This window comes from Pseudomonas asturiensis (assembly GCF_900143095.1).
In the GTDB taxonomy this organism is placed as follows: domain Bacteria; phylum Pseudomonadota; class Gammaproteobacteria; order Pseudomonadales; family Pseudomonadaceae; genus Aquipseudomonas; species Aquipseudomonas asturiensis.
Genome location: NZ_FRDA01000018.1, coordinates 1 through 57,671 on the forward strand (window position 1 = coordinate 1; position 57,671 = coordinate 57,671).

Sequence of the window (57,671 nt, forward strand, 5' to 3'; positions counted from 1 at the left end):
GTCCAGCCAATGAAGGGCGAACTGAAAACCGCATCGCCGGCAAGCCGCCTCCCACAGGGCCTGCGTCTATCCAGTGAAATTTCTGCGCCTATCGATGCGACGCGGTCTGAATCAGTGGCTCACAGCCGTCTGCGCATCCATCTTCTGGCGCAGGCTCAACGGACGCATGTCGGTCCAGACTTCTTCGATATAGGCCAGGCATTCTTTCTTGAAGCCGCTCTTGCCCACGGTGCGCCAGCCGTTGGGGACGGTTTTGTAATCGGGCCAGATCGAATACTGCTCTTCGTGGTTGACCACTACTTGAAAGACGATGTCTTCCCGATCGAATACTGAAGTCATTGTTGCTCTCCATGAGGGTTCAGCGCCGCCGTGCCAATTCATGGCGGCTATAGGGATTGAACGTCTCGCGACGTCGAAAAATTAAAGCTGAGCGACCGCAGCGTTCAGTGCGCGGCCAAAGATGCTGGCCACTTCATCGATCTGCTCGGCGGTGATCACCAGTGGCGGCAGAAAACGCACCACGCTGCCATGCCGCCCGCCCAGCTCCAGAATCAGCCCGCGCTTGAGGCATTCGCGCTGGATCAGCGGTGCCAGCCGCGCAAACACGGGTGGATGGCCCTGCGCGTCACGTGCGCCAGCGGGGTCAACCAGCTCGACGCCGAGCATCAGGCCGCGCCCGCGGATGTCGCCCAGTTGCGGGAAATCACGCTGCAATTCGCGCAGGTGCGAAACCAGTCGCGCGCCCATCGCCGTGGCGTGCTCGCAGATATTGTGCTCCTTGAGGTAGCGCATCACCGCCGACCCGGTGGCCATGGCCATCTGGTTGCCACGGAAAGTCCCTGCGTGCGCGCCCGGCAGCCAGGTGTCGAGCCACTGGCGATAGACGACGACCGCCAGCGGCAGGCTGCCGCCAATGGCCTTGGACATGACCACGACGTCCGGGATGATCCCGGCGTGCTCGAACGCAAACATCTTGCCGGTACGGGCAAAACCGCTCTGGATTTCGTCGAAGATCAACGCCACGCCCGCTTTCTCGGTGATACGGCGTACGCCGCGCAGCCAGTCCAGGTCGGCCGGAATCACGCCTCCCTCGCCCTGCACCACTTCGACGATAACCGCGGCAGGCAGTTGCACACCGGCTTCAGGGTCGTTGAGCAGGTTTTCCAGATAGTGCAGATTGGCGTTCACACCCTGCACGCCGCCCAATCCGAATGGGCAGCGATAGTCGTAGGGATACGGCAGAAACTGCACGCCCGTGCTGAGCAACGCCCCTAGAGGCTTTTTCGGTCCCAGACTGCCCATCAGGCTCAATGCACCCTGGCTCATGCCGTGGTAACCGCCCTGAAACGACAGCACGGTGCTGCGCCCGGTGGCAGTGCGCACCAGCTTCAATGCCGCTTCCACGGCGTCAGTGCCGGTGGGGCCGCAGAACTGAATCCTGGCTTCGCGGGCCAGCTCTTCCGGCAGCAGACCGAACAGGTCCTGCACGAACTGGTCCTTGACCGGCGTGGTGAGGTCCAGCGTGTGCAGCGGCAGCTCGTCGCTGATGACCTGCTGAATCGCCTCGATCACCACCGGGTGGTTGTGCCCCAGCGCCAGGGTGCCTGCACCCGCCAGGCAATCGATGAAACGCCGCCCCTCGACGTCTTCGACGTGAATACCCTTGGCGCGCTTGAGCACCAGCGGAATACGCCGCGGGTAACTGCGGGCATTGGATTCCTGGCGACTCTGCCGCGCCAGCAAGGGCGACTCGTCGAACTGGTAGAGCGTCTCGACCGGCGCCGGGGCAACCCGTGTCGGCTGATCGTCGATAAACCTGGTAGCGACTGACATCTGTACAACCCTCAATACGCTGTTTGATGAGCGAAACCGTTGAATGGCCCGAGTCGGCCGAGTACCAGGACCCGGCAGACTCAGGCATGTATTCCTTCCATTGAAAACGCGCCAGCGGCCCGCGGATTTACACCCGGTAACGAGTTTTTCTTCCGCAAGGCCGACGCCCCGACGACAGGCTCATCAGAGCCCTTCCAGCTCCGCCATCAGATCGGCCAGCCGGTCGAACTTCTGCTCATCGACCTTCGGTCCGCCCAGACTTTCCAGGTGCTGCGCCAGCGCCTGTACGGTGTTGAACTCGAACATCGCCCGCAACGGCACCGTGCGCTGCAACTGCTTCTGCGCACGTGTCACCACCTGGGTGGCGAGCAATGAGTGCCCGCCCAGCTCGAAGAAGTTGTCGGTGATGCCGACCCGCTCGACCTTCAGCACATCGGCCCAGATCGCTGCCAGTTGCTGCTCCATTTCACTGCGCGGCGCGACGTAATCCTGCTGCGCCAGGCTCACGTCCGGCGCAGGCAGCGCCTTACGGTCCAGCTTGCCGTTCGGGGTCAGCGGCATCTGCTCCAGCAGCACCAGATGCGAGGGCACCATGTAGTCCGGCAGGCTGGCCTTCAACCGGGCTTTCAGGTCATCGCGCAAGGCGTCCGGGTCTTGCACCACGCCATTGGGCACCAGATAGGCGGCAAGCACTTTGCCCAACGGGCCGTCGATGTCCAGCACCACCGACTCGCGAATCCCGGCATGTTCCTGCAAGCGGGTTTCGATCTCTCCCAGTTCGATGCGGTAGCCACGAATCTTGACCTGATGATCGACCCGGCCGACGTACTCCAGCACCCCATCGCTGCGCCGGCGTGCCAGATCGCCGGTGCGATACAGACGCTCGCCCGGCGTACCGAACGGGTTGGGCACGAACACCGGCACGGTACGCCGCGGATCGTCGACATAACCGCGACCGACACCGGTGCCCGCCACGCACAGCTCACCCACCGCACCCAGCGGCACCAGGTTGAGTGCTTCATCCAGCACGTACAAACGGTTGTTGTCGGTGGGCAAGCCGATGGGCAGATACGTGCTTTGTGTGGACGCGGCATCGACCCGGAAGAACGCCACGTCATCCGAGCACTCGGCCGGGCCGTAGGCATTGACCAGCCCGATATCGGGATAGCGTTGCAGCCATTGGCTGGCCAGTTCAGGCGGCATCGCTTCGCCGGTCGGCAGCATCCAGCGCAGGCCATCGAGCGTTGTCTGTTCTTCGGCCAGCAGGCCGGTGATCAGCGACGGCACGCTTTCCAGGACGCTGATGCCCTGTGCCTGCACATGCCTGAGCAGCGCCTGGGGATCGCGAGCGATGTCGTTGGGCACGATATCGACCCGTGCGCCGAACAGCAGCGCCGCGAGGAACTGCCACACCGAAATGTCGAAACTTTGCGAGGCGGTCTGCGCAATCACATCGGTGGCGTCGAGGTTCAGGTAAGGCACCTTGCTCAACTGGTTGTTGAGCATGCCGCGCTGCTCGACCATCACGCCTTTCGGCAGCCCGGTGGAGCCCGAGGTGAAGATCACGTAGGCCAGGTTGTCCGGCGCACTGTAGCGACCGGGGTTGTGCTGCGTCGTCTCATCCCTCTGAACAGCCTCCCAGACCAGCAGGCGCGGGCGACCGGCTTCGGGCAATGCGTCCAGCAACGCCCTGCCCTGATCCACACACTGTTCAGTGCAGACCAGAACCGGCGCAAGGCTCTGGCCGATGATGCCGCTCAGGCGTGAAGTGGGCAGCGCCGGGTCCAGTGGCAGATAACCGGCACCGGCCTTGAAACTGCCGATGATCATGCCGGGCAGCTCAGGCCCGCGTTCGGCCAGCAGCGCGATCGGTTGATCGAAGCCGACCCCGGCCTTGATCAAGGTGTGCCCCAGTCGGTTGGCTGCATCGTTGAGTTCGGCATAGCTGGCGCGATGGTGCAGGCAGCTCACGGCAATGCGCTCAGGATGCTCATCAACCTGCGCCTCGAACAACTCGACATAGCTGCGCTCCAGCGGATAGGCCCGCTCACTCTGGTTGCAGCCCTCGAGCAGGAACGCTTGCTCCTGTTCGCTGAGCAGCGCCAGCTCGGCCATGTCGCCGTGGAAGCCTTCGACCAGCGCCAGCAGCAGGCGCTTGAACTCGCCGAGCATGTTCTGCACGGTCGATTCCTCGAAATAGCGTCGGTCGTAGGACAGGTGCAGGCCCAAGTCGTCGCCGGGGTAGCAGACTGCGGTCAGCGGGTAGTTGGTGTGGGTACGGCCGGAGTCGGAGGTGGCATTCAGGCTTTGTGCGCGGTCCAGCACCGAGACTTCCACCGGCGCGTTCTCGAACACGAACAGGCTGTCGAACAGCGGTTGGCCCTTGGGCAGTTCGCTGTTTTCCTGAATAGTCACCAGTGGCAGGTATTCGTACTCGCGCAACTGCATGTTGCTATCGAGCAACTGGCTCAGCCACTGACGCACGCTGCAACGCTGGTCGTCACCCGGCATGCCGATGCGCAGTGCGATGGTGTTGATGAACAGCCCGACGGTGCGCTGCATCTGCGGCAACTCCACCGGACGGCCCGCCACGGTGACGCCGAACACCACATCGCGATCACCGCTCAGACGCCTCAGGGTCAAGGCCCACGCGGCCTGAGCAAACGTGTTGACGGTCAGTTGGTGCTGCTGCGCCAGTTCGCGCAGCCGCGCGCCATCTGCCACGTCGAGACGGGTATAGCAGTCGCCGACCACCATGCCGCCACTGTCTCCGGCGTGCTCGCGCAGGAACGGACGGTCGCTCGGAATCGGCGTCGGCCGCTCGAAGCCCGCCAGGTTCTGCCGCCACCAGTCACGCGCCTGCGTCAGACCTCGACGCTGCAGCCAACCGATGTAGTCGCGATAGCGTGGCGCGGGGGCCAGTTGCACTTCACGACCCTCGCCCAGCGCGGTGTAGAGGTCGAAGAAATCGTTCATCAGCAACGAGCGGCACCAGGCATCGATGAGGATGTGGTGGTTGCTCATCATGAACCAGTAACGCGCCTCGTCCACGCGAATCAGGCGCAGGTGGAACGGCGGCTGACGCAGCAGATCGAACCCGGTCTCGCGCTCGGACTTGAGCAGCGCCTGCAAGCGTGGCTCCTGCTGGTCGCTGGCCACGTCGCGCCAGTCCAGATAATCAATGGGCGTGCTGCCCGGCTTGTGAATCACCTGCAGCATGGTTTCGCCGATGTCCCAGCAGAACGAGGCACGCAGCGCTTCATGACGGGCGATCACCGCCTGCCAGGCCTGGGCGAAACGTTGCGGGTCCAGCGCGCTGTTGATGCGGTAACGGTCTTGCATGTAATACAGGCCCGTGCCCGGCTCCAGCAGGGTGTGCAGCAGCATGCCCTCTTGCATCGGGGTCAGCGGGTAGACGTCTTCGATGTGGGCGGCAGGAACCGGCAGCGCGTCGAGTTGCGCCTGTTGCAGTTCAGCCAGCGGGAAGTCTGACGGCGTGAGGCCGCCACTGCCTTCCGCCAGGCAATGGGTGATCAAGGCCTGCAACTGGTTCAGATAGTCCCGGGCCAAGGCTTCAATGGCCTCGGGCTGAAAGCGCTCGGCACTGAACGTCCAGCGCAGCACCAGCTCACCGCCATACACCTGACTGTCGATGCTCAGCTCATTAGGCAACGGCGCATGAGGATCGTGGGCCGCGCCAGCTGACGTTTCCAGCGGCCGGAACAATGCATCGCCATCGAAGCTCTGATCGAACTGGCCCAGGTAGTTGAAGGTAATCGGGGCCACGGGCAAGGCCTGCATGGCACTGCGGCTGCTGTCATCGGCGAGGTAGCGCAGCACACCATAACCCAGCCCCTTGTGCGGGACCTGACGCAGTTGTTCCTTGATCGCCTTGATCGACTTGCCTGGTTCTGCGTGATCGAGGACCGGTGTCAGGCGTAACGGATAGGCACTGGTGAACCAGCCCACCGTGCGGGTCAAGTCAATGTCGTCGAACAGGGTTTCGCGGCCGTGGCCTTCGAGTTGAATCAGGGTCGAGGCCTGACCGCTCCAGCGACACACTACTAGCGCCAATGCGGTCAGCAGCAAGTCGTTAACCTGGGTCCGGTAGGCGCTCGGCGCCTGTTGCAGCAGGTGCCGGGTACTACGGGTGTCCAATCGTACGCTGAGGGTTCGGGCGTGACGATTCTGCTGACCGCCCTGCTGGGCATGGCCCGGCAACGCTGCGGTCGGACCGCTGAGCTGGCGCTGCCACCATTGAAGCTCTTCACGCAACGACTCGCTGCCGGCGTAGGCCTGCAGGCGACTCGCCCAGTCCCGAAAGGCACTGGTCTTGGCCGGCAGGCGGACCTGCACGGCTTCATTGAGCTGCCGATACGCCGTCTGCACGTCATCGAGCAACACGCGCCACGACACGCCATCCACCACCAGGTGGTGGATGACCACCAACAGGCGTTGCTGACCTTGCGGCCCATCCACCAGCACGGCACGCAACAGCGGACCGTTCTGCAGATCGAGACTGCGCTGAGCCTGCTCGAACAACTCGACGCACTCGCCCAGGTCCGCCACCTGCGCCTGAACCACCAACGCCTCTTGCGTGTGCGAGGCACGATGCACGGCTGTCCAGCGACCGTCTTGCTCCGCAAATCCCAACCTGAGTGCGTCATGCTGTTCCAGCACGGCGCGCAGCGCGAGTTCCAGCGTTGGTGCATCCAGCCGGGTAACAGGCTCCAGCACCAACGCCTGATTCCAGTGCTGACGCGCCGGAATCGGTGTGTCAAAGAACCAGTGCTGAATCGGCGTGAAGCCCGATTCGCCGGTCACCAGACCCTGTTCGGCCTGGATCAATTCCTGAGTCGTTGCCACCGCTGCGAGGGTATATACGGTCTGATGCTGAAACAGATCACGTGGTGTGAAATAAATACCGGCCTGACGTGCCCGACTGACCACCTGGATGGACAGAATCGAATCGCCGCCCAGCTCGAAGAAGTTGTCGTTGAGCCCCACCTGCGTCACGTTCAGCACCGCGCACCAGATGGCTGCCAGTTGCTGCTCAAGGTCGCTGACCGGCGCCACGTACTGTTGGCGGTTGAGTTCCGGGTCCGGCGCGGGCAAGGCGCGGCGGTCGAGCTTTCCGTTGGCCGTCAGCGGCATGCTGTCCAGCAGAATCAGGTGCGCAGGCACCATGTAGTCCGGCAATTGCGCCTTGAGGTGCGACTTGAGCGATTCGCGCAGATGCGTCTGCTGCTCGTCACCCTGCGCGGCCACTTCGCTGACCACGTAGCCAGCCAATTGCTTGCCGGAGGGCGTGTCCAGCGCCAGCACCACGGCCTCGCGCACACCGTCGTGTTCCAGCAGTCGGGTCTCGATTTCGCCCAGTTCGATGCGAAAGCCACGGATTTTCACCTGATGGTCGATGCGCCCCAGGTACTCGACCAGACCATCGGCGCGCTGGCGCACCAGATCGCCGGTGCGATACAGACGCCCGCCCTGCCCGGCAAACGGATCGGCCACAAAGCGCTCGGCCGTCATGCCCGGACGCTGGTGATAACCCTGCGCCAGACCCGGACCACCGATGTACAACTCGCCACTCGCGCCCTGCGGCACCAGGGCCAGATCGGCATCGAGAATGTAAGCGACCCGCGCTCCGACCACGCGACCGATCGGCACACTGACGTCACCTTCCGGCAACTGCTGCGGGGCCAGACTGGCCAGCGGCATGACCACGGTTTCGGTCGGCCCGTAGGCGTTGAAGAACAGTTCAGGCTGGAACACCGCACGTATGCGATGCAGATGCTCGCCGGTCAGCGCTTCGCCGCCCGTGATGCACATGCGCACCGGCAGGGTCTGGCCCTGGGTCGCCAGCCATTGCGCCAACTGGCTGCCATAGCTGGGCGTGAAACCGAGAATGTTCACCTGCTGATCGCGGATCAGGGCGCAGATGTCTTCCGCGTCCCACTGCCCCTGAGCACGCAACACCACACGTGCGCCGCTGAGCAAAGGCACCAGCAGGCGCTCGGTGGCCGCATCGAAGTTGATCGAATAGAAATGCAGCTCGCAGTCGTCAGGCTGCATGTCGAAGCGGCGGATCACCGCTTGGCAATGCATGGCGATTTCGCCATGAGACACCACCACGCCTTTAGGCTTGCCCGTGGAGCCCGATGTGTAAATCAGGTATGCCTGATGCTGCGGCAGGCTGATGAACGGCAGCTCGCCTTGCGGATAAGCCGTCAGCAGCGGCAGGTCGTCTTCCAGACACCAGCGTGCCACGCCTTCCGGCAACTCGCCGAGGGCGGCAAACAGCGCACGGTCGCTCAACAGCAGCCCGACACCACTGTCGTCGATCATGTACTGCAGGCGTTCCAGCGGATACTCCGGGTCCAGCGGCACGTAAGCGCCACCGGCCTTGAGGATCGCCAACAGGCCGACCACCATTTCCAGCGAGCGCTCCAGCGCCAGGCCCACACGGACCTGCGGCCCGACACCGCGCTCGCGCAGCATCCAGGCCAGTTGATTGGCGCGGCTGTTCAGCTCGGCGTAGCTCAGGGTTTCGCTGGCAAAGGTCAGGGCTGGCGCGTTCGGGCGCAGGCGCGCCTGCTCGGCGAACAGCTCATGAATGCACTGATCCAGACGCTGCTCGCCCGCTTCGACGCTGAGGTTGTCAAGCAATTGCTGACGCTCGGACGCCTGCAACAGCGGCAGTTCGCTGAGGCGTTGCTGTGGATCGGCCAGCAGGGCTTGCAGCAGATTCAGCCAGTGCCCGGCCATTCGGGCGATGCGTGGCTCGTCGAACAGGTCAGTGCTGTAGGTCAGGCAGCAGCCCAGACGATGATCCAGCTCGGTCACTTCCAGGTTGAGGTCGAACTTGGTTGCTCGCGCATCGTTGACCAGATACTCGACCGTCATTCCGGCCAGCTCACGGCTCTGCTGGAATTCCCAGCGCTGCACGTTGCACATCACCTGGAACAGCGGGTTGTAGGCCGCGCTGCGTGGCGGTTGCAGGGCTTCGACCAGATGGTCGAACGGCAAGTCCTGATGCGACTGGCCTTCGATGACGGTATGCCTGACTTGTTCGAACAACTGCGCCACACTCATCTGTCCGTCGAGTTGTACGCGCAGCACCTGGGTATTAAGGAAGGCACCGATCAGACCTTCGCTTTCCGGGCGAATCCGGTTGGCCACCGGTGCGCCGATCCGAAGGTCTGTCTGGCCGCTGTAGCGGTAGAGCAGCACCGCCAGCGTGGCGGTCATGGTCATGAACAGGGTCAGGCCGTTCTGCGCATTGAACGCGCGCACTTTTGCCGCCAGACCGGGCTGCAGATCAAACCGGTACAACTCGCCCTGATGGCTCTGCACCGGTGGACGTGGACGGTCGCCGGGCAGCTCCAGCAACGGATGCTCGTTGCCCAGTTGCGCCGTCCAGTAATCCAGTTGGCGCTGGCGCTCGCCCGCTTCCATCCACTGACGCTGCCAGACACAGTAATCCAGGTACTGGACCGCCAGCGGCTCCAGCGGCGACGGTTTGCCCGCAAGGAACGCCTCGTACAGCAGCCCCAGTTCGCGCGCGAAAATGTCCATCGCCCAGCCTTCAGTGACGATGTGGTGCAGGGTCAGGACGAAGTAGTGCTCCAGTTCTCCGGCCCGGACCAGACAGGCCCGCAGCAGCGGTCCGCTTTCCAGGTCGAAAGGCTGATGCGCTTCGCTGTCGGCCAATGCCTGGAGCCGCTGCTGACGAACCTCGGCAGGCAGCACAGACATGTCCTCCCAACGCATCTGCAGGCCGGTCTGTTGCGAAACTTTCTGGCACGCCACGCCATCGACGCTCGGAAACGTGGTGCGCAGGGTTTCATGGCGCAGGATCAGCGCTTGCAACGCGGCGTCGAAACGCTCGATATCCAGCACGCCGTTCAAGCGCGCCATGCCGCCGACGTTATAGGCCGGGCTGTCCGGCTCCATCTGCCAGAGGAACCACATGCGTTGCTGCGAATAGGACAATGGCACCGGCTGACTGCGGTCGACAGGGGCGATCGGTTGCAAGCTGCCACGCACGCCGGAGGCCTGAATGCGTTCGACCTGCTCGGCGAAAGCGCCCAGCTCACTGGATTCGAACAGCGTGCGCAGCGGCAGGTCGATGTCGCAGGCCTGACGCACGCGCGAGATGATCTGGGTGGCCAGCAAGGAGTGACCGCCCAGCGCGAAGAAGTCGTCACGCAGACCCACACGGGGCACGCTCAGCACCTCGCGCCAGATAGTCGCGATCTGCTTTTGCAGCGCCGACTGCGCTCGACGTGCTCACGGGTCTGCCACTGCGGCTCCGGCAAGGCGCGACGATCCAGCTTGCCGCTCGGGCTCAGAGGCATGCTGTCCAGACGCACCAGCTGCGCAGGGACCATGTAATCCGGCAGCTCCAGCGCCAGAGCAGATTTGATGCGTTCGGCCTGCTCGACTTCGCTTTCGTGTTGCAGCGCGGCGGTGTAATAGCCGATCAGTTGCGGGCCAGCGAGCGTTTCGCGTACCAGCACGGCGGCGTGACCAATACCGGGTTGAGCCAGCAGACGCGCTTCGATTTCCTGAGGCTCGACCCTGAAGCCGCGCAGCTTCACCTGCTGATCGAGACGCCCCAGGTATTCCAGCGCACCATCGGCGGCCCAGCGCACCCGGTCGCCCGTGCGATACAGCCGCTCGCCCGCCTCGCTCAAAGGATCGGCCACAAAACGTTCAGCCGTCAGCGCCGGTCGACCCAGATAGCCACGCGCCAGCCCGATGCCGCCAATGCACAGCTCCCCGGCAACGCCTTGCGGTGCCGGATTGAGTTCACTGTCCAGCACCCGACACAACACGTTACCCAGCGGACGGCCAATCGGTGAGCGTTCACCGTCAGCCCGCTGACACTGCCAGTGGGTCACGTTGATAGCGGTTTCAGTCGGGCCATAGCGGTTGTGCAATTGCACGTTCGGCAGTTGCTCCAGCACCCGGTCGCGCAGCTCGCCAGACAGCGCTTCGCCACCGGAGAACAGCCGACGCAAGCTGCTGCACTGCCGGGTGAGCGGCTCGTCGATGAACAGTTGCAACAGCGGCGGTACGAAATGCAGCGTGGTGACGCCGTAGTCCTTGACCAGCTGCGCAATGCGATGCGGGTCACGGTGTTCGCCGGGACCGGCCAACAGCAGACGGCATCCGGTGATCAGCGGCCAGAAACACTCCCACACCGACACGTCGAAGCTGATCGGGGCTTTCTGCATCAGCACATCGCTGTCATCCAGCGCGTAGGTCGCCTGCATCCATTGCAGGCGCTCGGCCAGCGCCGCGTGGGTGTTGCCGACGCCCTTGGGTTGCCCGGTGGAACCGGAGGTATAGATCACGTAGGCCAGGTTATCGCCGTGCACATGCAGGCCCGGCGCGCTGACCGGCCAGCTTTCCAGATTCAGGGTGTCCATCGCCACGGTGCAAACGCCCTCGGCGCTCGGCAGATCCCCCAGCAGATGGCTCTGAGTCAACAGCAGATCGACGCCGCTGTCAGCAAGCATGTAGGCCAGGCGCTCGGTCGGGTAATCCGGGTCCAGCGGCACGTAGGCGCCACCGGCCTTGATAATCGCCAACAACCCAATCATCAGTTGCGGCGAGCGCTCGGCGGCAATGGCGACCTTGATGTCCGGGCCGACACCCTTGTCGCGCAGGTAATGCGCCAGACGGTTGGCCTGGGCATGCAGGCCGGCGAAATCGAGGCTGCCGCCCTCCCACATCAGCGCGATACGCTCCGGGGTCTGGCGGGCCTGTTGGTTGAGCCGCTCAGGCAACCAGCGGGTCGCCGGTGCACAGGGCGCAGCGCTCCATTGAGCCTGTTGCGCCTGCTCGTCCTCGTCGAGCAATTGCAGATCGCCCAGCGCGATTTGCGGCTGCTGGCTGACCTGAGCCAGCACGCGCATATAGTGCCGGGCCATGCGCAGGATGGTGTCGCGCTCGAACAGCTCGTCAGCGTAGTCGAATGACAAGGTCAGGCGACCGTTCTTGTCTTCCTCGCTGTGCAGTTGCAGGTCGAACTTGGCCTCGCGGCTGTGCCAAGGTAACTCTTCGGCCAACAATCCGGGCAAGCGGCGCAAGGCACTCAGGTCGCGCTGCTGATGATTGAACATGACCTGAAACAGACCGTGCCCGCGGGACTGCGGGAAAGCTTCGACCAACTGATCGAACGGCAGGTCCTGATGGGCCTGGGCATCCAGCGCCGTCTGACGGGTCTGGGCCAGCAGCGCGGAAAATGGCTGGCGTGCATCGAGCTGCGCACGCAGCACCAGCGTGTTGATGAAGAAACCGATCATGCCTTGGGTTTCATGACGCGGACGGTTGGCGCCTGGCACGCCGATGCGAATGTCGGTGTGCCCGCTGTAGCGATGCAGCAGGGTCTGGAAACTGGCCAGCAAAAGCATGAACGGCGTCGCTTGCCAGGCTTGCGCGGTGTTGCGCACGGCGGCACTCAATTCGGCACTCAGGCGCAGGCTGTAGCGGTCAGCACTGTACTGCTGGCGCGACGAGCGCGGATGATCCGTGGTCAGCGCGAGCACTGGCTGTTCGTCGCCCAGTTGCTGCTTCCAGTAATCGAGCTGGCGCGCGGCCTCGCCACGCGCCAGCCAGTCGCGCTGCCACTGGCCATAATCGGCATAACGCAGCGCCAGCGGTGCCAGTTCAACCGACTGCCCTTGAACCGCCGCCGCGTATAGACGCGAGAACTCGTCGATCAGCACATTCAGCGACCAGCCGTCGGCGATGATGTGGTGTAACGTCACCAGCAGTTGATGTTCTTCGTCATCCAGTTGCACCAGCATCACGCGCAGCAGCGGGCCGCTTTGCAGGTCGAACGGCAGGCGCGCCTGCTCTTCGCGAATCGCCCGAGCCCGGGTCTGCCGCTCGTCGCCAGACAGGTCACTGATGTCCACCACCGGTAACTGAAACTCGCCGGCCGGATCTATGCGTTGCAGCGCCGCCCCGTCCTGCTCATAGAAGCGGGTACGCAGCGACTCATGGCGCTCGACGAGACGCTGAAAGCTGTCGCGCACCGCCGTGCGGTCCAGCTCGCCACGCACGTGCAGACCACCGGGGATGGTGTAGGCGCTGCTGTGCGGGTCCAGTTGCCAGACAAACCACAAACGGTTCTGCGCCAGTGACTGCGGTAAATGTTCGTGGCCCGGCAGACGCGTGATGGCCTTCTCGGTGGGCGTATCGCCTTGCCGGGCAGCGATCTGCAGCACTTCGATCTGCGCGACGAAGGCACCCAGCGTCGGTGCCTCGAACAGCAGGCGCAGGCTCAGGTCGAGGCCCAGCACCTCACGCAGCTTCGCCACCACCTGAGTCGCGGCAATCGAGTTGCCGCCCAGCAGGAAGAAGTGGTCATCTGCGCTGATGTGCTCGCGCTGCAACTGCTCGCACCAGACGCTCGACACTTTCGCCAGCAGTTCCGAGCCAGTGGCTTGAACCCGCGCCGGTTGATTCGAGCTGCTGTCAGGAAACACGGCGTAGCTGTCGAGGCTGCCATCGACCAGACGCGTACGGCAGGCGGAGCGTTGCAGTTTGCCGCTGGAGGTCTTGGGCAGCGCGCCCGGATTGAGCAGTACCACGACGCGCGGCGCTTCCTGGAATGCCTCGGCCACGGCCTGGCGAATCACCTTGATCAACGCTTCGGGTGACAGGATTTTCTGTACGCTGCGACTTACCTCTGCCGCAATGCCGATGCCTTCGATGCCCGCCTGGGCGACGGCAAACGCAGCAACACGCCCTTTGCGCACCACATCGACGTCACGTTCGACGACTTTCTCGATGTCCTGCGGATACAGGTTCTGCCCACGCACGATCAGCATGTCTTTCAAGCGGCCGGTGATGTACAGCTCGCCGTGGCGCTGAAAACCCAGGTCGCCTGTGCGCAGCCAGGTCTGGCCGTCATGTTCGACAAACGTCTTCGCCGTCGCTTGCGGGTTGCGCCAGTAGCCATGGGCGATGCTCGGACCCTTGGCCCAGACTTCACCGACGAGGTTTTCGTCCAGTACCTGCAAGGTATTCGGGTCTGCGATCAGCACGCCATGTCCCGGCTGCCCCGTGCCGCAACTCATCACCGGATTGCCCTCGCCCGGCTCCACGATATTGCGGGCCAGCGCTGCCTCGTCCAGGCGCAGGGAAGGAATACCTTTGCCGCGCTTGCCACCGGCCACATAAAGGGTCGCTTCGGCCAGCCCGTAGGACGCCATGAAGCTGTCAGGCGTGAAGCCGCAGCTGGCGAACTTGTCAGCGAACGCATCGAGGCTGTCCTGACGGATCGGCTCGGAACCGGAATACGCAACGCGCCAGCGGCTCAGGTCCAGACGGTCCAGCGCCGAGTCGCTGACCCGTGTGGTGCACAGTTGGTAAGCGAAGTCCGGCCCGCCGCTGATGGTGCCGCCGTACTCGCTGATTGCTTCCAGCCAGCGCAACGGACGCGTCAAAAAATACGCCGGGGCCATCAGCACGCACGGCACGCCACTGAAAATCGGTTGCAGCAGGCCGCCGATCAGCCCCATGTCGTGGTACAGCGGCAGCCAGCTGACGATGACATCGTCAGGGTTGAGGTCGATACCGAAACCGTGGCGAATCAGCAGCTCGTTGGCCACCAGATTGCCGTGGGTCACCTGCACGCCCTTGGGTGAGGCGGTCGAACCGGAGGTGTATTGCAGGAACGCGATATCGTCGCCCTGCAACCGGGGCCCTTGCCAGCCTTCGGCCAGGGCGCTGTCCAGGGTGTCGACACACAGCAGGTGCGGCGCATCGACCGCCGCCAGTTCATCCATCTGCAGCAAAGCCGATTGCAGGTCAGAACCGGTCAGCAGCACACGCGGCTCGGCGTCGGCGATGATCGACAGCAGGCGCTCCTGATGATGACGGCGATTGGATTCAGGTGGGTAAGCGGGCACCGCAATGACGCCGGCATACAGGCAACCGAAGAAAGCCGCCACGTAGTCCGGCCCGCTGTGGAACAGCAGAACGGCGCGATCGCCCGGTGTTGCCTCGCGCTTGAGGGCCGCAGCGATGGTGCGTGCACGCAGGTCCAGATCCCGGTAGGTCAACACCAGACCGCGACTGTTTTCGTCGATGAGAAAACGCAGCGCCAGTTGGTCAGGCGTTTTTGCGGCGCGACGTTGCAGCGCCTGAGCCAGAGTGTCGGGGAGTTCGAACGCGTCCATGATGAGGTTCCTGCTGGGTTCGGCTTGCCAGAGCGGGTCTGGGTGTCAAAAGAAAGCGCGTCGCAGGGTCAGCGACGCGTCGGGCGAGCGGGCGTCAACCGGCTGCGCGGGTCCGGAACCGCGCAGCGCTGTTGCGCCATCGGGTCAGGTGCTGTTCGGCATAACGCCGCAGATGGCGGAGCAATTGAGCCTGTTCATCGATCAGGTAAAAGTGGTGGCCCTCGAACATGTCCAGCGAAAACCCCGTCGCGGCGTCGTCCTGCCAGTCGAGCAGTTCCTCGACGCTGACGCTGTCCTGCTTGCCGCCGAACACATGAACAGGAACATGCAGCGGCTCGCGCTCGCCATAAACAAAGCTGCCGCACAGCAGAAAGTCGGCGCGCAGGATCGGCAGCATCAACTGCATGAGCTCGTCATTGGCGATCACGCTTTCGCTGGTGCCGTTGAGCGTACGTAGCCGGTCGATCAACTGCGCATCCGTCTTGGCAACGGCGTAGTCGCTCACGTCGCGGCGCACCGGCCCTGCCGTGGCCGACGCAAACAGGGCCAGCGGCGCAGGCAGCCCGCGAGCGCGCAAGGCATGCGCCAGCTCGAAGGCCAGCAAGCCACCCAGGCTGTGCCCGAACAGCGCATACGGCGTGTCCAGTTCAGCCGCGATTTCATCGGCCAGACGACCGGCCAGCTGTGCGATATCGGTCTCCAACGGCTCGCCCATGCGCATCCCCCGGCCCGGCAGCTCCAGAGGACGCACGCTCAACCATTCAGGCAGTTTGCGTCGCCACGGGCTGTAGAACATGGCGCTGGCACCGGAATACGGCAGGCAGAACAGCTTCATGGTAACGGTGCTGCTCATATCAGGACCGTCCGTCCACTGGATCCGGTGTAAACGCTGCGATGCGCGCGATGAAAACGCATGGTGTTCTCCTGATGTATTGCGTGGCCGCAATCGGGGGCGAGCCTGTCATCAAGGAGAACGGATGGCCTCAGGAAATAATTAGTCGCATCGGGATGCCTTGCACGACCTGCGAGCGCGTTGATCACCCTCGCCCCGTTTAAGTGCGCTGATGCGCTTTCGCATTTGACAATAATTATCATTAAGACTAATTTATCGCCCCACGTGATGGCGCGACTCACAAAGCCGCCCCCCTTCAATGAATGTGTAGCAAGGTGAATTCCATGACGGAACAAGCGTTCACAAGCAAGTGCGACTCACCCCTACTCCAGGTTTTTGTCGACAACTATCTGCTGCTGGTCAAGATCGCAGCACGCATCGTGGGTTGCCGGTCGCGTGCCGAAGACGTGGTCCAGGACGCATTCTTCAGGCTGCGTTCCGCACCCCAGGCGACCTTGACGTTCAAGGCTCAGCTCAGCTATCTGTTTCAGATCGTGCGCAATCTGGCCATCGATCACTATCGCAAGCAGGCGCTGGAGCAGAAATACACCGGCCCCGAGGCCGAAGGGTTGAATGTGGTGATTCAGGGGGCGTCGCCGGAAACGTCGCACATCAATTTCTCGAGCCTGGAGAAGATCGCCGACGCCCTGTCCGAATTGCCGGCGCGCACGCGCTATGCCTTCGAGATGTACCGGTTGCACGGTGTGCCGCAAAAGGACATTGCCAAGGAATTGGGCGTTTCACCGACGCTGGTCAATTTCATGATTCGCGATGCATTGATCCACTGCCGCAAGGTCAATGGCGTGCGAACCGAGCCCTGAGCGTTTTCAGGACAAAAAAAATCCGGAGCCAGGGCTCCGGATTTTTCGTTTCAGCGCGACAGGTTTTTATCAGCGGCTGACCTGATACTCAGGCTGCACTTCCGGCATGGCCGAAGAGTGGTGGTTGAGGATCTTCCACTCGTTGCCAACACGGTGGTACAGGAAGGTGTACCGCGCCTGGACCTTGCTTTGCTTACCATCGGCAGCCGTCAGGGTGAAGGTGTAGACACCGCTGTCCACGGCTGCATCCGGACCCAGGCGGCGGATTTCCCGGTAGTTGATCTCACCGACCGGCTTGAGGGTCAGGAAGTGATCGAAATAGTCCTTGATCTCGGCCGGGGTGGCCCGCACCTTGTTCGAAACGGTCGGCTGCAGCACCGCATCCTTTGTGTACATGGACAATACCGTCTGCGAGTTACCGGTCTTCAGGGCCTTGTTCCAGCGGTCGAACAGGCCTGCAATTTCCTTGTCGTTCACGTTGCTTGGCTGCTCGGCCACCATACGGTAGGTGTAGCCGCCCGCAGGCTCGGCAGCGGCCTGAACCATGGGGGCACTCACTGCAAGCAACATGGCCAGGGCGGTCAATTTAACTTTCATCGCAACTCTCCTACGGGGTGATCTGTTCAGGGATTCAGTGGTTGCCAATTTGCCGTGTATCCCTGAGTGCGCCATCGGCCGAACGGGGCTATTTATCTATGCCAATCGGCAGATAGGCGCTGAATCACCATCCGCGCTTTAATAGCGTCACTTCTGATGTGCTCGCGCGCGCATCATTTCCCGCTGGAGCTCTACGCATGCAAAGCCCACCTCATGATCCGGCAAGCGCCCTGGCGATCCGTACGCAGTATCGCCAGTCGCAAAGCCGCGCGGCGCGCCTTCGACTGCTGGTGGACACCGGTCAGGAGCTGACCCAGTTGCCGCCCGAAGCCATGCGCAAGCGCGTACTGCAACGGGCCTGCGCTTTCGTGGCCATGGACCACGGCCTGTTGCTGGAATGGAACGCCGACAGCGTGGTGCGTATCACCGCCAGCCATGGCAGCAAGGAACGCCTGAACTCGATGGACAAGGTCGCCGACGCGCTGGCTGTCGGTCCACAGTGGCTGGACCTGTCGGACGCCCTGCTGCCCAGCGTTCTGATGCTGCCGCTGCGCGGTGCCGACGAAGGTGCGTTCGGAACGCTGCTGCTGGCCAACAGCGTAGGGATCAACGCCCCGGACAACGAGGACATCGAGTCACTGCAATTGCTGGCGACGCTGCTGGCCGCGCATCTGGAGAACAATCGGTTGCTCGAGGCGCTGGTCGCGCGCGAGCGGACGATGTCCGAGCTGGTGCATCAGTTGTTCACCGCGCAGGAAGACGAACGCAAGCGCATGGCCTATGACCTGCACGATGGTCTGGCCCAGACGCTCGCTGGTCTGCACCAGCGCCTGCAGGGTTTTGCAGGTCGTTGCCCGGAGCTGCCCGAATCGCTGAACGTTGATCTGCAGGCCATTCTGACCCTGGCCCAGCACTGCGTGGGCGAAGGCCGACAATTGATCAGTGGCCTGCGACCGACCGTACTGGATGATTTTGGCCTGCTTCAGGCGGTCGACAAAGAGGCGGACCGGCTGCGTGAAGGCGGGATTGCCGTGCACTGGAGCGTGCGTTCGATGGCCCGTCTGCCCAGCCACCTGGAGATCGGTCTGTTCCGTATTGCCCAGGAAGGCATAAATAATGTGCTCAAGCATTCAGGCGCCGGTAGCGTAGAACTGGCGCTGGAAGTCACTGACAGTACGGTTTCGCTGTTGCTCGAAGACAATGGCCGGGGTTTTGTGGCCGATCAGAGACCCGACGGCACCGGTATTCAGAAACTGGGGCTGGTCGCGATGCAGGAACGGGCCAGCCTGCTGGGAGGACGCCTGACTTGCGTCAGCCGCCCCGCTTGCGGTACACGACTGCGCGCCACCGTCCCTTTCACTGCTGACAAGGCAACCTCATGACTGACACCCTGCGACTGGTCCTGGCGGACGATCATGAAGTGACCCGCACCGGGTTCGTTTCGCTGCTGGCGGGCCACCCGGAGTTCGAGGTGGTCGGCCAGGCGGCCGACGGCCAGAGGGCTGTCGAACTGTGCGAGACGTTGCAACCGGACATCGCGATCCTCGACATCCGCATGCCTGTGCTCAACGGGCTGGGCGCGGCGCGACTTCTGCAGCAACGCATGCCGAAGCTGAAGGTGGTGATTTTCACCATGGACGACAGCACCGATCATCTGGAGGCCGCCATCAGCGCCGGTGCCGTGGGCTATCTGCTCAAAGACGCCAGCCGCGACGAAGTCATCGCCAGCCTGCAACGCGTGGCACGTGGCGAAGAAGCCCTCAACAGCAGCGTCAGTGCGCGCCTGCTCAGACGCATGACCGAACGCAATACCAGTGGCGCTGCCTTGCCCGAAGCCCTGACGCCCCGTGAGCGGCAGGTCCTCGGGCTGGTCGCGGGAGGTTTCAGCAACCGGGAGATCGGCGAAAAACTCGGCATCACCACCGGCACTGCCAAGGCTCACGTCGAAAAAGTGATCGGCAAGCTGGGCGCGTCCGACCGCACCCAGGCTGCGGTCAGAGGCGTGGCATTGGGCCTGGTCTCTCAGGCACCAGGCGACTGGCGATGAGTGAACTGGCCACCAGCCGTTGGCAGGATCTGCCGTTGCGCGGCAAGGCACTTCTGGCGATTTCCATGCCGCTGGTGGTGCTGATGTCGTCACTGGCCCTGATCTACCATGCCGAACGCCAGACTGCGCAGGCCGAAGAGGATGTGCGCCGTGTGCTGCTGGTCCAGGGCGATATCCAGACTGTGCACACCCAGATCGCCGAAGCGGCCGCCAGCGTGCGCGGCTATCTGCTGACCCGTCAGGCTGACTTCTTGCCCGCCTACCTGAACGCACAGCCTTTGATTGACGCCGCACTGGTGCGCCTGGACGCTAACATTCAGGACGAACAGATGCGCAGATACCTGATGGCGATCGACCCGCTGATCCATGCCAAGGCGGATGGTCTGGCAAAGCTGCAGACGCTCAGTCTTCAGGCACCGGAAACCATCACGCGCATCCTGATCGAGAACAAATACGTCCTGGATCAACTGCGTGAACGAATCAGCATCATGCGCGAGCGCGAAGACACGCTGCTGGCCGAACGTACCGCCGCTGCCGCCGCAACTCGCGAGCGACTGATGTTCTCTACGTTGCTGGCAGCCGCCTGCGGGCTGTTCGGCGCCATTCTGGCCGTGTTGATGCTCTCCAGAGGCATCGTGACCCGGGTTCAGCAAGTACAACGCAACGCGCAGCGGCTTGCGCTTGGCCAGCCCCTGCAGCCGCAACCCCCTGAAAAGGATGAAATCGGTCAGTTGAGCACGCGACTGGTCGAGGCTGGCCAGTTGCTCGCCGAGCGCGAACGCGCCCTGCGTGAAAACGAGGAGCGCTTGCGCCTCATCATCGAAGGTGTGAAGGACTACGGCATTTTCGCGCTGGACAAGCATGGCTACATCACGTCGTGGAACGCTGGTGCCGAGCGCATCAAGGGCTACACCGAGCAGGAAATCATCGGCCAGCACTTTTCGGTTTTCTATCAACCGCAGGAATGCCCGCAGCACCCTGAGATGGCGCTGCATCAAGCCACTGTCGAAGGGCATTACATGGAAGAAGGCTGGCGCTGTCGCAAAGACGGCAGCCGCTTCTGGGCCAGCGTGGTGATCACGGCCCAGTACGACGGTAGCAACGCGTTGCGTGGTTTTTCCAAGATCACCCGTGACATCACCGACCGTCGCGCCGCCGAGATTGCCCTGGGCACCGCCCGCGAAGAAGCCGAACGTGCGAGCCGGGCCAAGAGCGAGTTTCTGTCGCGCATGAGCCACGAATTGCGCACGCCGCTGAATTCGATCCTGGGGTTCGCCCAGTTGCTGGACATGGACTCGCCGGCCAGCCAGCGACCGCAGGTGGGGCATATCCTGCGTGCCGGTCAGCATTTGCTGAAGCTGATCAACGAAGTGCTGGACATCGCCCGGATCGAAGCGGGCCATCTGTCCCTGAGCCCTGAACCGGTGCGCCTTTCAGCTGTTCTGCAAGAAGCACTGGTACTGGTCTCGCCGATGGCGGCCGATGGCACTATCCGGCTGGTCGAACTGCCGCCTTTATCCGATGAACTGGGCGTGGTCGCTGACCGTCAGCGCTTGATCCAGGTGCTGCTGAACCTGCTGTCCAATGCCATCAAGTACAACACGCCTGGCGGACAGGTCCACCTGGAGGTGGAACAGCGGGAAGAGCAAATCGCCGTGACCGTCGTCGACACCGGGCATGGCATCGCCCCTGAGCGTATCGATCAACTGTTCAAACCGTTCGAGCGCCTGGGGGCCGACCCGAATGTCGAAGGGACCGGGCTGGGTCTGGCCCTGAGCAAAAGCATGCTGGAAATGATGCAGGGCCAGCTTCTGGTACAAACCACGCCCGGACAGGGCAGCCGCTTTACCCTGCTGCTGCCTCGGGTACAGGTCCAGGCAACGCCTGCGCCCTTGCCACGACAGACCGACAGGCTGCCAACCCTCAAATCCCCTGCCCGCCCGGACTACCATGGCAAGGTGCTGTGCATCGAAGACAACCTGTCGAGCATGGCCCTGATCGAAACGCTGCTGCAACGCCGGCCAGGCATTCAGTTGCTGTCGAGCATGCAGGGGCAACTGGGCCTGGATCTGGCCAGGCAGCATGCCCCTCAACTGATCCTGCTGGATATGAACCTGCCGGACCTTCAGGGACTGCACGTGCTGCAGCGGCTACGTCGTCTGCCCGCAACCGCTCGCACGCCCATCCTGATGATTACTGCCGATGCCAGCGACACCGTTCAAAGAGCGCTGCAAGAAGCCGGCGCGACCGCTATCCTGACCAAACCCATTCAGGTGCCTGCCTTTCTTGCGTATCTGGATCAATACTTACCGGAGCCGACATGACCGGAGACTTTCGCATCCTGATCATTGATGACCAGCGTCCCAATCTTGAATTGATGGAGCAACTGCTCGCCCGCGAAGGCCTGAACAACGTACTGAGCAGCACCGAACCCTTGCGCACGCTGGACCTGTTCAACAGTTTCGAGCCCGACCTGGTCATACTCGACCTGCACATGCCCGAGTTCGACGGGTTTGCGGTACTGGAGCAGCTAAGCCGACGCATTCCGGCCAATGACTACGTACCGATCATGGTGCTGACTGCCGACGCCACCCGCGACACGCGTCTGCGCGCACTGGCACTGGGCGCACGCGACTTCATCAGCAAGCCGCTGGACGCTCTGGAAACCATGCTGCGTATCTGGAATTTGCTGGAGACTCGTGCGCTGTACAAAACGCTGCGCAAACTGGTGCCGCCAGAACATATCGAATTACTGCGCCAGCCACGCTCACTGGCACAGCAATAAACGATTGTTTACTTGATCAGCGTCACCGGCACCGACGCTTCATGAATGACTCGCGTGGCGACCGAGCCCAGCAACAGGCCCGTCATGCTGCCCAGCCCGCGAGTGCCCATGACCACAGCGTCACAACCGAGCTTCTGCACCTGCGCCTCTACCTGCTCGGCGACATTGCCAAGGTCCACATGAGCCTGAAACCGTGTTCCAGCAGCGGTCAGCAGTTCGATGGCGTCGTCGAGCACGCGCTTGCCCTCATTGTTCAGACCCGCCTTCACCCCCTCGATCATGTCCGGCGCCAGATAGTCGCTGTAATCGATCGGGCTGGCCTGGACATTCAACAGATGCACCTCAAGCGGCTTCTTGAGGTCGGCGGACAGCTCAATGACATATCCGAGGGCCCGCATGGCGTGCTCGGAACCGTCGAAAGGAACCAGAACTTTATGCATGACAGCTTTCCTTGTTGGGTTATGCCGTCAACATAGCCCGAGCCGAGCGGCGCAGCCACTGGAAAGAGTGGTTGTTTTGATCCAGAGCAGACGAGCGACGCCTGAACTGACAGGCGTTGCTCTGCATGTGCTCATTATCCGCCGTGATCAACGACCTTCTAGAAACGCAGCCGCCTGATCCAGCAGCATCAGCGGGTTCTCATGCTTGTGGATATCGACCGAGAGCAATTGACGGAAACGCCGCGCGCCCGGAAAGCCCTGAGCCAGTCCGAGCACGTGCCGGGTCACATGATGCATATTGCCGCCACTGGCAATGTGCGCCTCGATGTAAGGGCGCAACGCCTCCAGCGCCTCGGCACGGCTGATGACGGGCGCGGTGCTGCCGAACAACTGTCGATCCACTTCTGCCAGCAGATACGGGTTGTGATACGCCTCACGTCCCAGCATTACGCCATCGAACGTACTCAAATGTTCATGGCACTGTTCAAGCGTCTTGATGCCGCCATTGAGGACGATTTCGAGCGTTGGAAAATCCTTTTTCAACTGCGCGACCACGTCGTAGCGAAGCGGCGGAATATCCCGATTCTCCTTCGGCGAAAGACCTTCCAGAATCGCAATTCGCGCATGCACCGTAAAACTCTCACAACCGGCCTCATGCACCTTGCCGACGAAATCACACAGCTGCTCATAACTGTCACGCCCGTTGATCCCGATACGGTGCTTGACCGTGACCGGAATACCCACCGCATCGCGCATGGCCTTCACACAATCGGCCACCAGCTCCGGATGCCCCATCAGGCAGGCACCAATCATGTTGTTCTGCACCCGATCACTCGGGCAACCGACATTCAGATTGACCTCGTCATACCCCACCCCTTCAGCCATCCGCGCACACGCCGCCAGATCCGCCGCCGTGCTACCACCCAATTGCAGCGCCAGTGGATGCTCAGTATCGTCATGCTTGAGAAAACGGGCACTGTCGCCGTGCAACAAGGCACCGGTGGTGACCATTTCGGTGTAGAGCAAGGCGTGCTTTGAGAGCAGCCGCAGGAAGAAGCGGCAATGGTGGTCGGTCCAATCCATCATCGGCGCGACGGAGAAGCGGCGGGACAGCGCGGGCCTTGTGGGGCGGGGGTTTGGGGCGATATCTGGTTGCATAATCATCAGTCGATTTTTAGCACTTTTGGGCTGTTTTGGCCGTTTTTTAGCCTCAGTGCTGACACTTAGCACCGCAAAAAAACTTTTAGCACCGAAGGAGCAAGATGGGGGCGATCACCCAACGGAAGAACAAAAAGGGTGGAATCAAGTACACCGCACAAATCAGGCTCAAGCGCGCAGGGGGCGTAGTTTATCAGGAAGCGCAGAGATTTGACCGCAAGCAGATCGCTCAGTCATGGCTCAAGCGTCGGGAAAACGAGCGGGCAGAATCTGGGGCGATTGATCTTGCCGACTAATAAGAGCGCAACCATCACTCAGATGATCGCAGAAGATGGATTTTCGGAAGTCCACGGGTTTGGAGTAGAGGTAGATCGTGTACCCCCGGGCATCGGTTACCGCGACCGCCTGCGGCAAACCCGTGCCGGCGACGATGATCTGAAGATCCCGAACTGCGCCAAGGAAGCTACTTCCCAGACTTCCTGGAACCACGCAGAACGGCTGAGAAGGCGATGGCGGCAGTGATTCAGGAAGCCTATATCCAAGGCGTTTCTGAGCGCTCGGTCGACGGGTTGGTCAAAGCCATGGACATGACTGGTATCTCGAAAAGCCAAGTGTCCAGACTCGCGACCGAGATCAACTAAACGGCAAACTCAGTGGCCAGAGCCATTGATGAGTTACAGCACTTCCGGAGACACGATTCACTCTCCATTTTCTAACGAAATATCCTGTGTGACGCCCATAGCCAGGACGACTTAGTGCATTCACAAACAACGTGACACAGGCGGACTCCGCTCAATAACATCACACTGCTTGTTACCGCTGCCCCTCCCCGACACTCAGAAATAAGCTCGCCCCTTCCTAAAGCTTTTCAGTCTCTCGTCGATAAAAGTACTGCGCAAAGGCAAAAGCTCTTGTCGCCGGCGAAGGCCAGGCAACGCAAAAACAGGCGAGGAACGGCCGGGGTCGCTTTCGACTTCAGGTGTTCTAAATAAGCACTCCGAGCCTGTTTTAACGCAGCATCACCACGCTCAGCCACTTTTCGTACAGCGCCGACTTCCAAAGGAGAGAGAGTGCCTGCGTTTCGAACTGTGGCGACGGGTAGGACTTGCGTCACCATCGATCCTGTAGCAAACGCTGCTTTTGCATGAATCTCACCGGGTTAGCCACGATGACAAATTATCCCACTCCCGCCCGTGAGGCCGAGCGCATTCAGGAGCTGGACACTTTCAACCTGATGGACAGTCCCGCAGAGCACGAATACGACCACATCGTTAAGATAGCGTCGAACATATTCGACGTGCCCATCGTCTTGATTTCGTTAGTCCACGCTGACCGGCAGTTCTTCAAGTCCAGTGTAGGTCTTGATGTGTGTGGGACAGATCGCGAAGTTTCCTTTTGCACCCACGCAATTATGGGGAATGATGTATTTGTTGTTCTCGATAGCCTGCAGGATGAACGTTTTTACCTCAACCCGCTTGTGCTGAACGCCCCCCATATACGGTTTTATGCAGGCGCCCCGTTAATCAGCTCCAGTGGCCATGCGCTGGGGACCTTGTGCTTGATCGATCAGCGTCCAAGAAGCGAATTTTCACAGCGTGATCGACTGATACTCAGCGAATTGGCAACGGTGGTCCTTGAGCGCATGGAGGCGCGTCGCTCGGCGTCCGAAAGTCATAGAAGCCGCATGCGCTTTATGAACATAACGTCCACCTCGCCTGACGCGATCATCTGCTCCGATAGCAAAAACAAAATCATTTCGTGGAACACTTCTGCGCAGAAAATGTTTGGCTATGACGCTGAGGAGGCTTTAGGCCAGGCCCTGGACCTGATCATACCTAAACGTATGCGTCCCGATCACGCTGCGGGCTTCAGTCGAGTGGTGTCAGGCGGGGCGCCGCATATCATTGGTACCTCTGTAAATTTGATGGCGCTGCACCGTGACGGCCATGAGCTGCCCATCGAACTGTCCCTGTCACGCTGGACCGATGCAGGCGAACAACAATTCGGCGCGATCATTCGCGATGTCACCAATCGTGTAGAAGCAGAGAAGCGGCTTAAGCATGCAGCCGAGCATGATCAACTCACGGGCTTGGTCAATCGCTCTGCGCTAATGCTACGGTTGCACGAGGTCTATGAATCCAAGGCGACCGCAACGATTCTGTTGATTGATCTGGATGGCTTCAAGGACGTCAATGATACCTTGGGACATGCCACTGGAGATGGTGTGCTTCAAGTGATCTCACAGCGTATTAGTGACCACGTACCTGCCCGCCATTTGGTGGCGAGGCTCGGCGGTGATGAGTTCGTCGTGCTGATGTTCGATACAGCAGACAAGGCCAGCGCGGTCGCCTTTGGCCTTGAACTGATTACACTTATCGAAGAGCCGATAGAGGTCAAAGATGAGGCAATCTATATCGGCGCCAGCATAGGCGTATCGGTAGCTGAATGTGCTGAAGATCAAATGCTTGAAAATGCAGACCTGGCACTTTATCAGGCCAAAGCAGATGGCAGACGCCTGGTAAGAGTGTTCACTCCCGAACTACGGCAGACGGCGTCTAGAAATGTAGCACTGAGTTCATCAATGCGTCAGGCGTGGGAAAATAAAGAGTTTGAACTGTACTACCAACCTCAAGTTGATTTGAGCGATGGTCGTATTTCAGGGGCAGAGGCTTTGATTCGCTGGAATCATCCGACTCAAGGCGTTATGCCGCCATCGGTGTTCTTACGCGCACTGGAGTCGAGCTTGCTGGCCGCCCCGGTCGGCGAGTGGATATTAAGAACAGCGTGTCAGCAGGCGGCCCTGTGGCAACGCACTCATGCGAAGTTTAGAATGGGGGTCAACTTATTTGCCGCCCAGTTTCGCATGCGCGACTTCTCGGACGTGGTGGAGCGGGCGCTGAGCGATTTCGGCCTGCCCGCCAGTTCGCTGGAGTTGGAAATCACCGAAAACACCATTTTGCGTAATGAGCAGCGAATCATGAAGCCACTGCATTACCTACGGTCCATGGGCGTGGGTATTGCATTTGACGATTTTGGCACTGGCTACGCCTCCCTAAGTCTGTTGAAGGATTACCCTGTCACCCGCTTGAAGATCGACCGTTCCTTTGTCAGTGGCTCGGAGTTCTGCAATAAAAACGAACTCATTATAGAAACGGTCGTCAAGCTGGCGTCTGGCTTCAATCTTAAGGTTACGGCAGAGGGTATTGAAACCCAGACACAGGCAGACTTGATGCGCCACTTTGCCTGCGATGAAGGGCAAGGTTATCTCTATGGTCGCCCCATGACGGCAAGTGAATTTACCGCGCGGTACATATAAACATTGGCGCCTTCGTGGTCTGGACGGCGCTACACCGTCTTTTCCAAAGCAAGGGGTCCATGAATACTGCACGGCGTTTGTTGCACTCGAACACCTGCCAACGGCGACATCCGTTGAAGACGTACGAAGCCTTGCTGCCATGGGACTGATCCCGCACCGCCTCGCCTGGCCGAGCGCGCCAACCGGTTCAAGATCGGTGGGGTTTATAGCATGCTTACTATGTAAGACATATGGATATGCGTATATTCGACTGCGCATATCCATAGGTTCCCACGATGATTGCCCCTCCTGACTTTTTCAAATGCATGGCCGATGAGACTCGCACCCGAGCCACGCTGCTCATTGCCAGCCACGGGGAGCTTTGTGTCTGCGAGCTGATGTGCGCCATGGGTGACAGTCAGCCTAAAATCAGCCGGCATCTCGCTCAGTTGCGCAGCAGTGGGTTGCTTCTGGATCGGCGACAGGGGCAATGGGTGTACTACCGCCTCAACCCGAATCTTCCTTCGTGGGTCAATGAGGTTTTACAGGTGGCCCTGCGGGGAAATGCCGAGTGGCTTGAGGTCAACTCTGCCCGTTTGCGGAACATGGATGGACGGCCTGTGCGAGAAACTGCCTGTTGCTGACCCTCCCGGTGTTACTGATCACCCTATCGGCCTGCGCACTGCGCCTGAGCCTCTAAAGCCCGCATCGAGCGCGGCAGGAGCTATCCATGCGAGTTCTGTTCATGTGTACGGCCAATAGTTGCCGGAGCATTCTTTCCGAAGCGATGTTCAACCATCTGGCACCGGCAGGTTTCGAAGCGGTGAGCTCCGGAAGTTTTCCCAAGGGGACGGTGCTGCCGCGCAGTCTGACAACCCTGGAGCGCGTAGGTATCCCGACAGAGGGATTGAGCAGCAAGGGCAATGACGCTTTCGAGGATTGCCCTCCGGATATCGTCATCACCGTCTGTGACAAGGCAGCGGGTGAGTCTTGCCCGGTCTGGTTTGGCCCGGCCATCAAGTCCCATTGGGGCCTTGCAGACCCCTCAGACGTCAAGGGAGATGAAGCGCAGGTCGATGCCGCCTTTACTGAAACCCTGACTCGTATCCAGCAACGCTGCCAGGCGTTTTTCAGTCTCCCTTTCGACAACTCCACACGCGATGAAATCAAGCGAGAGCTTGACCGTATCGGTACCCTTTAAGCAGGAAGACAGATGACAAACTCACTGCCCAATCTTGACTCTGGATTGTTCGACTCCAATCCAGTCACCACTGACTCGGGTGTCCATAAACCCCGTATTCTGCTTCTCTACGGATCAACCCGTGAGCGCTCTTTCAGCCGTCTCGTGGTGGAGGAAGCCGCTCGCCTACTGGAGCACTTTGGCGCTGACACCCGGATATTCAACCCTTCTGGCTTGCCCCTCCCGGACGACGCGCCAGTTGACCATCCCAAGGTGCAGGAGCTTCGAGATTTGATGCAGTGGTCGGAAGGTCAGGTCTGGTGCTCCCCGGAACGCCATGGTGCGATGTCGGGCGTATTCAAGGCGCAGATCGACTGGATACCACTGGCGCTTGGCGCGGTTCGTCCCACTCAGGGCAAGACGCTCGCAGTGATGCAGGTCTGCGGTGGTTCTCAGTCGTTCAATGTGGTCAACCAGCTACGCGTGCTGGGCCGCTGGATGCGCATGTTCACCATCCCGAACCAGTCCTCGGTCCCCAAGGCCTACATGGAGTTCGACGATAACGACCGGATGAAGCCTTCACCCTATTACGACCGGATCGTCGATGTGATGGAGGAATTGATGAAGTTCACAGTCTTGCTGCGCGACCAGAAAGATCATCTGGTGGACCGCTACTCAGAACGCAAAGAGTCCGCCGAACAACTGTCTTCCCGAGTCGATCAGCGGTCGATTTAAGGCCGTAACGTTCAAGGAAAGAGAGTCGCACCTCTGTTCATCTGCGATACGAAGGCGCACTCAACGGCAATGGCTGCGGGTTGGCGATGACCCAACAGACAGCCAGTTCACAGAGGCGATCGCTGTGTTCGGCAGGATCGGTGCCGTTTTTCAGTTCAGCCGCGAGCGTGCGGGCTTCGGCCAGTTCCAGATCACCTAAGGGCACGGCACTGCCGAAATGCCCTACAAGCGCATTCAGCATTTTTTTGAAATCGGCGTCCCAGTTGGCCGAGCCGTTGCCGTTGATCTCTCTAGAGAGGCGACCACTGATGCGGATGACTTCACCCTGCACCGTCGTTGCGGCTCCAGAGGATGGCACCAGCAGTTCCCACAAGTGCTGATGCTGGGCAGGCCAGTCACCTGCCGCCACGACTATCGCAGCCTGACCGTCGTGGAGGGTGCGGGCGGCAACTGGGGTGACATTGAAAAGGCGATAGAGCGTGGCAAGGCCAGCGTCGGTTGCCTCCAGGTAATCAGGGTTGAAGCCGGCCCGGCTGAATTCGAATCCACGGCCAATACGCTGCACCTCGGAACGCATGGCATCCTCGATTTGCGAACCTGCGTCCAACAGGATCTGAGCAATCTTCGCAGTGGCCGCAATGTCGGCGTTGGACGTTGTGATCAGTGCGAGGTGCAACAGGCTGTGCCCCTGCCGGGTTCTGATCTCTGTATTGGCGCCTCGGCGGATCAGGGCAGCGAGTGCATCGGCCTTGTGACTCTTGACCGCAGCGTGCAGCGGTGTCTCGTCCTGGTAATCCTGAGCCTCGATATCGGCCCCTAGATCCAGCAGCAAATCGACACCACCTTTCCAGCTCGAACTGCGATGGTGCAAGGCCGTTCGCTGATAGTGATCACGGGCATCAATGTCCGCGCCCCGCTCCACCAGCCAGCGAACCAGATCATCGGGGCAATTATAGAAACCCAGCGCGGTGCTTTTGCTGTAACCACCGGTGGCTTCGAGCTCGCACGCATCGAACACTGCGATCAACTCGGCAAACGAAGCGCTGTCCAGCAGTTGACCGAAATCCTTCGGAAGTGTCTTTCTTTTACGCTTACCCATCGCGACGGCCATCATCCTGATCAAGAGTTTTTTCATCATAGAACCAATACGTTTTTGATAACAGCGACCTGAAAGGATGTGACTCACTGAACGAAGTATCGATGGTCTGTTTGATTTCTCGGACATCCGGCCTGCCATTGAGACTCAGGCTAGGCGACATGGACAGCTCACAACCAGTCATTTTCACACTAGAGGTCTGTTGTTCGATCCAGGTCAGTGGGAGGTCAATTGAATGGCAGCCTGATCAGGGGCATTATTCCCGGCCCGATCTGATCGACTTAGCATAAAAAGGAGCCTCACCGACAATGATCGTCAGCAGAAAAATCAGCGACCCCATACGCGTTAATCCCGCTCGATACGAGCAGTGGGAATCATCCGACAAAGGTTTAATCCTTTGCTGGGAAACCAGGCGACAGCTCGCAAAACTCAACCACGACCTCGCAGCCCAAGCTATTGCTGGAGAGCTTCCTGTGCTGGGATGGAAAGGCGGGTCGGATCGTGCACTCAAGAAAAAATCTAAATTTGGCTCTTTGAGGTACCTCGCTCAGTGGCAAGGACTCAGGGGCGATGATCTTCACGTTGATTTATCCGCCGAGCGTACGTTGAAATGTACGAAGACCGGCGTATCCGTTACGTTCACCAAGGACGCTACGAAATACCAGAATCAACGCGTTAACAATAAAGACAGCAAGGAAAGCAATCATGACCGACATTCATCAGGAATTTCAGAAGAGTCGCTTTTTCCATCAGGAAAGGATTGACCGAAAATCAGTCGAGGCGCTGATAGGCATCTCGGTGGGCCTGATGGCTGACAATCAAATCAATCAGAGTGAGGCCCAGTTTCTCCAAAGCTGGATCGAAACCAATCTCACTCATTTGGATGATCCGGTTGTTAACCTTCTTTTCCGACGCCTCAACGACATGTTGAGCGACGGCGTCCTCTCTGCGGACGAAGCAGAAGAACTCATGTCATTGCTCAGGCAGTTCACAGGCGTCTCACCTGCCAGCAAGGCTCCAGCGTTGCGCGTTTCTTCCCTTCCTCTTAATGATCCGCCCCCCATCATCGACTGGTCAGATCGTACCTTCATGCTGACCGGCACCATGGCCTACGGTCCGAGGAGATCCTGCGAGTCCTTGATCGTCGAGCGCGGCGGCTTGATCGGAGCCGGAGTGAGCAAGAAGGTGCATTACTTGATTGTTGGAAGCATCGGTAACGAACAATGGCTGCATAGCAGCTATGGCACGAAGATCAAACGTGCGGTGGAGCTACGGGAAAGTGGTATTCCTATAGCCATAGTGAGCGAGGACCATTGGCAGAAAGCTCTTTTTGGATAATCACCTTCAATAACATAAAGCAATAAAAAACGCCTTGGTCTTCAATACCGATCAAGGCGCCTGCAACATTGATCAACGTAGAACTTCTTTGGCAACTGCAATTATCAAGGATGTCATTAACACCGTAAAACACCTACCACACCTCAGCAGGACCAACAGGAAAAAACATGTCTGAGAGATTAAAAAATTTCGCAAATATCATGACCAAGCCCAGGCTAAAAAAACTGGGTGTAGACCACCAGAAAGATATAAAAATCAGTCCAATACAAATCTTGATCCGTGGCGTCGTCGCTTTGCTTACGGCCTCATGGATCGGCTCGCTTGCCTTTTACCTATTCGTCATATTCATGCGAGAAAACAAGCTGTTCTCCTATGACTTCTTTAGAGAAGGCCTGTTTGGAATGTACACATTCTTTATTGCATCTTCCATCTTCATAATCCTTATGTCTTTACTATTTTACGGATTCCTCATACCGGCGAAACTCGGACTTACTGAATTAAGAAGAGACCAAAAGAACACCATGCGATGGATCACATGGTTTGGTTTCTTAATATCGTGCGTGATGCATTCTATACTCTTCAGCGTCGCCGCAGAGGCCCAAAAGCTAAATATACTGTTATGGCTAATGGCTATAGCCATCACATTCTGTATGTTTTTCTGTAGCTTCGTGGGACATAACCTTAAGAAAAATATTCAAGACTGGCTTTCTCCAGTGATTTTTGTCGGGCTGACAGCCTTACTGCCTTTCGCCTACCAAGACGTAACGGCCGAAGTGGTAGCCATGGGCCTCAGAGACTTTAATGTTGGAGGAAATAAAAACATTCTGATATTTCAAGACGGTACAAAAGAGCCAATCAAAGGCAAACTGACGTTGCTGAGCCCTCGAAATGCCTATCTAAAAGACAGGAGTGGAAGATTGAAAATAATTCCAATTACTGACAAAACAACCCTGGAAATCTGGTGAGCCCGCCATACCCATTATCTCGACATCATCGACAGTACATCCACATTACCGCCGATGATTGCAAACATTCCTCCCTACCTGGCTCCTCTAGCTATCCGTGAACAGCCCAGCCATGCTTACACATCCCGTACAGCCACCTCCTGGCTCACGTTGCCATTTAAACTGGCCGGGGCATAATGGGCTGCCAGTTTGAGCTATTACTTCTAATACCATACGCCCCACCCATTAAAGACTCGCTTGCAGCTCTGCCAGCCTGTCTTCGCTCTTGTGCGATTCTGGATTGCAAAATCTCAAATTTTGATAAAGACCTGCTGCTGTCCTGAGCAGCGAATGTTGAAAAATCCTGGGCTGGATTCCGCCCGACCGCCTCTCGCCTCAATGCCTTACGTTTTTCACTTAGCATTTGTTTTGCAGATTTCGCATAGCGGCGGTGGTGGGTAAGCAGTTCCTGTGTCGAGCCTTCCAGAACGTGACGCTCACGCGGTGTAACCGCCAGAAGGTCCTCAGGCAGCGCCTTGAGCGGCGGCGAATCGTCAACATGGGCAATGAGCCGCTCAGGATTTCTTCCGGCTTTAACAAGGGCAGGCGCTTTTCGCGTCAATCTTGGAGCCAGAGCAGCCGAGCGCGGCGAGCGACCAATCAAGCGCAAAAACCTGGACGCAGCGTTCAAAACGATTGAAGAAAAGATATGTCCGTCCGGGTCTATGCGATTAACCGGATCCGCCCCACAGTACACGTAAGCATTAAGAGCGCCTTCATCAAACGGGCTGAGACTATCCGGATTATTGAATCGCATCAGAACGGGGTTGAATGCTCGGTAACCGTTCCCCAACAAATAGTGGCCGGTCACAGCATCAGGACGCTCCCCAGCAAAGCGTAGCAGGCCACCTTGATTGATCGATGAGTCATGGTGTCCATAAGGCGTGTAGCTAAAAACAGCTGAGCGAAGCTCGAGCTGAGTATGCAATACAGAGTTTTGCCCATCAGTCGTCGTTAACAGATGAGCGATTTGGGTACTTCCCTGATCGCGGGAGCGCTCCGCCAGCAGAACGTCTTCGTAACGAACCACCGTACGAAGACGTTCTGAACCAACTTCGTTTACCAAGCGATTTTCAAGGTAAAACCTCTGACAAATGTTGCCCGATTCGATGCTACTGATCAGTCTGTCGAGCGCGTCATAACGGTACGCACATAACACCGTTTCTGGATCATCAGTTTTGAATTTCATATCGCCCTGCCCGCCTGAACGCCAACAAAAAATCATCATTGCCTGACCGACAGTCTTTGCACACTGGCACATCTTATAGGGGCATTAACGAGGCTATGAGCGATAACATCAAGCGAATCGCTGGGCGCGATATCAGACGCGACTACAAGGACTGCGAAGTCCTTGCGACTTATGACGATTCAAAACACCTGCCCCAGGCACGGCAGGTATCCAGGCACTCAAAAACGCTTAACACTCTGCGTCACCACCCCCAAAATAATCAGGTCATCATTATCCGTCACATGCAGCGACGGGTAATCCTTGTGGCTGGACTCGAGAATCACAACGTTCCCGCGCATGTGCAAACGCCTGCACACCTGAGTCTTGTTGAGCGAAGCGACGACGATGTCACCGTGCTCGGCGTAGCGCCCCTTATCGACAATCAGCATGTCGTCCTTACTGACGTGTTCGCCCTGCATGCTGTCGTCCTGGATCGCCGCAATGAAGAAGTGCGGCTCACGCACTCCGCAGAGCTCGGCCATCGAGACATGCTTTTCGATCACGGGCGATTGCGAGCCGATGGACGACATGGAGATCATGGGAAGCTTGATGCCCCCTGCGGACAAGGGGCCAAGGAATGTGACACTCATGATGCAAGCCTTTTTGTGATTAACTGTATGCATATACAGTTAATCGCGCATCAGGCTCGAGGTCAACCGGGAACGTCAGAAATGTGGACAGATGGTGTCAGGGTCTGGACCCCGAAAGCTGCTGGATCAGCGCCACCGTCAGGTAAAGCCTGGGCGCAATGCTCGACAGTTCAATGTACTCATCATCGGCGTGCAAACCGGCTCCGACGACCCCCATCGTCTCAAGCACCGCCGGCTTGGCGCTGCCTGGCACGTACGCATAGCCTGCGTCGGTGCCGAAGCGCATGGCGATCGGTTCGATGTTGCGGCCAATCTTTCCATAAAGCGCCTGGGCGGTTTTTGCCAGTTGCTCGGAACCAGGATTCTTCGCCAACGGCGGGCGACCTTTTTCCAGGCGCACTGTCACTTCGGTGCCATCAATGAGCTTCTTCTGCACGATACGCTGAGCGTCGGCCAGTACGCGGTCGCTCTCGCTCAGGTCGGAGTAACGCATGTCGGCTTCGGCCGAGGCGCTGGACGGGATGATGTTGCGTTTCTCACCCCCTTTGATCAACGTCCAGTTGACCGTTGTGCCTTTGGCTGGATCGCCGAGATCCTTGAGTTGCAGCATCTGGTGTGCCAATTCGATTGCAGCATTGCGCCCGGCTTCCGGCGCGGAGCCTGCGTGTGAAGACTTGCCTTTCACATCCAGCAGCACACCGTTGATGCCGTTGGTTGCGACTGTGACGGCGTCCTTGTCCGGTGGTTCGTAGGAAAATACGTAGTCGTGCTCACGGGCGAGCTCAGCGATGACTTTTTTCGAACCGCTGGAGCCGGTTTCTTCATCCGGGTTGAATAGCACGGTAAGCGTGCCGAAATCCTTGAAGCCTTGGTCCTGAAGCAATTTCAGCGAGTGCAGGATCATCGCCACACCACCTTTGGCATCGGCAACGCCTGGGCCGTAAGCGCGCTCGCTGTCCTGCTTGAACGGACGTTTCTCGGCAGTGCCCGGGCCGAAGACGGTGTCGTAATGGACCATCAGCAGAAAGGATCGCGTGCCACTGCCCTTCAGCGTGCCGACAATGTTGTCACCGGCGGAGGGCGACGCAGGCGTGGTGGTGACTTCAGCTCCCAACGCTTTCAGGCGTTCGACCAACAGCGCGCTGACGGTTTTCAAGCCAGGCGCCTGACCTGTACCGGTGTCGACATCCACCAGTTCCTTGACGGTCGCGAGGTAGGCTTTTTGCTCGGCTTCGGCTTTTTTCAGTAACTGCTCGGGCGGCAAATCCGACGCGAAAGCGCCGAAAGACAGGATGGAAAAGGCGATGACACTCGCAATCGATGTACGTCGGAATTGCATGCTGGTTCCCTCAGATCATTGCGGCTTGAGGCCACATCTTCACGCAACCGGCCCCACAACACCACTCCCGGACGCCTGCGCGACGGCCACAGGCTTCAAATGCAAATATGTATATAAATGTAACTGAGAGTAATTAGCATTTAGTTAATTGTGAAAAAATTGTTAGGATCCTGCGACCAGTCCACCGGCTGATCACAAACCTCTGGCGCCCCGTTGCTCACGTATTTCGCCATTTTCCAAAGGCTCAGGCCCACCGTAGGAACCTCCCATAATGTTTCGTCCGCTCACCTCGCTGACTGTCCTTGCAGTTATCGGCGCATCCACGGCTGCCATGGCTGCGCCTGTTCAAAGCAATCCACCTGCCGAGCCTCAATCCGGCGCGTTGACGCTGGACAATGTCGACATCAATGCCAGAGCAGGCCTAGCCGGAACAGCCACTACCGAGGGCAGCGGCTCCTACACCACCGGTTCCATGAGCACTGCGACCAAGCTGCCTCTGTCGATCCGCGAAACACCTCAGTCGGTCAGCGTGATCACGCGTCAGCGCATCGAAGATCAGGGCATGAACGACCTGAACGACGTCGTGAAATATGCGCCGGGTATCATCCTGCGCAAGTTCGGCACAGACCGTCAGCAGTTTCTGGCGCGCGGTTTCAGCATCGATAACCTGATGTACGACGGCCTGCCAACCCTTGTCAGCACGTTCACCCTGGACACGATTTCTGGCGCCGACCTGGCCATGTACGACCGTGTCGAAGTGGTTCGTGGTGCGACCGGCCTGATGACAGGCGCGGGCAGCCCTTCAGCCACGCTCAACCTGATTCGCAAGCGTCCCACCGCCACTCCACAAGTCAGCGTGACCACCAGTGCTGGCAGTTGGGACCGTTATCGCACGGAAGTGGACGCCTCCAACAAGCTCAACGAATCAGGCACATTGCGCGGTCGCGTGGTGACTGCTTATGAGAAGGGCAACAGTTTCCTCGACGAACGCGACGAAGAGCGCCAGACCTTCTACGGCATACTGGAAGCGGACCTCGACGAGTCGACCACGTGGACCCTCGGCGCGTCCAAGCAACGCGACGATGCAACATCAGACTGGGGCAGCCTGCCCTCGGGCCCGAATGGCCAATACCTCGGCCTGCCCCGCTCCACGTTCCTGAGCAACGACTGGGCTTATTGGGATCGGGACAACATCAGCGTATTTACTGACGTGACTCACCGGTTCGACAATGGCTGGAGCGGCAAGATTGCAGCGGCGAAGATCTGGGCCGAGTCGGACATGTATTCCAACTACCTGACCGCTGCGGGTAACGGCTACGGCCAGGCCGCCGGTCAGTACGACACCACCGACGTACAGACCAACATCGACGGCTCGCTGTCCGGCCCGTTCAAACTGTTCGGCCGCGAGCATGACCTGATGCTGGGGGTCAGCCGCCGTCAGGAGAAGTTCGACCAGAAAGGCGGCTTCTATGGCTCGACGCCAATCGACATCTACAACTTCAACCCGAACGTGATTCCCAAGCCGGACATCAACACACGCACCGCCTATGTCAGCCAGAACACTGCGACAGAAGACGGCCTCTACGCGGCAGCACGTTTCAACCCGATCGATCCGCTGCACATCATTGTCGGCAGCCGGGTGAGCTGGTACGACTACCAGAACCGCTCAGCCAACACCGGCGACTACAAGGTCACCCGTGAAGTCACTCCGTATGCAGGCATCGTCTACGACCTGAACGACACCTATTCGGTCTATGCCAGCTATACCGAGATCTTCAAGCCGCAGAGCCAGCAGGACGTGAGCGGCGCCATTCTTGACCCGATGACCGGCGAAAGCTACGAAGTGGGCTTGAAGGGCGAATACTTCAACGGCGGTCTGAACGCCTCCCTTGCGCTCTTCGACATGACCCAGGAAAACCGCGCTTACGCCATCGTCAATCCGCCCGCGACCTGCCAGCAACAGAACCGTACCTGTTACGAAGCAGCGGGCGAAGTACGCAGCCGCGGTATCGATGCCGAAGTGACCGGCCAGCTCACGCCGGACTGGCAGGCTTCCGCGTCTTACACCCTGGTGCTGAGCCAGTACGTCAAGGACCGGAACTTCGAGAAAGGCGTTCGATTCGCAGCCGAGCAGCCCAGGCATCTGTTCAAGGCCGCGACCACCTATCACCTGTCCGGCGACTTCAGCAAGTTGCGCATCGGCGCTGATGTGCTTGCTCAAAGCGACACTTACAACCGGGTCGGCACCGGTCGTTCGGAACAGGATTCGTATGCAGTGGTGGGCCTGATGGCAGGCTATCGTTTCGACGAGCACTGGGACGCCCGGGTCAACCTGAACAACGTGCTCGACGAGAAATACTGGCAGGGCATTCCAACGGCAACCGGCAGTGGCGTATACGGCGATCCACGCAACGTGATGTTCTCGTTGAAGTGGTCGCTCTGAGTACTCGGCGAGCCAACGCAAGGCGGCTCGGATACATTAACTGGAGCGATGCCATACGGCCACGGAACACGCTTAAATCAAGGTTCAGGGAACAAGCAGCCCCTCGTGGGCTCAAAACCATTCTCGACAAGGTTTGCGCGACACCGCAGCCCCTCGACACCGCTGATGCGCAAACGTTATGCGCCATGGCCTTGAGTGGGCGGCAGCGCTCGGGTAATGTCATCCATCCGCACAGGACAGAGCACGCTCATGACTTCCAAGCTGGATCAACTCAAGCAATTCACCACCGTTGTCGCTGACACCGGTGACTTCGGCGCGATCAAAAGCCTCAAGCCGCAAGACGCTACAACCAACCCTTCCCTGCTGCTCAAGGCAGCTTCGAGCGAGAGCAACTCGCAGTTGCTGGCCGACGCGTTCAGTGGCAGCAAGGGCGACATCGGTCTGGCTTGCGACCGTTTTGCAGTGGCCATCGGTCAGGAAATTCTCAAGGTCGTTCCAGGCCGTGTGTCCACTGAAGTCGACGCCCGCCTCTCTTTCGATACCCATGCACTCATCGACCGCAGCGAGCGCATCATCGGCCTGTACGACGCGGCCGGTATCAGCCGTGACCGGGTACTGATCAAGCTGGCTTCCACCTGGGAAGGCATTCGCGCCGCCGAGAAGCTGGAAAAGGATGGTATTCAGACCAACCTGACCCTGTTGTTCTCGTTTGCTCAGGCGATTGCCTGCGCCGAAGCGGGCGTGTTCCTGATTTCGCCGTTCGTGGGCCGCATTTATGACTGGTACAAGAAGTCGTCCGGTACGGATTACGTCGGTGCAGAGGACCCGGGCGTGCAGTCGGTTACCCGCATCTATAACTACTACAAGGCCAACGACTACAAAACCGTGGTCATGGGCGCAAGCTTCCGCAACCTGAACCAGATCGAACAACTGGCGGGCTGCGACCGTCTGACGATCAGCCCGGATCTGCTCAAGCAGCTCGCTGAGGACACGGGCACCCTGCAACGCAAGCTCGCTCCAGGCAACGCTGGCGAGGACGGCAAGGCCGGACAGCGACTGACTGAAAGCCAGTTCCGCTGGGCGTCCAACGAGGATGCCATGGCCACCGAGAAGCTGGCCGAAGGTATCCGCCAGTTCGCTCGGGATCAGGAAAAGCTCGAGGCACTGCTTTCCGCCAGGGCGTGAAAAAACTAAAGGGCGACACCCTTGCGGGTGTCGCCCTTTTTGCTGCCTGCCATTTAGCGGGGCAGATCTGGAGTACGACGCCTAGCGTTGACCTTCGAGCGCATTGACCAGGTCGTGGAACGCTTCACGATTGGAGTCGTTGAGGCCCATGAGGATCTTGTGCGCTTCAAGCACTTTGGCCTTGACCACGTCTTCGCACTGATCTTGCGACGGCAGGTCTGTCAGGCACTCAGGGCGCGGGATGGGTCTGTCGACGATGTTGAACACCTGATCGAAGCCCATCGACTGCAACAACCGCGTGATGTCTTCGTGGGTGGTCACCAGCGTCGGCAACAGACCCACTTTCTGACGAGACAGGATCGAAAGCTTGGCCAACAGGCCAAGCGTCGTGCTGTCGATGCTGCGAGTCTCGGTCAAATCGATTACCACCGCCGAAAAATTCAAGGCCGTGAAGATTCGCTCGATTGTCGCATCCAAGGCCGAACACAGCGTCAACCGCACTTCACCCACGAACTTGAGAACGAAGGTGCCTTCCTGCTCGGCGAACTGGATTCTACCGGTACTCATTCAAGATTCCTGCTTAACACTAACAAGGCGATATCATCCGGCATCTCCCCAAGCGTTGCCAATTCAAAAACCCGGCGTAAGCCATCCAGGCTGCCGCCAGCTGTCTTCACCAACTCAGGTAAAACAGCTTCTTTCTCTTTGAGTGTATCACCGGGTAACAAATCAAGTATGCCATCAGACAACATGGTCAGACTGAAGGAGGCTGGCAGGTCCAGTTCATGATCCTGATATGTGGCCTCATTGAACAATCCGACCGGTAGCCCTCGCCCTTCCAGATAGCGCGTCTGGCCCTCGGTGTACAGCACCGGCAGCGGCAGATGGCCGCCAACGGCATACGTCAATTTGCCCGACTCTTCATCAATCACACCACCCACCATCGTGACGTGCTTGCCAAGCTTGCAACTGATCAGGCCACGGTTGATGTGCCCTAATACATCGGAGGGCTTGAACTCCGGCAAGGTTCCACCACGCTTGGATTCAAACAGCAAACGTGTGGTCATGAACTTCAGCAGCACCGTGATGAATGCAGACGAAGCACCGTGCCCGGACACGTCGGCCAGATAAAACGCCACACGCCGCTCATCTACCCTGAAGTAGTCGACGAAGTCGCCGGACAGGTAGAGAGACGGAATGATCTGGTGAGCGAACTGAAACTCGTCGATCGACCACGGCGTGATCGGCAACATGTTCATCTGCACCTGACGACCGGCGTCCTGATCTTCCTGAAGCAGGTGAAGACTGGCTTCCAGCTCGCGATTGGCTGTTTCCAGCTTCTCGCGATAGACCTGGTTTTCCTTGAGCAGGCGCGCGCGATCCAGAGCACGGCGTATCGAATGCTCAAGAACGGCCAGGTCTTCAAGGGGCTTGATCAGGTAATCGGCAGCGCCCAGACGCAAGGCTTCCACGGCATCGCTCATGACGCCTGCGCCGGACACCACAATGACCGGCGTCTGCGGGGCGATGGAGGTTACCTGACGAATCAGCTCGAGCCCGCCCATCTGGGGCATGCGCAAGTCGCAGACCACCAGATCGGGTTTCTTTTGCTCGAATATCTGTATCCCCTGCAAGCCATTACTTGCCTGCAGGACGCTGAAGCCACTGTCTTCCAGATAGGCGGCAAGGCTTGCGCGCACGACTTCGTCGTCGTCGATTATCAGCAGCGTGGCACTGGTTTTTGGCATGTGGGCAAACGGCGCCAGATCAGGTTGGCGTAGGCGGCCCGGTTTACCGGAACCTGCTTACTGGATTCGCTTCTAGCCTCTCTGTAACGATCCGTGCGCAATGACTGCGCATCGTGTTTTCAGAGGTGCCCTTCAAGGCGCAGACGGTACTCCCATCCGAGAGGCGTTTCAAGCGTACTCCGGCCCGGACTTTGCGCTCTTTACATCACAAATCGCCGGGAGTTATAAGAACGGTCACATCAGCAACCAAAACGAAGGACTGGACATGAGTCGAACTGATCGCGACTACGAGGAGAAACGGGATTACATCCGCATGCGCGTCGACGCCGACGTCAACCTGATCCATGCCGGCCAGGTGATTCCTGCCGTGTGCATTGACCTTTCCAGCTCCGGCATGCAGGTCCAGACGCCCCGCTCATTCGCAGTGGGAGACAAGTTGAAGGTCAGCATCGACTCTGATCATCCGGCGCTCAAAGGTCTTGAAGCCGACACAGAGGTCGTCTGGGTGACTGACGAGGAAGGCGGCGGGCAGAAGCTCGGGCTTTCGATCATCGCAATGAAGTGACGAGTGGTTCACATTTCAACCCAATAAAAAAGGCGACCCAAGGTCGCCTTTTTTGCATGAACAGCGCGCAGGATAACGATCAGAAATCGTCTACAACCTTGCCGTCCTTGACCTTGAACTCGCGGTTCTGCAGATAGGCATTGCGAATGAAGGTGTAGCGGTCGCCGCTGATCATGCGCTCGGCCGACAGCAGGCTGGCACGGGTATCGATCAGGTTGACGCCCAGCGCGGTGTTACGGGTTGGTACGTGATCGATGTAGCGATACGGGCTGGTGTAGGTATCCGGGTACTTGGCGATGGCGTCACGCACCGTGCTCGGGCCCAACAGCGGCAGCACGACAAACGGACCGCTGCCGACACCCCAATAACCAAGTGTCTGCCCGAAGTCTTCGTCATTGCGTTGCAGGCCCATGTGGGTGCTCACATCGATGAAGCCCAGCAGGCCGAAGGTGGTGTTGAAGATCAGGCGGGCGGTATCAACGCCTGCCGCCGCAGGCTTGGCCTGGAGCACATCGTTGGCCAGGTTGCCCACGTCACCGATGTTGTTGAAGAAGTTATGCACGCCGTCTTCCACGAACTGCGGCGCGACGTACTGATAACCCTTCGCCAACGGCTTGAGCGTGTACGTATCGACCACATCGTTGAAACGGAAAATGGCACGGTTCACGCCTTCCCACGGATCGTCTTCAGCCGCTTGAACGGCAACGGGAACCAGCACCATGCCAGCACAGACAGACAGCTGAGCCAGACGTTTGATAAAGCCTGCACCGGTCACGGGCATAGCTGACACTCCTGATCGAGATAATGACGCGGGTGCTACGCCCCACACGCAAAGACAGGGAGTATAAAGCGTTCTGCCGGGAATAAGGCAGTTCCGTCAGCGACGAAAAGCGGATAAACCCGGTCATCACACGTTCATCTCGTTGTCATGAAAGAGCTGTAGCGTGCCTGGGTATTTCAGAGAGATCACCATGCTGGCGCCGGTTCTCAATCCTTTGCCCTCCTTCACCGCCCTGCTGTTCGGCCTCAGCGGCTGCCTGGTGGACTTCGGCGCACAAGCCGCGACCACCGCCCCGCACAGCGATCATGCCACTGCGACCCCTGGCGCACTGGATGCTTTGCAAGCGCTACGCAAACAGAATCTGCCCTGTGCCTGGCTGGACGAACTTCCAGAAACACTCAGTAATACTCTTTCCGCACCGATCAACGACTGGATAACGCCCGCTGCACGCACGGCCGCAAAATGGCCCGCGCCGGACGCCTGCTGGATGGCGCTCATGAGCCTGGGTGTCAGCCAGCTGGATGGCTGTGTGTTGATCAGTGGTGATCCCCGCCTGCTGCAATCAGGCCTCAATGCCGGGCTGTGGACGATCGGGCTGGCGTCATGCGGCCCTCTGTGCGGTTTGTCGCCTGCCCAGTGGCAAGACCTTGGCGATGCCGAACGCGAACAACGTCGTGCTCATGCCACGCTCAAGCTATACGCGCTGGGTGTGCATTCGGTGATCGACCATCTGGGCGAACTGGAGTCATGCCTGGCGGATATCGCCTTGAGGCGCAGCAAGGGCGAAAAGCCCTGATACACATGCAGGCTGCTCTGGAGTGGATTAGTCTTGAGGTGTCACGAACCTTTAGCCCAGCGGCGTAGTCCATGGGACAGACTTATTTATGAAGGAGCACGTCATGCCTGCCCGCGAACTGCAAGAACAACTCAACACCCTGCGCGCGCAAATTGAGCAGAAGCCCCCGCTGTCAGAAGCCGAACGCGACAACCTGCACGAGCTGATGCAGCAGATTGAAACCAGAATTGAACTGGAAAACGCGACCCACGAAGACCCGAGCCTTGCGGATGGCGTGAACCTGGCCGTCGAGCGCTTCGAACTGGAGCATCCTGCCATTGCAGGTACGCTGCGTAATGTCCTGCAAACCCTGGGCAATATCGGGATCTGATGATCGTTATCGCCCTGTAGGTGATCACACGGTGTCTGCTACATGACGTATGTCTCGCGGCAGACACCAGACACGGCTGTTCCGAAAGATCGCCTCTCAGACGAGCCGCCTCCTGCAATGTGCTTATTCAGCAACCGGAAGGCTTACTGCCGCGCCAGCCTGCCGTTCTCCACAACGAGCGCTACCGTACTGCGATACGGATTAATGTCCAGCCCCCCGCGCCGCACATAGCGTGCATACACGGTCAGTTTTTCCGGTTTGAGCAATCGCTGCAGGTCGAGGAAAATCCGCTCCACACATTGCTCATGAAAGTCAGAATGCTGACGGAAGCTGACGATGTAGGCCAACAGGCTGGCAGGGTCCAGCGCAGCACCACGATACTCCACCACCACGCTGCCCCAGTCCGGCTGGCTGGTGACCGGGCAGTTCGATTTGAGCAGATGGCTGTAAACGCTCTCCTCAACGACACGTGATGGATCGCAGCACAGCAGTTCCGGTTGTGGCCTGTCGTAACTGCTGACACTGATGTCCAGATCATCAATGCACACACCCGGCAACGCCGCGACACCTTCACGCTCGACCTCGTCAAGACTGCGAATGCGCACGCCGACCGGCTTTCCGGCCGCAGCAGACAGGTCTTTTTCCAGCGTAACCTGCACTTGCTCACGCGTATCGAATGCCGTCTGATTCAGTGAGTTGAGGTACAGCTTGAACGACTTCGACTCGATGATGTTCGGCGAGTCCGCGGGAATGCTGAATTCGGCAATCGCCACCACCGGCTTGCCGGACGGCAGCAACCAGGACAGCTCATAGCAATTCCAGAAATCGACACCCTGATACGGCAGCGTCTCGGCTGTCAGCCCCAGTTCGGCCCACTTCGCAGTACGCGGAATCGGAAACAACAAGGAAGGCGTATAGGTGGCAATGTACTCACTGGACTTGCCCAGCGGCGAGTGTTCGGCTGCGGGATGCATGGCGATACCTGGATCATGAATTAACGCGGGCGAGTTTATAGGGTTTGCGCAGCGCTTTCAGCGACAATCTCCTCCACAGTTCCCACGGGTGGCCGTATTACAGTCCTGTCAGCTTCACCCAGATGGACGCCGCGTGCGTTATAAAGCCTGCCTTGCAATGGATATCTGACACCGCTCATGAAATTACTTATCGTTGAAGACCAGCCCAGAACCGGCCAGTTTCTGCGCCAGGGGTTGAGCGAGGCCGGTTTCGAAGCCGAATGGGTCGCCGACGGCAAGACCGGTCAGCGGCGCGCGCTGAGTGGCGATCATGCGCTGCTGATTCTCGACGTCATGCTGCCGGACTGCGACGGCTGGGCCATTCTCGGCAGCGTACGCGCCGCCGGGTTGAGCATGCCCGTGATCTTCCTGACCGCCCGAGACGCTGTCGAAGATCGCGTGCAAGGGCTGGAACTGGGGGCCGATGATTATCTGATCAAACCCTTTGCGTTCTCGGAACTGCTGGCCAGAGTGCGCAGCTTGTTGCGCCGAAGCGCAAGCGCGCCTGCCGACACTCATCTGCAGATCGCGGACCTGCGTCTGGACCTGATGCGGCGCGAGGTGGAGCGCGGTGGTCGGCGCATCGTCCTGACGGCCAAGGAGTTCACGCTGCTGGAGTTATTGTTACGCCGTCAGGGCGAAGTGCTGCCCAAATCGTTGCTGGCGTCGCAGGTCTGGGGGATGAACTTTGACAGCGACACCAACATCATCGAAGTCGCCATCCGCCGCCTGCGGCTCAAGATTGATGACGATTTTTCCGACAAGCTGATCCATACGGTACGCGGCATGGGCTACGTGCTTGAAGAGCGCCCGCTGTGAACCTCCGTCGCCAGTTCGGCATGCTTTCGTTACGCAATCGTCTGGCCCTGCTATTTGCCGCCTGCACAGCGGCGGTTTCGCTGACCGCCGGTGTTCTGTTCAACCATGCCAGCGAAGCGCATTTTGTCGAGCTGGACCAGCAACTGCTCGAGGCAAGGCTCGCCAATCTGCGAACCACTCTGCAAGGGGTCGAAACCCGACAGGCCTTCAATGAACGCGAGGCCAGCCTGCTGGCCGACCTGGGGCACCAGCCGGATCTGACACTGCGCATCACAGGGCCCGATGGTCAGGCCTGGTTCGATAATCTGGCCGCTTCGCCATCGCCCGAGAAAGGGCTGCACACCCTGAACGATGATCAGGTTGCCTATCGCAGCTTAACGGCGTCGCTGGGTGAGCCGACCGAGTCTTCGCCCAGCGTGACCCTGATGCTGGATATCACCCATCACCAACACTTTCTCCAGCGCATGCAACATTTGATCTGGCTGACCGTCGGCCTGTCGGCACTGGCCACCGCCCTGCTCGGCGCCTGGGCCACACGCAGCGGGCTCAAACCCTTGCACCGCATGAGCACCGTGGCCGCGAGCATCTCGACGCGCTCACTGACCGCGCGCCTCCCGGAGCAGGACCTGCCCACGGAACTGGCAGAACTGACCCGTGCGTTCAACGCCATGCTCGGCCGGCTGGAGGACGGCTTTCAGCGCCTGTCAGCGTTTTCGGCCGACATCGCCCATGAGCTGCGTACACCGCTGTCCAACCTCCTGACCCAGACTCAGGTCACCCTCACCCGCCCGCGCACGCTTGAGGATTATCGTGAGGCGCTGACAGGCAATCTGGAAGAGCTGCAGGGCATGGCGCAGATGGTCAATGACATGCTGTTTCTGGCCAAGGCCGAACATGGCCTGCTGCGCCCGGCCCGGCAGGCGCTGCAACTGGAGAATGAAGTCGATGCAGTGCTGGAATTCTTCGCCCCGCTGGCTGAAGAAGCAGAGGTCAGCCTGTCGCGAGAGGGTCAGGCCACCTTGCGCGGTGACGGCCCGCTGCTGCGTCGCGTGCTGTCCAATCTGCTGGACAACGCCCTGCGTTTCACAGGTCCCGGTGGCTACGTGAAGATAACCGTGAGCAGCTCGCCATCAGGTGTCGCGCTGAGCATCGAAAACACTGGCACCGACATTGCAGCGGCCGCATTGCCGCGCCTGTTCGACCGGTTTTATCGGGCGGACCCTGCCAGACAGGAAAGCAGCGAGCATGCAGGGCTGGGCCTGGCGATTACCCGCTCGATCGTCAACGCCCATGGCGGAACAATTCAGTGCGAGTCGGCAACGGGTGTTACGCGGTTTCTGATCGAACTGCCCGCCTGATGACAAAAAAGCCGCTGCGAACCCTCTAAGGTCAGCAACGGCTTGATGTGACAGGGTTCAGTTCACTCGTAACGCAAGGCATGCGCGGGCTGGATCTGCGCCGCACGCCAGGCCGGGTAGACCGTGGCCAGAAAGCTGAGAATGAAACCGGCGCTGCAGATCAGCAGCACATCGCCGCCCTGCAATTCGGACGGCAGGTTACTGATGAAGTACACGTCTGAGCTAAAGATGTGCTGGCCGGTAACCCGCTCGACCCAACCCACCATACTGCTCACGTTCAGCGCTGCGATGATGCCCAGCACGCCACCGATCAGCGTGCCGACGATGCCGATGACGGTCCCCTGCACCATGAAAATCGCCATGATCTGCCTGGGCGTCGCGCCAATGGTGCGCAGGATGGCGATGTCTGCGCCCTTGTCGTTCACCACCATGATCAGCGTGGCGATGATATTGAACGCTGCCACTGCCACGATCATCAACAACAGCAGACCGATCATGGTCTTTTCCATTTTCATGGCGCTGAACAGGCTGCCCTGGGTGTGGGTCCAGTCATCGGCGCGGTAACCGTCACCCAGACTGCCAGCAATGGCGGTCGACACCTGAGGAGCCTTGTACAGGTCTTTCAGGGCCAGCCGCACGCCCTGCACCTGGTCTGGCTGCCAACGTTGCATTTGCGCGGCGTCGGCAATGTTGATCAGCGCCATGGAGCCGTCCAGCTCTGCACCGACCTTGAACACACCCACCACGGTCAGACGCTGCAGACGCGGCGTGATGCCGCCCGGTGCGCTGCTGACCTCAGGCACGATCAGGGTCAGCTTGTCACCGATGCTCAGGCGAAACCGGCGTGCGGTGAGGTCGCCCAGCACCACGCCGAATTCGCCAGGCTTCAGGTCCTCAATACTGCCACGCGTGATGTGCTGGGTGACGATCGACACTTCGTGCTCAAGCGCCGGATCGACGCCGCTGATCTGGATTGGCTGCATTGACCCCTTGTAGGACAGCATGCCTTCCATGTCGGTAAACGGCACGGCGGCAGTCACCTCGGGGTTCTTCAACGCAGCGGCGGCCAACGGCTTCCAGTCACTCACCGGCGTTGTACCGGCGATGACGGCATGAGGCACCATGCCGAGAATCCGCGAGCTCATTTCCCGCTGGAAACCGTTCATCACCGACAGCACCACGATCATCGCCAGCACACCCAGTGCCAGACCGATCATCGAGGTCATCGAGATGAACGAAATGAAGCTTTTTCGACGTTTGGCGCGGGTGTAGCGCATGCCGATGAAGATGGGTAACGGTCTGAACATTCGCGGAGCACCGTAGAAAAAATAGAGAACCCGGCGCGATGACTTGCGCCGGGTCAGGTCAATCACGCCTCGACGAGGCGACCGTCTTCCAGACGCAGCACGCGGTCCATCTGCCTGGCCAGGCTCATGTCGTGAGTCACCACCAGAAAGGCGGTACGCGACGACGTGCTCAGCTCCCGCATCAGGTCCTGAATACCCTGAGCGGTGTGATGGTCGAGGTTACCGGTTGGCTCATCGAGCATCACCAGACCCGGCTGATTGACCAGCGCACGGGCAATCGCCACGCGCTGACGCTCGCCACCGGACAGCTCGGACGGCTTGTGCGCCAGACGATGCCCCAGACCCACACGCTCCAGCAATGCCGTGGCGCGTTTGCGAGCCTCGGGGATCGCCGTGCGGCCGATCAACAACGGCATGCAGACGTTTTCCAGTGCAGTGAACTCAGGCAGCAGATGGTGAAACTGATAGACGAAACCCAGTGCCCGGTTGCGCAGCAGGCCGCGGGCCTTCTCGCCGAGTGCCGACAACTCTTCGCCCGCCAGCCAGACGCTGCCTTGGGACGGCGTGTCCAGGCCGCCCAACAGATTGAGCAAGGTACTTTTGCCCGAACCCGAACTGCCGACGATGGCGACGCGCTCACCGGGATACAACTCCAGTTGCAGGCCGGACAACACGACCACTGACTCCGGGCCTTCCTCGTAGGATTTACCCAGGTTGCGGCAACTCAATACAGCTTTATCAGACATGCCCGACTCACTCATAACGTAACGCCTCCGCCGGCTGGGTGCGCGCAGCACGCCAGGCGGGATACAAGGTGGCGAGGAAACTCAGGACCAACGCCGCACCGCAGACCTGGAACACGTCCTGGGCCATCAGTTGCGAAGGCAGGTAATCGATGAAATAGACGTCGGAATTGAGAAACTTATGACCGATCAGCCCTTCGAGCGCCGCTATCGCCGCGCTGACATTGAGTGCAGCCAGAATCCCCAGCGCCGCGCCGATCAGCGTGCCGACGACGCCGATCACCGTGCCCTGCACCATGAAGATCGCCATGATCTGGCGAGGCGTGGAGCCCAGCGTGCGCAGAATGGCGATATCGCCCTTCTTGTCGTTGACCACCATCACCAGGGTGGAAATGATGTTGAACGCCGCCACGGCCACGATCAGCAACAGCAACAGGCCGATCATGGCTTTTTCCATGCGGATCGCCTGATACAGGTTGCCGTGGGTGCGGGTCCAGTCACGGGCGTAGAAATTGTTCTCGCCCAGCTTCTGAGCGATTTCCCACGATGTGCGAGGGGCCGCGAACAGGTCGTCGAACTTCAGGCGCAGACCCTGCACCTGATTGGGCTTCCAGCGATGCAGGCGCGCCAGATCATCAAGGTTGGTCAGGCCCAGGTAACCGTCGATCTCGCCGGCACCCACGTGAAAGATGCCAGTGACCTCGAAACGCTTCATGCGCGGGAACATACCCGCTGGCGTGACCGTCACCTCGGGAGCGACGAAGGTCAGCTTGTCGCCCACGCCAACGCCCAGCTTGGCGGCAGCCTTGTCGCCGATCATGATGCCGAAGCTGCCCGGTGACAGGCTGTCGAGCTGACCTTGCTGGATGAAATGGTCAATGATCGAAACGTTACGTTCCTGGGCCGGATCGATGCCGTTGAGCAGCACCTTCTGCACCTTGCCATCATGCGTCAGCAGGCCCTGCATCTGGGTGAACGGCGCAACCGCCAGCACCTCCCGGTTCTCTTGAACCTTGGCGGCCAGCGCCTTCCAGTCGGTGATAGGATCACCGGACTCGATGGTGGCGTGCGGCACCATGCCAAGCACGCGGGTACGCATTTCGTGATCGAAACCATTCATGACCGATAACACGACTATCATCACCACAACGCCAAGCGCCAGGCCAATCATGGAAGTCAGGGAAATGAAGGAAACAAAATGGTTACGTCGTTTTGCACGTGTGTAGCGCGTGCCGATGAATACAAAAAGAGGTCTGAACATTAGGGGCTTTGTTCGCAGGAATGAGGACGTCCGTGTGGCGGGCCTTGACGTGCAGCTTTACACTCGAGACTCTCTGACCACCGCCGCTACCATGGGTTCGCCATGTCGACATTAGATGAAGCAGAACGCCGCGAATACTACCGTATCGATGCCAGCGTCGCACTGGAAATTAACCCGCTGTCCGCAGCCGAGAGTGCCAGCCACGAGGCGATGAAAGAGACCTCGGCGCTGTTCGACCTGCTCAGCGAGTTGCATGTCAGCGAGTTCGAATCCCAGCATTTGCTGCGTCAGCTCGACGAGCGCGACCGCGTACTCAACAGCTTTCTCAAGTCGCTGAACAAGCGCATCGACCTGCTGGGCCAGGTGGTCGCGCACACGGCACTGGGCAAGCTGGGCCGACCGCAGCCAGTGAAACTCTCCGAAGGCGGGATGCAGTTCAATTCGTTGCAAAATTATACGGTGGGCGAAGAACTGTCGATCAAGATGGTGCTCATGCCCCAGGCGTCGGGCCTGATGCTGCATGCCAGGGTGACGCAGAGCGATCCGCTTGCCGAAGGCGGGTTCGAGACCTGGGTGGAGTTCGTGCAGTTGCCCGACGCCCAGCGACAGCTGATCGCCCGCCATGTTCTGCAGCGTCAGGCGCAACAACGTCGCCAGGCACTGGAGCGAGGCCAGCCGCCAGGCGCATGAACCGCCCATCATCCGATCAAACAAGTAGTTGGTGCCTTTCAGGCCAGGAGTAAACGTGACCCTTATCTACGGCCACCGCGGCGCCAAGGGCGAAGCACCGGAAAACACCCTGACCAGCTTTCAGGAATGCCTCAAGCATGGCGTTCGTCGTTGCGAGCTGGACCTGCACCTGTCCCGCGACGGGGAACTGATGGTCATTCACGACCCGACCCTCAAGCGCACCACCGACCGACGCGGCAAGGTCAACGAACACGACGCTGCCGATCTGGTGACCTACGACGCACGCAAGGGTGGACCTGGCTGGACGACCCTCTGCCCGATTCCGCGTCTGGAAGAGCTGTTGGAGCAGTGCGATTTCGAGCACTGGCAACTGGAAGTCAAGAGCGCCTCACGCACCCGAGCCGCAAACACCGTGCTGGCGATCCGCGAGATGGCTCAGCGCCACGGTTTGCTGGACAAGGTCACCATCACCTCCAGTTCCCGCGAAGTGCTGCGTGCCGCTGCCGAGCTGACACCGGATATCTCGCGCGGACTGGTTGCCGAATACGCCTGGCTCGACCCGTTGAAGGTCGCTCAGAACTACGGCTGCACGATTCTGGCGTTGAACTGGACGTTGTGCACCCCCGAGCGCCTGCAAAAAGCACAGCGCCAGGGTTTGCATGTGTCGGTATGGACGGTCAACGAACCTGCACTGATGCGCAGGCTCGCTGACTTCGGCGTGGACAGCCTGATTACAGACTTTCCCGGTTTGGCCACTGCCACGCTCGGGAATCGCTGAAATCGGTCGCCCCGGCCGGCTCAGGCCACCGGCCGGAGTCGCTTAAAAAAGCCGGTTGAGGCCGTCGTAAGCAGCGACCCGATAGGCTTCGGCCATGGTCGGGTAGTTGAACGTGGTGTTCACGAAGTATTTCATCGTGTTGGCCTCGCCCGGCTGGTTCATGATCGCCTGACCGATATGCACGATCTCCGAGGCCTGGTCGCCGAAGCAATGCACGCCCAGCACCTCAAGCGTTTCACGGTGGAACAGGATTTTCAGCATGCCGACCCGTTCGCCGGAAATCTGCGCACGCGCCATGCCCTTGAAGAACGCCTTGCCCACTTCGTAGGGCACCTTGGCCTGGGTCAGCTCGTGCTCGTTCTTGCCGATCGAGCTGATCTCCGGAATGGTATAGATCCCGGTCGGCACGTCATTGACGTAACGCCAGCTGCCGTTGTCGACCACACTGCCCGCCGCCGAGCGGCCCTGGTCGTACGCCGCACTGGCCAGGCTCGGCCAGCCGATCACATCGCCTGCGCCATAAACGCTGGCGACACTGGTGCGGTAGGTTTCATCGACCTCGATCTGGCCGCGACCATTGGCCTTGAGGCCGATGTTTTCCAGACCCAGCTTGTCGGTATTGCCGGTACGGCCGTTGCACCACAGCAAGGCATCGGCCTTGATCTTCTTGCCGGATTTGAGGTGCAGAATCACCCCGTTATCCAGCCCTTCAACCTTCTCGTACTCTTCGTTGTGGCGAACCATCACGTTGTTGTTACTGAAGTGGTAACTCAGCGCCTGCGAGATTTCGCTGTCGAGGAAGCTCAGCAGTTGATCGCGGTTGTCCACCAGTTCGACCAGTACGCCCAGGCCGCTGAAAATCGACGCGTATTCGCAACCGATCACGCCAGCGCCATAGATGATCAACTTGCGCGGGGTGTGCCCCAGGCTGAGGATGGTGTCGCTGTCGTAAATACGCTTGTGGCTGAAATCGATGTCTGCCGGGCGATAGGGACGCGAGCCGGTGGCGATGATGATCTGGTTGGCGACCAGCTTTTCCACCACGCCATTGGCGCAGACCACGTTGACGCTGTTCTCGTCGGCAAAGCTGCCCGTTCCAAAGAACACATCGACCCGGTTGCGGGCATAGTAGGCAGTACGCGAGGCAACCTGCTTGGAGATGACCATTTCCGCATTTTTCAACACATCGGGAAACGAAAACCAGCGCGGCTCGCCGATGGCACGGAACATGGGGTTGGTGTTGAACTGGATGATCTGTTTGACCGAGTGACGCAATGCCTTGGACGGGATAGTGCCCAGGTGCGTGCAGTTGCCACCCACCTGCCGGCGGCTGTCGACCATGGCGACCTTGCGTCCTGCCTTGGCGGCGTTCATTGCCGCGCCTTCTCCGGCCGGGCCGGAACCCAGTACCACCACGTCGTAGTTGTAGACAGCCATGCGTACTCCTTTAGAACAGTCCGAGGCGCCACTCTGGCATCTCTGGCTAAATCACGCGGCGCAGTCTAGCGCTGCGCCGAGGCGGCGAACATTAACCCTTGGTCGCGTCGAAGGCCACTTTTGTCTGTACGGCATCTACCTGGGCTGCTCCGTCACGAGCCGGTCGAACGACGCGTTGGTGCGAATGATAAAGCGCTTATCGGCACGAATCACAAAAAAAGCAGCAATTTGATGCTCTTGGGCATAATTCCAGCCACATTCTGCGCCCATGATCAACAACACCGACGATAGACCATCGGCCATCACCGCCAAGGGATGAACGACCGTCACCGAGGCCAGACCCTGATCCACGGGCATTCCGGTGAGCGCATCGAGCGTGCGTGAGCCCTGGTGCCTGTCGCCGCCATAAAAGCGGGTGTGATCGCTTGAGGTGGAAACACTGGAGGAGCCCAGAGCGAAGACCTTCTGCACCGTCTGCCGATCTGTACGCGGGATTTCCAGCGTCACTCGCCAGGCGGAACCATCCGGCTTGCGCCCACGGGTTTTCAGTTCACCGGCGAGTTGCACTTGATAATCGTGCACCCCGAGCGCTTCCAGACGCTGACCGATACGGTCCACCGCATAGCCCGCGGCGATGCTGTTCAGATCGACCTGCAACGCAAAGTCCTTGCACAGCCGTTGCCCGTCGATACGCAGGCCGCGATAACCGACCGCCACCAACGTGCGATCCAGCTGCTGCCGTGAGGGTGTCTGCTCGGCCTGGCCATCAGGAACATCGGGGCCGTAGCCCCAGAGCTCCATAAGCGGCAGGACTGTGACGTCGAAGGCACCGTTGCTCTCGCGGGAGAGCTCCTGACCAACGCGAACCAGCGTCAGAATCGACTCAGGCATGGCTCGACAACTGTTGGCAGGCAGGTCGTTGAAGCGCGCAAGCTCCGAGTCGCTGCGCCAGAGGGACATCTGCTGATCGACCTCGGCCAGAATCACATCGACTTCATGATGCAGCGCCTGACCGTCAGGCTGACCCGCTTCATGCGCGTACACCACCGAATAGTGGTTGCCCATGGTAGGCCCGCCGAAACTTTGCAGACTTCGCTCCTGACCACAGCCGCTGCACAGTATCAGCCCCAGAGACCCTGCGATTTTTACAAACCAACGCAAACTCATATCCCGCAAGGTAAAAACCGACAAGAGTGCCGTGCGCGATCTTGTCGGACAAGGCTTGAAAAAACGGAACAGGCTGACCGCAACACCCCCAGCAGCCTCTCGCCCCGTCAATATGGCGTTACACCCGCTGACCACCACGGCCCCTCTTTCAGATGAGCGGTATCCATCCATTTCGCCACCCAGGCTGATCAAGAAACCGCTGAGTGGTCGTGCGACGCATCCGGGTTCCTGAGAACAGGCGCAGCCTTGAGCACCCATCGCTGCCTGAACGCTGAATTCCTGAAAACAATCCGTTGTCAAGCGAACGTCGACTGATAGCAAATTGCCGAAACGGTTGTTTTTGAGCGGTGTAACACATACTGTTACAAATATGCGTAGCTGTGCAGAAATACTCCGCTGCTGCGTATACGGGATAACAACGACAACGGACTCCAAGCCGACGAGCCTGAGCGAGTAACTAAATGGCCTCCACAACCAGTAAGGGCAAAGCGATCTTTCGCGTTGTCAGCGGTAACTTCCTCGAGATGTTCGATTTCATGGTCTATGGCTTCTATGCCACAGCCATTGCCAAAGCCTTCTTTCCTTCCGACAGCGCTTTCGCGTCACTGATGCTGTCGCTGGCAACCTTCGGTGCAGGTTTCCTGATGCGCCCGTTGGGTGCAATCTTTCTAGGCGCCTACATTGACCGCCATGGTCGTCGTAAAGGCCTGATCGTCACGCTGGCCATGATGGCCATGGGCACGCTGTTAATCGCGTGTGTGCCGGGTTACGCGACGCTGGGCGTTGCCGCGCCGTTGCTGGTGCTGCTGGGCCGTCTGCTGCAGGGTTTTTCTGCGGGTGTAGAACTGGGCGGCGTTTCGGTGTATCTGGCTGAAATCTCGACACCGGGTCGCAAGGGCTTCTTCGTCAGTTGGCAGTCCGCCAGCCAACAGGCCGCTGTGGTGTTTGCCGGTCTGCTGGGTGTTGGCCTGAACCACTGGCTCAGCGCCGAGCAGATGACAGATTGGGGCTGGCGCGTGCCGTTCCTGGTCGGTTGCATGATTGTGCCGGCCATTTTCATCATTCGCCGCTCGCTCGAAGAGTCCCCCGAGTTCGAAGCGCGTACGCATCGTCCGACCCTGGGTGAAGTGGTGCGTTCGATCAGCCAGAACTTCGGCCTGGTACTGGGCGGCATGGCGCTGGTGGTGATGACCACTGTGTCGTTCTACCTGATCACGGCTTACACGCCGACATTCGGCAAGAACGAGCTGAACCTGACGGACCTGGAAAGCCTGCTGGTCACCGTCTGCGTCGGGGTGTCCAACTTCATCTGGCTGCCGATCATGGGCTCGTTCTCGGACCGCATCGGGCGTAAGCCGCTGCTGATCGCCGCCACCGTGCTGGCCATTGCGACGGCTTACCCTGCCCTGTCGTGGCTGGTTGCACACCCAAGCTTCAGCCACTTGCTGATGGTCGAGCTGTGGTTCTCGTTCCTGTACGGCTCCTATAACGGTGCCATGGTCGTTGCGCTGACCGAGATCATGCCGGTTGAAGTGCGCACCACAGGTTTCTCGCTGGCCTACAGCCTGGCCACGGCGACCTTCGGGGGCTTCACGCCTGCCGCCTGCACCTACCTGATTCATGCGCTGGGCAACAAGGCCGCACCAGGTATCTGGCTGACAGGCGCCGCTGTGCTGGGCCTGATCGCCACCCTCGTGTTGTTCCGCAAGGGCGGTCAGAAACTCGAGGCACCGGGCGCTGCTGCCACCGCCTGATCCTGACTGGCCTCAAACAAAAAACCCGGTCTGACGCACGTCAGGCCGGGTTTTTTATATGTTCGCAGCAGGGCCTGGCCGGGCATGGACACGTCACACACCCGACAACGGCGAATCACTTACCCTGCACGAAACGATGGCGTACTCGTACCGGCTTGAACATTCCACACCGCTGTCCTGCGGCAGGCTTTGTCCAGCTCGGCCCAAGGGTCAACATTCTCATGCCCGCACCAGCAACCAGCCAAATGGGAAAATGCAACGCCACGATCAGCCTCGTCCTGCCGGGACAAGCACACTCTGCAAGACACCACGTGGCTGTTTAGCCGCCAGCGGCTGTTCCACTTGATGAGATCGTCAATCATCACCCTTCCTCTCAATCTCACTGTGTTATGGATGTGATTGAAAGCAGCGCTTCAAGTTTCTGAATAAATGAAAGTAACGGACCGACGGCTGTGTCTGCTCGATCATTATCAATTGAGGGGACAACCCACACACAAAAAAGCCGAACCCTGTCGACACAGGATTCGGCCTTCTTGTTACACACTCCCCGGACCGGCCGGGCAATTCACGTCACCGCTTGTTTACCTTACTGCGGGAACGCTGGCGGATTGACGTCCGCCATGTCTTCCATCACGCGAACCACCTGATGGCTATAACCGAACTCGTTGTCATACCAGACGTACAGCACAACGCGGTTATCGTTGACGATAGTCGCTTCGGCATCCACAACACCGGCGTGACGCGAACCCACGAAGTCAGTGGAGACCACTTCCTGCGAGTTCACGAAATCGATCTGCTTGTGCAGGTCGGAGTGCAGCGCCATGTAGCGCAGGTACTCGTTCATTTCTTCGCGAGTGGTCTGCTTATCGAGGTTCAGGTTGAGAATGGCCATGGACACGTTTGGCGTCGGAACGCGGATCGCGTTGCCGGTCAGCTTGCCGGCCAGTTCAGGCAGCGCCTTGGCAGCAGCCGTGGCAGCACCGGTTTCGGTGATGACCATGTTCAGCGCGGCGCTGCGGCCACGACGGTCGCCCTTGTGGAAGTTGTCGATCAGGTTCTGGTCGTTGGTGTACGAGTGAACCGTTTCAACGTGACCATTGACGATACCGAACTTGTCGTTGACGGCCTTGAGCACCGGCACGATGGCGTTGGTGGTGCAGGACGCTGCGGACACGATCTTGTCATCCGCGGTGATTTCACCGTGGTTGATGCCGTGCACGATGTTCTTCAGCTTGCCCTTGCCCGGCGCAGTCAACACGACGCGGTCGATGCCAGGGCAGGACAGGTGCTGGCCCAGACCGTCTGCATCACGCCATACACCGGTGTTGTCCACCAGCAGGGCGTCCTTGATGCCGTACTGGGTGTAATCCACCTCGGTCGGGTTCTTGGCGTAGATCACCTGGATCAGGTTACCGTTGGCGGTAATCGTGCTGTTGGCTTCGTCGATGGTGATGGTGCCGTCGAACGGACCGTGCACCGAATCACGACGCAGCAGGCTGGCACGCTTGACCAGATCGTTTTCCGCGCCTTTGCGGACCACGATGGCGCGCAGGCGCAGGCCGTCGCCACCACCGGTTTTCTCGATCAGGATGCGCGCCAGCAAGCGGCCGATGCGACCAAAACCGTACAGCACAACATCCGTACCCTTGCGCGGGCTGGTGTTCTGCTGGCCTACAACGCTGGCCAGTTCGTCACGCACGAACTGCTCAGGCGTGCGGCCATTGCCTTCGGTCTTGAACTTGACTGCCAGCTTGCCCAGGTCCACCGAAGCGGCGCCCAGTTTAAGCTCGCTCATCGCCTTGATGAGCGGGAAAGTCTCGTGTACGGACAACTCACTCGCATCGGACTGACGATGACGCGCAAAGCGGTGAGCTTT

The 57,671-nt window shown here is 59.6% G+C and carries 43 protein-coding genes and 2 pseudogenes (1 of these 45 running past the window's edge); 24 read left to right on the plus strand and 21 right to left on the minus strand.

Going from position 1 to position 57,671, the window contains the following annotated elements; genetic code table 11:
* Positions 1 to 111: 111 nt before the first annotated feature.
* The 4 genes and pseudogenes from BUB69_RS23640 to BUB69_RS23655 all read right to left on the minus strand — a co-directional run bounded on the left by BUB69_RS23640 (position 112) and on the right by BUB69_RS23655 (position 15,888).
* Positions 112 to 339 (minus strand): MbtH family protein, encoded by a 228-nt coding sequence (locus BUB69_RS23640; protein WP_073171380.1) that lies wholly within the window; start codon positions 337 to 339, stop codon positions 112 to 114.
* A gap of 81 nt (positions 340 to 420) precedes the next feature.
* The gene (locus tag BUB69_RS23645) at positions 421 to 1,833 is read right to left on the minus strand and encodes an aspartate aminotransferase family protein (protein WP_073171383.1); all 1,413 of its coding nucleotides are present in this window, start codon (positions 1,831 to 1,833) and stop codon (positions 421 to 423) included.
* Between the two features lie 183 nt (positions 1,834 to 2,016).
* Positions 2,017 to 15,035, minus strand: a pseudogene (locus tag BUB69_RS23650) (non-ribosomal peptide synthetase).
* Positions 15,036 to 15,129: 94 nt separating this feature from the next.
* A complete protein-coding gene (locus tag BUB69_RS23655) occupies positions 15,130 to 15,888 on the minus strand; it encodes a thioesterase II family protein (RefSeq protein WP_073171386.1) in 759 nt (252 codons plus the stop codon).
* A gap of 323 nt (positions 15,889 to 16,211) precedes the next feature.
* On the opposite strand from BUB69_RS23655, the gene BUB69_RS23660 reads away from it, so the two are divergent.
* A complete protein-coding gene (locus BUB69_RS23660; RefSeq protein WP_073171389.1) occupies positions 16,212 to 16,748 on the plus strand; it encodes an RNA polymerase factor sigma-70 in 537 nt (178 codons plus the stop codon).
* A gap of 69 nt (positions 16,749 to 16,817) precedes the next feature.
* Here the strand turns inward: BUB69_RS23660 and BUB69_RS23665 are convergent, their stop codons facing one another.
* Positions 16,818 to 17,345: an SgcJ/EcaC family oxidoreductase gene (locus tag BUB69_RS23665; protein WP_073171392.1), complete on the minus strand. Its 528-nt coding sequence runs from the start codon at positions 17,343 to 17,345 to the stop codon at positions 16,818 to 16,820.
* 197 nt (positions 17,346 to 17,542) lie between these two features.
* Between BUB69_RS23665 and BUB69_RS23670 the strand changes: the two genes are divergently transcribed.
* Genes BUB69_RS23670 through BUB69_RS23685 form a run of 4 tightly spaced genes read left to right on the plus strand, consistent with a single transcriptional unit; the run spans position 17,543 to position 22,177 of the window.
* Positions 17,543 to 18,727: a sensor histidine kinase gene (locus BUB69_RS23670; RefSeq protein WP_073171395.1), complete on the plus strand. Its 1,185-nt coding sequence runs from the start codon at positions 17,543 to 17,545 to the stop codon at positions 18,725 to 18,727.
* Positions 18,724 to 19,392 carry a response regulator gene (locus BUB69_RS23675; RefSeq protein WP_073171398.1) on the plus strand — a complete coding sequence of 223 codons (669 nt, stop codon included), beginning with the start codon at positions 18,724 to 18,726 and terminating at the stop codon, positions 19,390 to 19,392. The genes BUB69_RS23670 and BUB69_RS23675 overlap by 4 nt, the downstream gene beginning before the upstream one ends.
* A complete protein-coding gene (locus tag BUB69_RS23680; RefSeq protein ID WP_073171402.1) occupies positions 19,389 to 21,716 on the plus strand; it encodes an ATP-binding protein in 2,328 nt (775 codons plus the stop codon). The genes BUB69_RS23675 and BUB69_RS23680 overlap by 4 nt, the downstream gene beginning before the upstream one ends.
* Complete coding sequence (locus tag BUB69_RS23685) at positions 21,713 to 22,177, plus strand: response regulator (RefSeq protein WP_073171405.1); 465 nt, start codon at positions 21,713 to 21,715, stop codon at positions 22,175 to 22,177. Before BUB69_RS23680 ends, BUB69_RS23685 begins: the two co-directional genes overlap by 4 nt.
* 8 nt (positions 22,178 to 22,185) lie before the next feature.
* Here the strand turns inward: BUB69_RS23685 and BUB69_RS23690 are convergent, their stop codons facing one another.
* The gene (locus BUB69_RS23690; protein ID WP_073171409.1) at positions 22,186 to 22,617 is read right to left on the minus strand and encodes a universal stress protein; all 432 of its coding nucleotides are present in this window, start codon (positions 22,615 to 22,617) and stop codon (positions 22,186 to 22,188) included.
* Between the two features lie 147 nt (positions 22,618 to 22,764).
* Complete coding sequence (dusA, locus tag BUB69_RS23695) at positions 22,765 to 23,775, minus strand: tRNA dihydrouridine(20/20a) synthase DusA (protein ID WP_073171412.1); 1,011 nt, start codon at positions 23,773 to 23,775, stop codon at positions 22,765 to 22,767.
* Between the two features lie 104 nt (positions 23,776 to 23,879).
* Between dusA and BUB69_RS23700 the strand changes: the two genes are divergently transcribed.
* The 6 genes and pseudogenes from BUB69_RS23700 (at position 23,880) to arsH (ending at position 28,985) form a co-directional block, all read left to right on the plus strand.
* On the plus strand, positions 23,880 to 24,071 hold the full coding sequence (locus BUB69_RS23700) for a hypothetical protein (RefSeq protein ID WP_073171415.1): 192 nt from the start codon (positions 23,880 to 23,882) through the stop codon (positions 24,069 to 24,071).
* 94 nt (positions 24,072 to 24,165) lie between these two features.
* Positions 24,166 to 24,413, plus strand: a pseudogene (locus BUB69_RS23705) (transposase); the annotation flags it as partial.
* A gap of 530 nt (positions 24,414 to 24,943) precedes the next feature.
* Entirely contained in the window at positions 24,944 to 27,091 is a 2,148-nt protein-coding gene (locus tag BUB69_RS23710) for a putative bifunctional diguanylate cyclase/phosphodiesterase (RefSeq protein WP_073171418.1), read from the plus strand.
* Positions 27,092 to 27,366: 275 nt separating this feature from the next.
* On the plus strand, positions 27,367 to 27,714 hold the full coding sequence (locus BUB69_RS23715) for a metalloregulator ArsR/SmtB family transcription factor (protein ID WP_073171420.1): 348 nt from the start codon (positions 27,367 to 27,369) through the stop codon (positions 27,712 to 27,714).
* An 86-nt stretch (positions 27,715 to 27,800) separates the two neighbouring features.
* Positions 27,801 to 28,271, plus strand: coding sequence for an arsenate reductase ArsC (locus BUB69_RS23720; RefSeq protein ID WP_073171423.1), 471 nt, complete (start codon positions 27,801 to 27,803; stop codon positions 28,269 to 28,271).
* Between the two features lie 12 nt (positions 28,272 to 28,283).
* Positions 28,284 to 28,985, plus strand: coding sequence for an arsenical resistance protein ArsH (arsH, locus tag BUB69_RS23725; protein WP_073171426.1), 702 nt, complete (start codon positions 28,284 to 28,286; stop codon positions 28,983 to 28,985).
* A 37-nt stretch (positions 28,986 to 29,022) separates the two neighbouring features.
* Here arsH and BUB69_RS23730 read toward each other — a convergent pair whose 3' ends face one another.
* Positions 29,023 to 30,084, minus strand: a complete 1,062-nt coding sequence (locus BUB69_RS23730; protein ID WP_073171673.1) for an ankyrin repeat domain-containing protein — start codon at positions 30,082 to 30,084, stop codon at positions 29,023 to 29,025.
* 305 nt (positions 30,085 to 30,389) lie between these two features.
* Here BUB69_RS23730 and BUB69_RS23735 point away from each other — a divergent pair, with 305 nt between their 5' ends.
* The 3 genes from BUB69_RS23735 to BUB69_RS23745 all read left to right on the plus strand — a co-directional run bounded on the left by BUB69_RS23735 (position 30,390) and on the right by BUB69_RS23745 (position 32,384).
* A complete protein-coding gene (locus BUB69_RS23735) occupies positions 30,390 to 30,845 on the plus strand; it encodes a hypothetical protein (protein ID WP_073171429.1) in 456 nt (151 codons plus the stop codon).
* Complete coding sequence (locus BUB69_RS23740; protein WP_073171432.1) at positions 30,787 to 31,419, plus strand: BRCT domain-containing protein; 633 nt, start codon at positions 30,787 to 30,789, stop codon at positions 31,417 to 31,419. The genes BUB69_RS23735 and BUB69_RS23740 overlap by 59 nt, the downstream gene beginning before the upstream one ends.
* A gap of 167 nt (positions 31,420 to 31,586) precedes the next feature.
* A complete protein-coding gene (locus BUB69_RS23745) occupies positions 31,587 to 32,384 on the plus strand; it encodes a hypothetical protein (protein WP_084537162.1) in 798 nt (265 codons plus the stop codon).
* A gap of 157 nt (positions 32,385 to 32,541) precedes the next feature.
* On the opposite strand, the gene BUB69_RS23755 is transcribed toward BUB69_RS23745, so the two are convergent.
* From BUB69_RS23755 to BUB69_RS23765, 3 genes are all read right to left on the minus strand, one after another.
* Entirely contained in the window at positions 32,542 to 33,612 is a 1,071-nt protein-coding gene (locus BUB69_RS23755; RefSeq protein WP_073171438.1) for an RHS repeat-associated core domain-containing protein, read from the minus strand.
* A gap of 218 nt (positions 33,613 to 33,830) precedes the next feature.
* Positions 33,831 to 34,241 carry a LexA family protein gene (locus tag BUB69_RS23760; protein ID WP_024694388.1) on the minus strand — a complete coding sequence of 137 codons (411 nt, stop codon included), beginning with the start codon at positions 34,239 to 34,241 and terminating at the stop codon, positions 33,831 to 33,833.
* Positions 34,242 to 34,338: 97 nt separating this feature from the next.
* Positions 34,339 to 35,580, minus strand: coding sequence for a M20/M25/M40 family metallo-hydrolase (locus BUB69_RS23765; RefSeq protein ID WP_073171441.1), 1,242 nt, complete (start codon positions 35,578 to 35,580; stop codon positions 34,339 to 34,341).
* Between the two features lie 331 nt (positions 35,581 to 35,911).
* On the opposite strand from BUB69_RS23765, the gene BUB69_RS23770 reads away from it, so the two are divergent.
* The gene (locus tag BUB69_RS23770) at positions 35,912 to 38,023 is read left to right on the plus strand and encodes a TonB-dependent siderophore receptor (protein WP_425439401.1); all 2,112 of its coding nucleotides are present in this window, start codon (positions 35,912 to 35,914) and stop codon (positions 38,021 to 38,023) included.
* Between the two features lie 249 nt (positions 38,024 to 38,272).
* Entirely contained in the window at positions 38,273 to 39,208 is a 936-nt protein-coding gene (gene tal / locus BUB69_RS23775; protein ID WP_073171448.1) for a transaldolase, read from the plus strand.
* A gap of 81 nt (positions 39,209 to 39,289) precedes the next feature.
* On the opposite strand, the gene rssC is transcribed toward tal, so the two are convergent.
* Positions 39,290 to 39,775: an anti-sigma factor antagonist RssC gene (gene rssC, locus BUB69_RS23780; protein WP_024687337.1), complete on the minus strand. Its 486-nt coding sequence runs from the start codon at positions 39,773 to 39,775 to the stop codon at positions 39,290 to 39,292.
* On the minus strand, positions 39,772 to 40,956 hold the full coding sequence (rssB, locus tag BUB69_RS23785; protein ID WP_073171452.1) for a two-component system response regulator RssB: 1,185 nt from the start codon (positions 40,954 to 40,956) through the stop codon (positions 39,772 to 39,774). The genes rssC and rssB overlap by 4 nt, the downstream gene beginning before the upstream one ends.
* 265 nt (positions 40,957 to 41,221) lie before the next feature.
* Between rssB and BUB69_RS23790 the strand changes: the two genes are divergently transcribed.
* On the plus strand, positions 41,222 to 41,521 hold the full coding sequence (locus BUB69_RS23790) for a PilZ domain-containing protein (RefSeq protein WP_073171676.1): 300 nt from the start codon (positions 41,222 to 41,224) through the stop codon (positions 41,519 to 41,521).
* Positions 41,522 to 41,600: 79 nt separating this feature from the next.
* On the opposite strand, the gene BUB69_RS23795 is transcribed toward BUB69_RS23790, so the two are convergent.
* Positions 41,601 to 42,302 (minus strand): MlaA family lipoprotein, encoded by a 702-nt coding sequence (locus BUB69_RS23795; protein WP_073171456.1) that lies wholly within the window; start codon positions 42,300 to 42,302, stop codon positions 41,601 to 41,603.
* Positions 42,303 to 42,492: 190 nt separating this feature from the next.
* Between BUB69_RS23795 and pcrP the strand changes: the two genes are divergently transcribed.
* Both pcrP and BUB69_RS23805 read left to right on the plus strand, forming a co-directional pair.
* Positions 42,493 to 43,098, plus strand: coding sequence for an HAD superfamily inactivated hydrolase PcrP (gene pcrP, locus BUB69_RS23800; RefSeq protein WP_073171459.1), 606 nt, complete (start codon positions 42,493 to 42,495; stop codon positions 43,096 to 43,098).
* A 103-nt stretch (positions 43,099 to 43,201) separates the two neighbouring features.
* Positions 43,202 to 43,468, plus strand: a complete 267-nt coding sequence (locus BUB69_RS23805; protein ID WP_073171463.1) for a DUF4404 family protein — start codon at positions 43,202 to 43,204, stop codon at positions 43,466 to 43,468.
* A gap of 143 nt (positions 43,469 to 43,611) precedes the next feature.
* Here BUB69_RS23805 and queF read toward each other — a convergent pair whose 3' ends face one another.
* Positions 43,612 to 44,442 (minus strand): NADPH-dependent 7-cyano-7-deazaguanine reductase QueF, encoded by an 831-nt coding sequence (queF, locus tag BUB69_RS23810; protein WP_073171466.1) that lies wholly within the window; start codon positions 44,440 to 44,442, stop codon positions 43,612 to 43,614.
* A 177-nt stretch (positions 44,443 to 44,619) separates the two neighbouring features.
* Between queF and BUB69_RS23815 the strand changes: the two genes are divergently transcribed.
* The gene (locus tag BUB69_RS23815) at positions 44,620 to 45,300 is read left to right on the plus strand and encodes a heavy metal response regulator transcription factor (protein ID WP_073171469.1); all 681 of its coding nucleotides are present in this window, start codon (positions 44,620 to 44,622) and stop codon (positions 45,298 to 45,300) included.
* 20 nt (positions 45,301 to 45,320) lie between these two features.
* Positions 45,321 to 46,658 carry a heavy metal sensor histidine kinase gene (locus BUB69_RS23820; protein ID WP_073171679.1) on the plus strand — a complete coding sequence of 446 codons (1,338 nt, stop codon included), beginning with the start codon at positions 45,321 to 45,323 and terminating at the stop codon, positions 46,656 to 46,658.
* 62 nt (positions 46,659 to 46,720) lie between these two features.
* On the opposite strand, the gene BUB69_RS23825 is transcribed toward BUB69_RS23820, so the two are convergent.
* The 3 genes from BUB69_RS23825 to BUB69_RS23835 all read right to left on the minus strand — a co-directional run bounded on the left by BUB69_RS23825 (position 46,721) and on the right by BUB69_RS23835 (position 49,969).
* Positions 46,721 to 47,965 (minus strand): lipoprotein-releasing ABC transporter permease subunit, encoded by a 1,245-nt coding sequence (locus BUB69_RS23825; RefSeq protein WP_073171682.1) that lies wholly within the window; start codon positions 47,963 to 47,965, stop codon positions 46,721 to 46,723.
* A 62-nt stretch (positions 47,966 to 48,027) separates the two neighbouring features.
* Complete coding sequence (gene lolD, locus BUB69_RS23830) at positions 48,028 to 48,711, minus strand: lipoprotein-releasing ABC transporter ATP-binding protein LolD (protein ID WP_175561839.1); 684 nt, start codon at positions 48,709 to 48,711, stop codon at positions 48,028 to 48,030.
* A gap of 7 nt (positions 48,712 to 48,718) precedes the next feature.
* Entirely contained in the window at positions 48,719 to 49,969 is a 1,251-nt protein-coding gene (locus tag BUB69_RS23835) for a lipoprotein-releasing ABC transporter permease subunit (protein WP_073171476.1), read from the minus strand.
* Between the two features lie 102 nt (positions 49,970 to 50,071).
* Between BUB69_RS23835 and BUB69_RS23840 the strand changes: the two genes are divergently transcribed.
* A complete protein-coding gene (locus BUB69_RS23840; RefSeq protein WP_073171480.1) occupies positions 50,072 to 50,659 on the plus strand; it encodes a PilZ domain-containing protein in 588 nt (195 codons plus the stop codon).
* A 55-nt stretch (positions 50,660 to 50,714) separates the two neighbouring features.
* Positions 50,715 to 51,437: a glycerophosphodiester phosphodiesterase gene (locus tag BUB69_RS23845; protein WP_073171483.1), complete on the plus strand. Its 723-nt coding sequence runs from the start codon at positions 50,715 to 50,717 to the stop codon at positions 51,435 to 51,437.
* A gap of 42 nt (positions 51,438 to 51,479) precedes the next feature.
* Here BUB69_RS23845 and sthA read toward each other — a convergent pair whose 3' ends face one another.
* Together sthA and BUB69_RS23855 are read right to left on the minus strand one after the other, a co-directional pair.
* Entirely contained in the window at positions 51,480 to 52,874 is a 1,395-nt protein-coding gene (gene sthA, locus BUB69_RS23850) for a Si-specific NAD(P)(+) transhydrogenase (RefSeq protein ID WP_024687323.1), read from the minus strand.
* A gap of 135 nt (positions 52,875 to 53,009) precedes the next feature.
* The gene (locus tag BUB69_RS23855; protein ID WP_073171487.1) at positions 53,010 to 54,041 is read right to left on the minus strand and encodes an FAD:protein FMN transferase; all 1,032 of its coding nucleotides are present in this window, start codon (positions 54,039 to 54,041) and stop codon (positions 53,010 to 53,012) included.
* A gap of 461 nt (positions 54,042 to 54,502) precedes the next feature.
* On the opposite strand from BUB69_RS23855, the gene tcuC reads away from it, so the two are divergent.
* The gene (gene tcuC / locus BUB69_RS23860; protein ID WP_024687321.1) at positions 54,503 to 55,795 is read left to right on the plus strand and encodes an MFS transporter; all 1,293 of its coding nucleotides are present in this window, start codon (positions 54,503 to 54,505) and stop codon (positions 55,793 to 55,795) included.
* A 586-nt stretch (positions 55,796 to 56,381) separates the two neighbouring features.
* On the opposite strand, the gene BUB69_RS23865 is transcribed toward tcuC, so the two are convergent.
* A protein-coding gene (locus BUB69_RS23865) for a glyceraldehyde-3-phosphate dehydrogenase (RefSeq protein WP_024687320.1) crosses the window boundary here: on the minus strand, positions 56,382 to 57,671 show its 3' portion. It continues 174 nt past the right edge of the window; 1,290 of the gene's 1,464 nt are visible here — the last part of the coding sequence; the start codon falls outside the window, past its right edge; the stop codon is at positions 56,382 to 56,384.

Excerpts from the sequence above, each read along its gene's own strand:
- queF (WP_073171466.1), bottom strand. The coding sequence starts at position 44,442 with ATGCATCCCGCAGCCGAACACTCGCCGCTGGGCAAGTCCAGTGAGTAC.
- BUB69_RS23855 (WP_073171487.1), bottom strand. The coding sequence starts at position 54,041 with ATGAGTTTGCGTTGGTTTGTAAAAATCGCAGGGTCTCTGGGGCTGATA.
- BUB69_RS23765 (WP_073171441.1), bottom strand. The coding sequence starts at position 35,580 with ATGCAATTCCGACGTACATCGATTGCGAGTGTCATCGCCTTTTCCATC.
- BUB69_RS23655 (WP_073171386.1), bottom strand. The coding sequence starts at position 15,888 with ATGAGCAGCACCGTTACCATGAAGCTGTTCTGCCTGCCGTATTCCGGT.
- BUB69_RS23670 (WP_073171395.1), top strand. The coding sequence starts at position 17,543 with ATGCAAAGCCCACCTCATGATCCGGCAAGCGCCCTGGCGATCCGTACG.
- BUB69_RS23720 (WP_073171423.1), top strand. The coding sequence starts at position 27,801 with ATGCGAGTTCTGTTCATGTGTACGGCCAATAGTTGCCGGAGCATTCTT.
- BUB69_RS23835 (WP_073171476.1), bottom strand. The coding sequence starts at position 49,969 with ATGTTCAGACCTCTTTTTGTATTCATCGGCACGCGCTACACACGTGCA.
- dusA (WP_073171412.1), bottom strand. The coding sequence starts at position 23,775 with ATGCAACCAGATATCGCCCCAAACCCCCGCCCCACAAGGCCCGCGCTG.
- BUB69_RS23840 (WP_073171480.1), top strand. The coding sequence starts at position 50,072 with ATGTCGACATTAGATGAAGCAGAACGCCGCGAATACTACCGTATCGAT.
- tal (WP_073171448.1), top strand. The coding sequence starts at position 38,273 with ATGACTTCCAAGCTGGATCAACTCAAGCAATTCACCACCGTTGTCGCT.
- BUB69_RS23640 (WP_073171380.1), bottom strand. The coding sequence starts at position 339 with ATGACTTCAGTATTCGATCGGGAAGACATCGTCTTTCAAGTAGTGGTC.
- BUB69_RS23820 (WP_073171679.1), top strand. The coding sequence starts at position 45,321 with ATGCTTTCGTTACGCAATCGTCTGGCCCTGCTATTTGCCGCCTGCACA.
- BUB69_RS23740 (WP_073171432.1), top strand. The coding sequence starts at position 30,787 with ATGACCGACATTCATCAGGAATTTCAGAAGAGTCGCTTTTTCCATCAG.
- BUB69_RS23665 (WP_073171392.1), bottom strand. The coding sequence starts at position 17,345 with ATGAAAGTTAAATTGACCGCCCTGGCCATGTTGCTTGCAGTGAGTGCC.
- BUB69_RS23710 (WP_073171418.1), top strand. The coding sequence starts at position 24,944 with ATGACAAATTATCCCACTCCCGCCCGTGAGGCCGAGCGCATTCAGGAG.
- arsH (WP_073171426.1), top strand. The coding sequence starts at position 28,284 with ATGACAAACTCACTGCCCAATCTTGACTCTGGATTGTTCGACTCCAAT.
- BUB69_RS23755 (WP_073171438.1), bottom strand. The coding sequence starts at position 33,612 with ATGAAATTCAAAACTGATGATCCAGAAACGGTGTTATGTGCGTACCGT.
- tcuC (WP_024687321.1), top strand. The coding sequence starts at position 54,503 with ATGGCCTCCACAACCAGTAAGGGCAAAGCGATCTTTCGCGTTGTCAGC.
- rssC (WP_024687337.1), bottom strand. The coding sequence starts at position 39,775 with ATGAGTACCGGTAGAATCCAGTTCGCCGAGCAGGAAGGCACCTTCGTT.
- BUB69_RS23795 (WP_073171456.1), bottom strand. The coding sequence starts at position 42,302 with ATGCCCGTGACCGGTGCAGGCTTTATCAAACGTCTGGCTCAGCTGTCT.
- BUB69_RS23660 (WP_073171389.1), top strand. The coding sequence starts at position 16,212 with ATGACGGAACAAGCGTTCACAAGCAAGTGCGACTCACCCCTACTCCAG.
- BUB69_RS23735 (WP_073171429.1), top strand. The coding sequence starts at position 30,390 with ATGATCGTCAGCAGAAAAATCAGCGACCCCATACGCGTTAATCCCGCT.
- BUB69_RS23745 (WP_084537162.1), top strand. The coding sequence starts at position 31,587 with ATGTCTGAGAGATTAAAAAATTTCGCAAATATCATGACCAAGCCCAGG.
- BUB69_RS23805 (WP_073171463.1), top strand. The coding sequence starts at position 43,202 with ATGCCTGCCCGCGAACTGCAAGAACAACTCAACACCCTGCGCGCGCAA.
- BUB69_RS23680 (WP_073171402.1), top strand. The coding sequence starts at position 19,389 with ATGAGTGAACTGGCCACCAGCCGTTGGCAGGATCTGCCGTTGCGCGGC.
- sthA (WP_024687323.1), bottom strand. The coding sequence starts at position 52,874 with ATGGCTGTCTACAACTACGACGTGGTGGTACTGGGTTCCGGCCCGGCC.
- BUB69_RS23700 (WP_073171415.1), top strand. The coding sequence starts at position 23,880 with ATGGGGGCGATCACCCAACGGAAGAACAAAAAGGGTGGAATCAAGTAC.
- BUB69_RS23730 (WP_073171673.1), bottom strand. The coding sequence starts at position 30,084 with ATGGGTAAGCGTAAAAGAAAGACACTTCCGAAGGATTTCGGTCAACTG.
- BUB69_RS23675 (WP_073171398.1), top strand. The coding sequence starts at position 18,724 with ATGACTGACACCCTGCGACTGGTCCTGGCGGACGATCATGAAGTGACC.
- BUB69_RS23825 (WP_073171682.1), bottom strand. The coding sequence starts at position 47,965 with ATGTTCAGACCGTTACCCATCTTCATCGGCATGCGCTACACCCGCGCC.
- pcrP (WP_073171459.1), top strand. The coding sequence starts at position 42,493 with ATGCTGGCGCCGGTTCTCAATCCTTTGCCCTCCTTCACCGCCCTGCTG.
- BUB69_RS23690 (WP_073171409.1), bottom strand. The coding sequence starts at position 22,617 with ATGCATAAAGTTCTGGTTCCTTTCGACGGTTCCGAGCACGCCATGCGG.
- rssB (WP_073171452.1), bottom strand. The coding sequence starts at position 40,956 with ATGCCAAAAACCAGTGCCACGCTGCTGATAATCGACGACGACGAAGTC.
- BUB69_RS23815 (WP_073171469.1), top strand. The coding sequence starts at position 44,620 with ATGAAATTACTTATCGTTGAAGACCAGCCCAGAACCGGCCAGTTTCTG.
- BUB69_RS23760 (WP_024694388.1), bottom strand. The coding sequence starts at position 34,241 with ATGAGTGTCACATTCCTTGGCCCCTTGTCCGCAGGGGGCATCAAGCTT.
- BUB69_RS23645 (WP_073171383.1), bottom strand. The coding sequence starts at position 1,833 with ATGTCAGTCGCTACCAGGTTTATCGACGATCAGCCGACACGGGTTGCC.
- BUB69_RS23685 (WP_073171405.1), top strand. The coding sequence starts at position 21,713 with ATGACCGGAGACTTTCGCATCCTGATCATTGATGACCAGCGTCCCAAT.
- lolD (WP_175561839.1), bottom strand. The coding sequence starts at position 48,711 with ATGTCTGATAAAGCTGTATTGAGTTGCCGCAACCTGGGTAAATCCTAC.
- BUB69_RS23770 (WP_425439401.1), top strand. The coding sequence starts at position 35,912 with ATGGCTGCGCCTGTTCAAAGCAATCCACCTGCCGAGCCTCAATCCGGC.
- BUB69_RS23790 (WP_073171676.1), top strand. The coding sequence starts at position 41,222 with ATGAGTCGAACTGATCGCGACTACGAGGAGAAACGGGATTACATCCGC.
- BUB69_RS23715 (WP_073171420.1), top strand. The coding sequence starts at position 27,367 with ATGATTGCCCCTCCTGACTTTTTCAAATGCATGGCCGATGAGACTCGC.